The organism is Paenibacillus thailandensis (assembly GCF_042685365.1).
Taxonomy (GTDB): Bacteria; Bacillota; Bacilli; order Paenibacillales; family Paenibacillaceae; genus Paenibacillus_AP; species Paenibacillus_AP thailandensis.
Genome location: NZ_JBHUMY010000018.1, coordinates 1 through 57,671, shown reverse-complemented (window position 1 = coordinate 57,671; position 57,671 = coordinate 1). Strand labels below are relative to the sequence as shown.

Annotated in this window: 45 protein-coding genes and 1 pseudogene; 12 read left to right on the top strand and 34 right to left on the bottom strand. The window is 50.5% G+C overall.

The genetic code is table 11. The features are described from left to right. Positions 1 to 434: 434 nt before the first annotated feature. The 3 genes from ACFSW5_RS16590 to ACFSW5_RS16580 form a co-directional block, all read right to left on the bottom strand. Complete coding sequence (locus ACFSW5_RS16590; protein ID WP_379275341.1) at positions 435 to 1,661, bottom strand: RtcB family protein; 1,227 nt, start codon at positions 1,659 to 1,661, stop codon at positions 435 to 437. 34 nt (positions 1,662 to 1,695) lie between these two features. Continuing rightward, positions 1,696 to 2,991, bottom strand: coding sequence for a limonene hydroxylase (locus ACFSW5_RS16585; protein WP_379275339.1), 1,296 nt, complete (start codon positions 2,989 to 2,991; stop codon positions 1,696 to 1,698). Positions 2,992 to 3,269: 278 nt separating this feature from the next. Continuing rightward, a complete protein-coding gene (locus ACFSW5_RS16580) occupies positions 3,270 to 4,052 on the bottom strand; it encodes a nucleotidyltransferase domain-containing protein (protein ID WP_379275337.1) in 783 nt (260 codons plus the stop codon). A gap of 169 nt (positions 4,053 to 4,221) precedes the next feature. Here ACFSW5_RS16580 and ACFSW5_RS16575 point away from each other — a divergent pair, with 169 nt between their 5' ends. Both ACFSW5_RS16575 and ACFSW5_RS16570 read left to right on the top strand, forming a co-directional pair. Further along, entirely contained in the window at positions 4,222 to 5,532 is a 1,311-nt protein-coding gene (locus ACFSW5_RS16575) for a helix-turn-helix transcriptional regulator (RefSeq protein ID WP_379275335.1), read from the top strand. Beyond that, on the top strand, positions 5,519 to 6,349 hold the full coding sequence (locus ACFSW5_RS16570) for a WYL domain-containing protein (RefSeq protein ID WP_379275333.1): 831 nt from the start codon (positions 5,519 to 5,521) through the stop codon (positions 6,347 to 6,349). The genes ACFSW5_RS16575 and ACFSW5_RS16570 overlap by 14 nt, the downstream gene beginning before the upstream one ends. A gap of 44 nt (positions 6,350 to 6,393) precedes the next feature. Here the strand turns inward: ACFSW5_RS16570 and ACFSW5_RS16565 are convergent, their stop codons facing one another. The 11 genes from ACFSW5_RS16565 to ACFSW5_RS16515 form a co-directional block, all read right to left on the bottom strand. Continuing rightward, the gene (locus ACFSW5_RS16565) at positions 6,394 to 6,546 is read right to left on the bottom strand and encodes a topoisomerase DNA-binding C4 zinc finger domain-containing protein (protein ID WP_379275355.1); all 153 of its coding nucleotides are present in this window, start codon (positions 6,544 to 6,546) and stop codon (positions 6,394 to 6,396) included. Between the two features lie 1,105 nt (positions 6,547 to 7,651). Beyond that, positions 7,652 to 7,999, bottom strand: coding sequence for a hypothetical protein (locus ACFSW5_RS16560; protein WP_379275330.1), 348 nt, complete (start codon positions 7,997 to 7,999; stop codon positions 7,652 to 7,654). Positions 8,000 to 8,068: 69 nt separating this feature from the next. Then, complete coding sequence (locus ACFSW5_RS16555; protein ID WP_379275328.1) at positions 8,069 to 8,434, bottom strand: hypothetical protein; 366 nt, start codon at positions 8,432 to 8,434, stop codon at positions 8,069 to 8,071. Positions 8,435 to 8,646: 212 nt separating this feature from the next. Continuing rightward, positions 8,647 to 9,042, bottom strand: coding sequence for an HIRAN domain-containing protein (locus tag ACFSW5_RS16550; protein WP_379275326.1), 396 nt, complete (start codon positions 9,040 to 9,042; stop codon positions 8,647 to 8,649). Between the two features lie 452 nt (positions 9,043 to 9,494). Continuing rightward, entirely contained in the window at positions 9,495 to 12,563 is a 3,069-nt protein-coding gene (locus ACFSW5_RS16545) for a restriction endonuclease (RefSeq protein ID WP_379275323.1), read from the bottom strand. A 16-nt stretch (positions 12,564 to 12,579) separates the two neighbouring features. Beyond that, on the bottom strand, positions 12,580 to 14,592 hold the full coding sequence (locus ACFSW5_RS16540) for a site-specific DNA-methyltransferase (RefSeq protein WP_379275321.1): 2,013 nt from the start codon (positions 14,590 to 14,592) through the stop codon (positions 12,580 to 12,582). A gap of 15 nt (positions 14,593 to 14,607) precedes the next feature. After that, positions 14,608 to 15,333 carry a DUF4391 domain-containing protein gene (locus tag ACFSW5_RS16535; protein ID WP_379275319.1) on the bottom strand — a complete coding sequence of 242 codons (726 nt, stop codon included), beginning with the start codon at positions 15,331 to 15,333 and terminating at the stop codon, positions 14,608 to 14,610. 10 nt (positions 15,334 to 15,343) lie between these two features. After that, positions 15,344 to 18,514: a helicase-related protein gene (locus ACFSW5_RS16530; RefSeq protein WP_379275317.1), complete on the bottom strand. Its 3,171-nt coding sequence runs from the start codon at positions 18,512 to 18,514 to the stop codon at positions 15,344 to 15,346. Then, positions 18,511 to 23,016, bottom strand: a complete 4,506-nt coding sequence (locus ACFSW5_RS16525; protein ID WP_379275314.1) for a sigma factor-like helix-turn-helix DNA-binding protein — start codon at positions 23,014 to 23,016, stop codon at positions 18,511 to 18,513. The genes ACFSW5_RS16530 and ACFSW5_RS16525 overlap by 4 nt, the downstream gene beginning before the upstream one ends. Positions 23,017 to 23,291: 275 nt before the next feature. Then, complete coding sequence (locus ACFSW5_RS16520; protein ID WP_379275311.1) at positions 23,292 to 24,599, bottom strand: McrC family protein; 1,308 nt, start codon at positions 24,597 to 24,599, stop codon at positions 23,292 to 23,294. Next, complete coding sequence (locus ACFSW5_RS16515) at positions 24,599 to 27,034, bottom strand: AAA family ATPase (protein WP_379275309.1); 2,436 nt, start codon at positions 27,032 to 27,034, stop codon at positions 24,599 to 24,601. The genes ACFSW5_RS16520 and ACFSW5_RS16515 overlap by 1 nt, the downstream gene beginning before the upstream one ends. 47 nt (positions 27,035 to 27,081) lie before the next feature. Between ACFSW5_RS16515 and ACFSW5_RS16510 the strand changes: the two genes are divergently transcribed. Continuing rightward, a complete protein-coding gene (locus tag ACFSW5_RS16510; RefSeq protein WP_379275307.1) occupies positions 27,082 to 27,744 on the top strand; it encodes an exonuclease domain-containing protein in 663 nt (220 codons plus the stop codon). Positions 27,745 to 27,774: 30 nt separating this feature from the next. On the opposite strand, the gene ACFSW5_RS16505 is transcribed toward ACFSW5_RS16510, so the two are convergent. Together ACFSW5_RS16505 and ACFSW5_RS16500 are read right to left on the bottom strand one after the other, a co-directional pair. Continuing rightward, positions 27,775 to 28,725: a helix-turn-helix transcriptional regulator gene (locus ACFSW5_RS16505; protein ID WP_379275304.1), complete on the bottom strand. Its 951-nt coding sequence runs from the start codon at positions 28,723 to 28,725 to the stop codon at positions 27,775 to 27,777. A gap of 56 nt (positions 28,726 to 28,781) precedes the next feature. Further along, entirely contained in the window at positions 28,782 to 28,961 is a 180-nt protein-coding gene (locus tag ACFSW5_RS16500) for a hypothetical protein (RefSeq protein ID WP_379275302.1), read from the bottom strand. 313 nt (positions 28,962 to 29,274) lie between these two features. On the opposite strand from ACFSW5_RS16500, the gene ACFSW5_RS16495 reads away from it, so the two are divergent. Further along, positions 29,275 to 29,859 (top strand): GNAT family N-acetyltransferase, encoded by a 585-nt coding sequence (locus tag ACFSW5_RS16495; RefSeq protein ID WP_379275300.1) that lies wholly within the window; start codon positions 29,275 to 29,277, stop codon positions 29,857 to 29,859. Between the two features lie 80 nt (positions 29,860 to 29,939). Here the strand turns inward: ACFSW5_RS16495 and ACFSW5_RS16490 are convergent, their stop codons facing one another. The 3 genes and pseudogenes from ACFSW5_RS16490 to ACFSW5_RS16480 all read right to left on the bottom strand — a co-directional run. Next, a complete protein-coding gene (locus ACFSW5_RS16490) occupies positions 29,940 to 31,004 on the bottom strand; it encodes a suppressor of fused domain protein (RefSeq protein WP_379275298.1) in 1,065 nt (354 codons plus the stop codon). A gap of 73 nt (positions 31,005 to 31,077) precedes the next feature. Continuing rightward, positions 31,078 to 31,629 carry a hypothetical protein gene (locus tag ACFSW5_RS16485; RefSeq protein ID WP_379275296.1) on the bottom strand — a complete coding sequence of 184 codons (552 nt, stop codon included), beginning with the start codon at positions 31,627 to 31,629 and terminating at the stop codon, positions 31,078 to 31,080. A 114-nt stretch (positions 31,630 to 31,743) separates the two neighbouring features. Then, positions 31,744 to 31,917 (bottom strand): annotated as a pseudogene (locus ACFSW5_RS16480) (DNA polymerase beta superfamily protein); the annotation flags it as partial. Between the two features lie 309 nt (positions 31,918 to 32,226). On the opposite strand from ACFSW5_RS16480, the gene ACFSW5_RS16475 reads away from it, so the two are divergent. Together ACFSW5_RS16475 and ACFSW5_RS16470 are read left to right on the top strand one after the other, a co-directional pair. Further along, positions 32,227 to 34,029: an SgrR family transcriptional regulator gene (locus tag ACFSW5_RS16475; protein WP_379275294.1), complete on the top strand. Its 1,803-nt coding sequence runs from the start codon at positions 32,227 to 32,229 to the stop codon at positions 34,027 to 34,029. A 47-nt stretch (positions 34,030 to 34,076) separates the two neighbouring features. Continuing rightward, positions 34,077 to 34,508, top strand: a complete 432-nt coding sequence (locus tag ACFSW5_RS16470; RefSeq protein WP_379275291.1) for an SRPBCC family protein — start codon at positions 34,077 to 34,079, stop codon at positions 34,506 to 34,508. A gap of 66 nt (positions 34,509 to 34,574) precedes the next feature. Here the strand turns inward: ACFSW5_RS16470 and ACFSW5_RS16465 are convergent, their stop codons facing one another. After that, complete coding sequence (locus ACFSW5_RS16465; protein WP_379275289.1) at positions 34,575 to 36,452, bottom strand: flagellin N-terminal helical domain-containing protein; 1,878 nt, start codon at positions 36,450 to 36,452, stop codon at positions 34,575 to 34,577. Between the two features lie 348 nt (positions 36,453 to 36,800). Here ACFSW5_RS16465 and ACFSW5_RS16460 point away from each other — a divergent pair, with 348 nt between their 5' ends. Next, positions 36,801 to 37,085, top strand: a complete 285-nt coding sequence (locus ACFSW5_RS16460) for a hypothetical protein (protein ID WP_379275286.1) — start codon at positions 36,801 to 36,803, stop codon at positions 37,083 to 37,085. A 13-nt stretch (positions 37,086 to 37,098) separates the two neighbouring features. Here the strand turns inward: ACFSW5_RS16460 and ACFSW5_RS16455 are convergent, their stop codons facing one another. The 5 genes from ACFSW5_RS16455 to ACFSW5_RS16435 form a co-directional block, all read right to left on the bottom strand. Continuing rightward, the gene (locus ACFSW5_RS16455) at positions 37,099 to 37,761 is read right to left on the bottom strand and encodes a hypothetical protein (protein ID WP_379275284.1); all 663 of its coding nucleotides are present in this window, start codon (positions 37,759 to 37,761) and stop codon (positions 37,099 to 37,101) included. 118 nt (positions 37,762 to 37,879) lie between these two features. Further along, a complete protein-coding gene (rlmD, locus tag ACFSW5_RS16450) occupies positions 37,880 to 39,676 on the bottom strand; it encodes a 23S rRNA (uracil(1939)-C(5))-methyltransferase RlmD (protein ID WP_379275282.1) in 1,797 nt (598 codons plus the stop codon). Between the two features lie 144 nt (positions 39,677 to 39,820). Next, the gene (locus ACFSW5_RS16445; protein ID WP_379275280.1) at positions 39,821 to 40,729 is read right to left on the bottom strand and encodes a diacylglycerol kinase; all 909 of its coding nucleotides are present in this window, start codon (positions 40,727 to 40,729) and stop codon (positions 39,821 to 39,823) included. Positions 40,730 to 40,833: 104 nt separating this feature from the next. Then, positions 40,834 to 41,619 carry a sirohydrochlorin chelatase gene (locus ACFSW5_RS16440; RefSeq protein ID WP_379275278.1) on the bottom strand — a complete coding sequence of 262 codons (786 nt, stop codon included), beginning with the start codon at positions 41,617 to 41,619 and terminating at the stop codon, positions 40,834 to 40,836. Positions 41,620 to 41,629: 10 nt separating this feature from the next. Then, positions 41,630 to 41,920 (bottom strand): YerC/YecD family TrpR-related protein, encoded by a 291-nt coding sequence (locus ACFSW5_RS16435; protein WP_379275276.1) that lies wholly within the window; start codon positions 41,918 to 41,920, stop codon positions 41,630 to 41,632. Between the two features lie 269 nt (positions 41,921 to 42,189). Between ACFSW5_RS16435 and ACFSW5_RS16430 the strand changes: the two genes are divergently transcribed. Then, positions 42,190 to 43,395, top strand: a complete 1,206-nt coding sequence (locus tag ACFSW5_RS16430; protein ID WP_379275274.1) for a hypothetical protein — start codon at positions 42,190 to 42,192, stop codon at positions 43,393 to 43,395. Between the two features lie 225 nt (positions 43,396 to 43,620). Next, positions 43,621 to 44,157: a hypothetical protein gene (locus tag ACFSW5_RS16425; protein ID WP_379275272.1), complete on the top strand. Its 537-nt coding sequence runs from the start codon at positions 43,621 to 43,623 to the stop codon at positions 44,155 to 44,157. Between the two features lie 69 nt (positions 44,158 to 44,226). On the opposite strand, the gene ACFSW5_RS16420 is transcribed toward ACFSW5_RS16425, so the two are convergent. From ACFSW5_RS16420 to ACFSW5_RS16395, 6 genes are all read right to left on the bottom strand, one after another. Next, a complete protein-coding gene (locus tag ACFSW5_RS16420; RefSeq protein WP_379275270.1) occupies positions 44,227 to 45,729 on the bottom strand; it encodes a PH domain-containing protein in 1,503 nt (500 codons plus the stop codon). Beyond that, positions 45,716 to 46,180, bottom strand: coding sequence for a PH domain-containing protein (locus ACFSW5_RS16415; protein ID WP_379275268.1), 465 nt, complete (start codon positions 46,178 to 46,180; stop codon positions 45,716 to 45,718). Before ACFSW5_RS16415 ends, ACFSW5_RS16420 begins: the two co-directional genes overlap by 14 nt. Continuing rightward, complete coding sequence (locus ACFSW5_RS16410; protein ID WP_379275265.1) at positions 46,177 to 46,809, bottom strand: TetR/AcrR family transcriptional regulator; 633 nt, start codon at positions 46,807 to 46,809, stop codon at positions 46,177 to 46,179. The genes ACFSW5_RS16415 and ACFSW5_RS16410 overlap by 4 nt, the downstream gene beginning before the upstream one ends. 227 nt (positions 46,810 to 47,036) lie before the next feature. After that, positions 47,037 to 48,032: an inorganic phosphate transporter gene (locus ACFSW5_RS16405; protein WP_379275263.1), complete on the bottom strand. Its 996-nt coding sequence runs from the start codon at positions 48,030 to 48,032 to the stop codon at positions 47,037 to 47,039. 20 nt (positions 48,033 to 48,052) lie between these two features. Beyond that, on the bottom strand, positions 48,053 to 48,664 hold the full coding sequence (locus ACFSW5_RS16400; RefSeq protein WP_379275261.1) for a DUF47 domain-containing protein: 612 nt from the start codon (positions 48,662 to 48,664) through the stop codon (positions 48,053 to 48,055). Between the two features lie 269 nt (positions 48,665 to 48,933). Beyond that, positions 48,934 to 50,004: a DUF3048 domain-containing protein gene (locus ACFSW5_RS16395; protein WP_379275259.1), complete on the bottom strand. Its 1,071-nt coding sequence runs from the start codon at positions 50,002 to 50,004 to the stop codon at positions 48,934 to 48,936. 167 nt (positions 50,005 to 50,171) lie between these two features. Between ACFSW5_RS16395 and ACFSW5_RS16390 the strand changes: the two genes are divergently transcribed. The 3 genes from ACFSW5_RS16390 to ACFSW5_RS16380 are packed head-to-tail and all read left to right on the top strand — an operon-like array spanning position 50,172 to position 54,203. Continuing rightward, entirely contained in the window at positions 50,172 to 51,560 is a 1,389-nt protein-coding gene (locus ACFSW5_RS16390; RefSeq protein ID WP_379275256.1) for a GerAB/ArcD/ProY family transporter, read from the top strand. Continuing rightward, a complete protein-coding gene (locus ACFSW5_RS16385; RefSeq protein ID WP_379275352.1) occupies positions 51,451 to 53,046 on the top strand; it encodes a spore germination protein in 1,596 nt (531 codons plus the stop codon). The genes ACFSW5_RS16390 and ACFSW5_RS16385 overlap by 110 nt, the downstream gene beginning before the upstream one ends. Then, positions 53,043 to 54,203 (top strand): Ger(x)C family spore germination protein, encoded by a 1,161-nt coding sequence (locus tag ACFSW5_RS16380; RefSeq protein ID WP_379275254.1) that lies wholly within the window; start codon positions 53,043 to 53,045, stop codon positions 54,201 to 54,203. The genes ACFSW5_RS16385 and ACFSW5_RS16380 overlap by 4 nt, the downstream gene beginning before the upstream one ends. Positions 54,204 to 54,616: 413 nt before the next feature. On the opposite strand, the gene ACFSW5_RS16375 is transcribed toward ACFSW5_RS16380, so the two are convergent. From ACFSW5_RS16375 to ACFSW5_RS16365, 3 genes are all read right to left on the bottom strand, one after another. Beyond that, positions 54,617 to 55,441 (bottom strand): alpha/beta hydrolase, encoded by an 825-nt coding sequence (locus tag ACFSW5_RS16375; protein ID WP_379275251.1) that lies wholly within the window; start codon positions 55,439 to 55,441, stop codon positions 54,617 to 54,619. 434 nt (positions 55,442 to 55,875) lie between these two features. Then, on the bottom strand, positions 55,876 to 57,279 hold the full coding sequence (locus tag ACFSW5_RS16370) for a sensor histidine kinase (protein ID WP_379275246.1): 1,404 nt from the start codon (positions 57,277 to 57,279) through the stop codon (positions 55,876 to 55,878). Then, positions 57,276 to 57,671: winged helix-turn-helix domain-containing protein (locus tag ACFSW5_RS16365; RefSeq protein ID WP_379275243.1), on the bottom strand; the 396-nt coding region annotated here is incomplete at its 5' end. The genes ACFSW5_RS16370 and ACFSW5_RS16365, both read right to left, overlap by 4 nt.

Sequence of the window (57,671 nt, the reverse complement as noted above, 5' to 3'; positions counted from 1 at the left end):
GCCACCGCATGGAGCATAAACAAGGACGACAGCATTCACTATCCTACCCGCCCAAGCATCTTAATCTATTCGAGGTCATCCAAGCCTTTAAGTCTTACAAGATCGGATTTGGGCAATCCCCAATTTCTTGTCTTTTCATTGCAGTAATAGCATGAACAGTGAATTTTTCCTTTAGCCAATTTTCCGGGCTTTGATTCATGCCAACCGATTTGCTTTGCAATCTTACTCTTCCTCTGAATTACCCTTTTTCGATGATGCCGGTAATACGCCCGACTACGATTTTTATTTTTGCTTTTCATTCCATCACGCCCCTTGGGATAAGGCCCAGCCTGTACAGGCGCCAAGGGAAATTTCATCCTTTACAGGCTAGGCGTGATGAAACGACATGAAAAAAGGAACATCGAAAAGTACCCCCAGACTCAAAAAGCTTTCAATCAGTCCTTATACGGATCAAATTCGTCCGCACCGGCCATGCAAACGCCGATGGGCTTCAGCACATGCAGCACCTCGACCGTTTCGGCATGCGCGTCGAGCACCTCTTGGAGCCTCCGGTATACAAACGGACTTTCGTCCGTGCCCGCGCCGCGCAGCTCGACGCCGTAGCTCCGAACGGCTTGCAGCATCTGCTCCGTCGTAATTTGACCGCCGCTTCGGGTGCGGGTTCTCCAGTTCATCTTGCCGGCCGCTTGCGTCCGGCTCATAATCCGGCCCGCGCCGTGAACGGTGCTGTAATAGGCGTCTTGGTTCTCCGCGCTGTCTTTCCCTTTGACAATGACGGATATATCCCCCATGCTGCCGCCGATAAAACCGGTCTGGCCGGGCGCGGACGGTGTCGCTCCTTTGCGGACAACCACAACTTCCTTGCCGTTATGCGTTTCCTTCCATGCATAGTTATGATGGTTGTGCACTTCCAGATCCGCTTCCGTCCCAAGTATCGATAACACTTTCGCGATCACGTAATCCCGCCCGGCATAAGCGTAACGTCCGGCCAGCCTCATCGCGCGGTAGTACATGTCGCCAAGCTCGCTGTCGAGTTCGAGAAGCACGGGCGGCTGATCCATCTTTTCGCCCGGAGCGTTAGCGAGAAAAGCCCGGCCTGCGGCCAAATTGATAAAACCGCTTGCCGTCTTATGCCCGAAGCCCCGGCTTCCGAAATGGTTGGCAATCCATACCCGGCCCGTCTCCCGCTCCTCAAACAAATCGACGAAATGATTGCCGCTGCCCACCGTGCCGAGCTGATCGCGGGCCAGCGCCTTCAGCTTGTCGTGTTCCTGCTTGCCGACCGCCGCGTACACCGCCCAATCCGGATCGTCAAACAGATCGTGATCGACCTTCTCGTTATTGACGCGGCCCACGCCGAAGGAGACGTTCCGCGCGATTTCGTCCATAATTTGCGGCAAGCGCGGTTTGATCTCGTTCGCGTACAAGCCGGTTCGCACCGCTTTGTTCCCGCAGGCGATATCGTAGCCCACGCCAGAAGGGGAGATTTGTCCGTCGTACACGACAACTCCGCCGATCGGCTGGCTGTACCCTTTATGATGGTCCGCCATCAGCAGCGCTTGAACCACGTTGCCGGTTTCCGCGCATGTTTTCGCTTGGGCAAGGGCGCCCGCGTCGGGGTTCCCCCATACGAGCACCCCGTCTATATTTTGATATGCCATTGATTAGTTCAACTCCTGTAATAACATTCATCAATCATAATGATATTCCTTTGTCTTCCATTAACTTGCGTATGCGTTCCTTGACTGAATCGACGGGTTCTTCCTCCTCCAATCGTGTAACCGCTTGGAGGAGTTCTTCTCCCCAAGAAGCGATATTCCAGCCCTCCAGAGCATTAAGTGCCATATTTCGGTTGCTGACGACCGGACTGTTCAGACCGGTCAAGATAAGTTGTTTGCCAACACCCTCATGACGATCCAGGCTTTGCAATAGGCTTCCGAGACGGGCATGCGCTTCAAATTCTATCCCAAGCCCGAATTCATCCGCGGGTCCCGAGGCGATGTGTCGCAGCGGCAGCCGCTCCTCGGCGAATTGCACCAACTTCCGTATCCGATTCGGATCATCGGACTTCATAAGCTCCAAGTAATTATTAAGAGCCGGATTCGCAACAAGCTGGGCGAAGAGCTCCTCCCAAATGTCGATGCCAAGCTTCCGTGAGCAAGTAACGCCGTAGTAGTGCTCTAACGTATCGCTTGAACGTACCGCGTCCATCACGGTGCTTCCCCACCCGGATCGGGAGATAATCGATTGGCAGCTTTCCAGAACAGCCCCTCTTAGCCGCTCCGTCCATCCCGACTGCATACGCTCAGTCCACTTCTTTTCATCTGAATTCAAAAAGTCGCGGATATCCAGCATGACGGATAAGTGCTTAACGGTTGAGTACATCTCCCGTGCAAGCCTAACATAATCGGATAAAACTTTCGGGGCATGCTCGTAATCGTCGATGTCTTCGGCGGGCCCCCCGTATAATAACGCTTCGACGATGTCGGTTGCGCCCTCAAACAAGTCTTTGTCTACCCGATCGGAAGACAGCGCCTCCTTTAGGTCGCCTTTTCTGGCACAGACGCAGGCCAAGTATTCGTTCATGACGGTGTTAGAACAGCCATGGCGCAAAAGCCAGTCTTTCATATGCGGACTTGTCGGCTCCAACCTTTCGACGATATGAATTTTACCCCATCCATGAACGCTCTTAGCTAACTCGAAAAGCACTTCGTTGCCGTTCTTCATGCCATTCTGTATGGCGACCGCGGCATAGAGCGTAAATTCTTCGTGTTTGCCCAGGGTAAGAAGCAGCTCTTTCGCTTGTTCGTTTTGAAAAAGACCCAATAACGCGATTCCGAATTTAACCGCGTTGCGGTGAGCTCCGTTTTCTGAGAGCCATACCGCCTCATGAAATACGGATTCCCATTGTACGTCTGAATGGTTGCGAATCACGTCCAATACATCGTCAATGATGCCGGCTATATCGGCCTTCAGAACCTTGATGTACAATTCCTTCCTCGTTGCATTTCTCGGCTTTCTGGAATGTTTGGCCAACAGATTCGCCAGTTCGCGAGCCTCGTCCGCCTTGCCGTCCGAAGCCGCATGGTGACTCATCGCTCCGTCCTGCCCTCCGGCCACCCAACGTATCCGGCTTCCGGCCCAATATTCCTCATCATCCGGCAACGCGTCGCCTACCGTATCTCCTTGCCCGCGAATATATGCGTAAATGGACGATTTACCGGCCCATGGCGAGCGTATCGCTTTTTCGAAAAATAATAACATCGAACCTATCCCCACACTTCCTTTAGCGATAAGCAGAACAGCGCATCCAGACGTTCGTCTTGCATGCCGTCAGCGGCCTGCATGCGCGGCGCCGTCCGTTCAAAATAAGCGATTTTTTGTTCCAAGTAATCGTTAATCGGATTAATTCGCGGCTCGTAGTCCATCTCTTCTCCCGCTTTTTTGCGAGTCAGCAGCTCGTGAATAACGTTCCGAAGCTCGCTGCCGTCCGGTACGATATCTTCGACAAGCCGGTCAAATTGGATCGGAGGCATTGCATTATATTTCTCGATCCATTCGCATGCCAAGACGGGTCGCAGCACATAAAAGTACTTCTTGATTTTCACCCGCTCCCCTTGCAGGTAGTCGCGGTAGTTTCCTTTGGCCATATGCAAATAGTGATACATGCAGGACTTCGGGGAGAACGTGTAAGGAGACATGCGGCGGATCCGCTCTGCAACCAAATAGTTCTCTTTATAAACGATCGGAGACTGCAGCCATTCCAGTAACGGCGGGTTGGATTTGCGGAACAGCGTTAAAGCCTTCCTCAAATCCCAGCCGCTGATGTCCAGCATGTCGCTGATCGGCCTCTCGATGACATCCCGCTTCTCCAAAATAGATAAATACCACTCTACCGGCCGAATGTATATAAAACGAACATCGTAGTCGCTATCCTTCGACGGGAAGCCCCAGGCTCGGCTGCCCGATTCGCAGGCGTACAAAATTCGCACGTTTTCCTCCCGCTCGATTCGCTGCAGTTCGTTTAGGATTTGTTGTTGAACGTCGCTCATTGCGGATACCTCCTTTGCCGTGCTTTCTGTATCTATCTTTGCTTATTTTCGGTCAACCAAACTTGGCGAAAGTATTACGACAAAGAGAACTTTCCCAATTTGTCCAAACCGCGCCTTCCTCTGCTACAATAAAAAGACGACAATCGAGAACGGAACGGAGGATTCCATTTTGGCCAAGGAAAGCTTTGATAAAGAGATCCAATTCCTGCGCATGCTCGTCCTGACCAGCGGCGCATTCAACCGGCAGCAGTTCGCGGACCGGCTGGGCATATCGGTGCATACGTTCGATAAAACGATCCGCAAGCTGAAGGAAATCGTGAGCGCCGTGCACCGGCATTTGCCGCAGGAGCAAAGCCGGGAACTGGCCGAAACGATCCGGTACAGCTACTACGACTCCGCCGATCCGATGCTGCTGTTCCTGTACCGGGCCAAGTCCGTCAAAGAGTCGGAAAGCCACCGCATCTCCCTCCTGCTCGGAGCCATGAACGAACAAGCTCTAACAGCTATGGAGCTGCTGGATATTTGCTCCGGCGGCATGCCGGACGGTCTTCTTTTTCCGGACGAAAAAACGATCCGCTCCGATCTGAAGTATCTGGAGGAGGTCGGCGTCATCCGAAAAGAATCGGCCTCGCGCCCGTACCGTTACCGGGTAAACAACGATCTGGTGCGGGAGCTGTCGGACGATGAGCTTATCGACCTTTACGATTTCGTGGACGTCATGGCCAACACTTTAGTTCCTTCCGTACAAGGCTACTTGCTGCGAGACGGGCTGAAAAAGCAGCTGCAGCGCGGCGGGATGGAGCTGCATGCGATCGAGCCTTTTCTCTATAAATATCACTACCATTCCCGGATACTGGACGAAGCGCATTTGTTCACGCTGCTCAGCGCGATCCGGCAACGGCGCAAAGTGCAGTTTTTGTATTTTTCGCCGAAGTCCGAGAAAAGCTACGCCTCCAAAAACACGAACCCGCTCTTCGAGCGGGAAACGAGCGGCCGGCTGATTAAGACGCTGCCGCTCAAGGTCGTGTACGACCACCAATACGGCCGGTGGTATTTGCTTTCGAGCGAACGGGACGGGATCCGGAAATACCGGATGGAAGGCATTACGCAGATCGAGGAGGACGAGCAGGTCGGCGAGGAATTGTTCCGCGCGAAAGCGGCCGGGCTGGAGGAGAAAATCCGGTACAGCTGGCTGATCGATACCGGCCGGCCGGTTAAGGTTCGGGCGCGCTTTTACAATCCGGAGGACAGCAAGTCCAACTTCGTAAAGGAACGGGTGCTGCTGCAGGGGCAATGGGGAAAAATCGTGGACGAGGACGAGCAGACGTTTATATATGAAATCACCGTTAACGGAACGACCGAAATCAGGCCTTGGCTGCGCAGCTTCGGTTCCAGCTGCGAGGTGCTGGAGCCGGTCTCGCTGCGGAACGAAATGATCGCGGAATGGAAGGAGATCCAGGCGTATTATGAATCTGTTTGAGAAAATTTTTAACTACCAGATCCTCTCCCGGCTGGAGAACTCCGGCACCGTCATGGTTACCTCCCACGAGAGAGCTTGGCTGAAGACGATGCTGGAGCATCCCGCAGCGAAAGAAGCCTTCTCCGCAGTCACCTTGGACAAGCTGCGCTCCCTCCTCGAATACGACAACGTCATGGATACGTCCGAGCATCTGATCGAAAAAGCCCGAAGCCATGAGAAGCAGGTGTACCATCCGCTCCTCCCTTCGCTGCGGCGGCATATTATGCGAAAAAACGCCGTCGGCCTGACCTATCGGATCAAGGACGGGCGCGTTTACTCCGATCATTACGGCCTGCCGTACAAGCTTGAATATTCCATGGTCAAGCGCGAGTGGTACCTGCTCTGGTATCATCTCCGGCACCATGCGCTTATGAGCACCAAGCTGGCGAACATCGTCTCCGTTACGCAGCGGACGATCAGCCCGGCGTATGCGGGCTCTATGCTGGACAAAATCGGCCGAATCCTCGACTCCCGCAAAACCGAAGCCGTCATCGAAGTAGTCCGCGACTATAACAGGGAGTTGTCCCGGATTCTGTACGCTCTCTCGTGCTTCGAGAAGGACGTCGAGTACGATGAACTGGAAGATACCTATATGGTAAAGGTAAAGTTGCTGGAGGATGAGCAGGAATATCTGCTGTCCAAGATCCGTTTCCTCGGGAAACGGGTGCGGGTTGTGGAGGGGGATTATTTGAAGAAGAGGATGCTGGAGGCATCCCGTAAAGCGCTGGAGCGCTATGGGGTTGGGCAAGGGATGGTGAGCGAGGAGGCTTCTGGTTAATACAAGAAAGACTCCTGAACGAGGAGTCTTCTTTACTTTCTATATTAAATGGATTTGGTCGTTCTGCACTTCGGATAATTGGAACAACCGTAAAACGATTTACCTTCTTTATTTTTTCTTTGTACCATATACGAACCGCACGCCGGACAAGATGGCAACGACGCCCCCGCTGCTGCTTCCCGAACGGCTTTATTCATAGCCGAGCTTGTTCTTTTCTTTGCACCAGGCTGCCATTTCCCCCATGACCGGAGCTTTTGCTCCAATACTGCACCGTGCCAATAATCCACCTTGAACTGTTCGGCTTCATTTTTGGCTGCTTGAGTAAGGTCGGAAGTTGTAACGCCTTGCTTTCTTCTTATTACCCGATAGAAGAGCGCTTATCACAGCCACAATAATAAACAATACAAATAATCCAATGATCATTTGGGTACTTGAAAAGTCTTCTACAAGCTTGGATATCGTATTAAAATTGGAAGTTAACCAAACAAACATGCCTATCAATCCTAAACCGACTAGAGCTTTGGAGAGCCCTGAAGGTATCCATGGAAGTAGACGATAGAATACAATCATTGCCGCTACCAAATACACAACGAGGCACATGACGATAAATAGAAGAGGCGATACAAAGGAATCCGTTAGTTTAGACAGTTCGCTGTTCATGCTCAAGCCCTTTCTTTTTGTTATCATATGGATTCCAAATTTTTCGACATATTAGTCCAAAAGTCCTTCCAAATATAAAAGTCCTTCTAGTAAGAAGTCTTACATTTATATAACTCTCGCAGCTCCCAAGCAAGTGCATGCTGAAAATCAGCTTCATTATGAAAAATAGGTCGTTTCTGTGCTAACTATTCTGAAACAGTTTGTATGTTCCTGATTACCTCCAAGAGTTACTCTTACATTGTAGGTTCATTTCGACTTAACATTTCTTAATACCAGGATCAGCGTTACAAGAGACAAAATAAAAGTTACCATATTAATTACGAGTATTATTGTTGACATTTGTTTTACCCCCTTTATAACGAGTGAGTTGTAACATCAGCTACCATCCGGAAACTCGTACTTATAGAAATATTCTAGCGTTATCAAAAGACGCTAAGTCGTCAGGAAACAAACGTTCTGATCATACAGTTCAATGAAAAGGAGCCGTGCATGAACACGACTCCATTCTATTGCTACTGAGCAACTACGCTTTTCAATATTAGAATTCATTTCTTTAATACTGTCTCGAATCTCTTCAAGAACCTCGATTAATCGATCCATATTACATCCAATATAATAGTAAATAGCTCATCGTGAGTCTGTTTATAACTTTAACAACTCCAACTTTCCTAACTTTATCAATCTTGACCTTATAGCCCCTTCTGTCCTAGCATGTATTGTAGACAAATCCTTAATCGTTATTCCTTGATCAAATGCTTCTATCAGTCGGGTCTCTTCCTCATGTTCCCAAGGCCTTCCGTTATTGACCGGCAAATCTTTTTGCCTCTTTTCTTGTTGTTCTAGTCTTTCAATTCCTTTCAAGGCAATATATAGTGCCCTAACAACATCTGGATTCTGATAAGGACTATCTGTATCAAATAATTCACCAGTAAAAGGATCAATTCCATCAGAAAGGCATGCTATTATTGTTTTCGCTCTACCAACATCCATATTTCCTACTCCTTACAGTACAGGATATAGCCCAAAGATTAGACTGGATTATTATTATTTGTCTTGCCCCTAATCTTTCACAATGCACGGTTTTACACCGGCAGCTTTCATAGTATTTTTCATACGATGCAAGTAAACATGTACTTCATCCGGAGTTTTCTTTTGTTCCCCGATTGGAAACGGAACAAGCCAAACACCATCTTCATCACTTACAAAAGTACAAGGATTTCCTTGCTCATCTGGATACAAAAATGCACCTTCTTCCAGATCATAACTGTAACCTTCGGCTTTCCAATAGGCACATAACGCTTCCGAAACGCCTTCTTTCCAATCTTCCGAAGTGGGGCCGAATTTTTCTCGAATATAAGTATCAACAAAAGCTTTCTGATTGTCCGCTTCTGGATCGTCTGGTTGCCGCCAAATATATAGTGCCATCAATAAACCTCCTTTTCCAAAACGCGCAGCTCCTAGTCTATTTCCTAAAAAGCAGGTTCTAATTAGCAATAACTTAGTTGCTATTTATGCTTTTCACCAATACCAACACTCGTTCCAAAAATTATTACTCGCTGATTTCTCTACGAAGACGATCTATAAACAATTTCTCTTCCCGTTCTCGCAAAATATGTGAATAGCCACATGCAGTGATTCTAATCGCTGTTCAACCCTTCCCAATAATCGCTTAACTCTCGGTGTTGTCTGTCGAACGAAGTTTGCTCCGTCGTTTTCAGGATGTACACCTCTTCAATGTCCGGCGCGAGTTCGGCAATGACCAGATCTTTCACAATAAAACGGACAATTGCACAGATGTGCCGATCGAATGTATCGTACATGCGCCCAGCGCTCCAACACCCATTCGGAACGGTATGGGCGCTATTCGCGACGTAGCCGATTTTGCCGATCGGTATTATTTCCGCCCTAATGGCTTCATGATCGTGTATATTGTCGGGGTCTTTCGTCAAATGTATGATTTGCCCCGGTTTTATAAATGCCGCTCCGTAATAGTGCTGGGTACCCGTTATAGCCACGTAAATGGGTTGGTTCATACGTGTCACTCCTACCCGGATAATCTAGTCTGATTATGTACGGTCGGAGCGACACGTTGTTGTCAGCGAATGTTTGTTCTTGTTAGTTGAAACGTAGCTTTTTTAGCTGACCTGATACTTTACCGCTTTTTTTTCGTAATTACTTTCAACTACGTTCCATCCAATAAATATCCTATATTGATCTTCTGATACTCGGTAACAATAAAAATAATAAAACGATACACACCTCAAGATAATCAAATTAATATAAAAAATTTTGTTTTAAACTACCTTATAGTCGTATACTCCAACTTTACCTCCATAACAATAAATATGTTTTTTCACCTCTCAATTTCTAAAAGCGATTAAAACAATAATGATGTGTTGAGCGAATAGAACTTGGGCAAGTCTAATCTAACCCAAAATGCAAAAAAACAGACATGCTTATGTGCATGTCTGAAGGGAAAATCCTTTTATTTACCAATCTTATTCATGAAATCCCTATAGCTATTGGCCCAATGAAAAATGACATCACGGGAAACTGCTTTGAAGTGAAGCTCACCGCACCGAATCTTTTGTCTTTCTACCGTGGATAGGTCTTTGTTTTCCTTATCAATTTTAGTTTCAATTATGAAGTAAAGTTTGGCAGTATTGTCTTCAGCTCTATAAATGACCGTCCAATCCGGTGAATACTCACCATAAGGCGTATCAATGACGAATCCACCCTTCTTTAGCTTCGTAAACAGGAGTACATTAGGATCGTTATCTAGTTGCTCCGCAAACAATTTCTCGCCATTACTATCGAGCTTATAATACTTGTACATGGCTCTACGGTTACTTGGATTCGTCTTGTAGATGTAGTTTGTCGCGTCATCAAGCATCGTCAGATCAATCGAGTCGGCTTCAAAGATCGTCTTATCGCTAAATACATAACCATCAATGGTCTGATACTCTGTAATACCGAGAGCCTTATATTCCTTCAGTATTGCATTGATTCGTTGAGTCGCGATGTCCAAGATATCCTGGTTGCTTAGAAGAACCTTCCTGTCCAGTCTTGATAGAATTTTATAGATAGCTAATCGTGGCAAGAACGTATGATACATAATGTAGTTGATAATCTCGAAGTCGCTCTTCTTTTGCCACTGTACACTTAAATCCTGATGCTCGTATTGTTGAATCGCTTCAGCAAGCATGAACTTCTGCTGATCATTAAAGGTTGCTTTACCCGTCTCAACCTCGTACTCATTCCGTATCTTCTTATACCGTAACAGATCATTCAGTTCAGTCACACATGAATCAATAAATGCCTGTTGATCGATCTTTACTTGATACATCGTGCGCTTTCTCATACGCGCACTTAACTCTTTAAGTAATTGGACGAAAGACTCCTCGGACATGAAGCTATTCGGACCATTATCAACTGGCGCTTCATCACCATTCTTTACAGGAATCTTCTTCGTACCTTTTGCGATCATATGCTCTACGAACTTCTCTTTAATCATTTGGCTATGCTCTTTTAAGGTGTCATCCGTAAATTCGATGCTTCGAATGTCTTTCGCATTCTTCGTGAGCTGATTCTTTTCGTTGATGAACTTATTCTGAAGCAGCTCGTTCCTGAATATGTCCACCAATTCAGCAGTAACCTTCTCATCTGGAATCCCAGCCTGTTGCAATGCTTTATAGATGATGTCCGCTGTCACTTCATCTTTGTTAAAGCCTGCCTGCTCATTAAAATCGTTCTGAAGAGCTGCGGCAAAATGGTCGTAATAGTCGTTTGCGATAATGGTCAATTCGTTAATTTCCGCGTTTGTACAGCGGGTTCCGTTAGTATCAACAGGCAACCTTAGACCCCGCCCAATTTCCTGTTTCTTGGCTATTTCGGAACCGCCACGCTTAAGTGTACAAAGTGTGAAAACATTCGGGTTATCCCATCCTTCACGCAGCGCGGAATGCGAGAAAATGAAAGCCAACGGTTCATCAAACGAAATGAGCTCGTCCTTCTTTTCCAGAATAAGCTCAATACCACGATCGACATCTTCCTGAGACTTCTGCTTCAACTTCTGCTCATCCATAATGGATTCCCAGTTTTCGACTTCTACAGCTTGCCTATTCTTATCTACCGCAAAGTAACCTTCCCTTACTTTCAAAATATCCTTGTAATGCTTGAAGAGAGAGGGGTATTCGGTAAATAATTGGTTCCATTTCGAGTCCTCGATGATAGCAGCATACTCCTCGTCAAAGATGCGAAGGTATTCACCCCGTCCGTCTGGAGAAGTGTTGTCTCGGAATTTATGAACAGCATCGATAAAGAAGAGTGTCAATATCTTGATGTTGTATCCCTGGCGAAGAATCTTGAGCTGCTTCTCAAGGTGTGAGCGAATAGCAAGACGAATCTGGATTCTAATGATGTCGCTCTCACTGATTCCAGAATTGTTATCTCCAATGCCAAGCTCAATGATGTTATCGCCTGTACCGATTTTTAGCTTCTTTAATTGATGCGGGTCTTCTTGCACAATCATGTTCCGATACTGTTCCAGCGAACCCGATAACTCATATAAATTTGCGCCGCGGCGCACGTTGAATGTCTTGGTGCGTATTGCGCCGCCTTGTTCAACATGAAATATCTCAATCTTGGCATGAAGGTCCTTTGTAAATTCCACATACCGCACATACGGATAATCCTTAGAGATCGTGCCATGTACTGTCTTTACTTCGATCTTCTTAACAAGATTGTTCTGGTATGCATCATAAGAATCCAGCTTATATACCTGGTTGTATAACCGCTTATGCGTTGCCGAATAGCGCAAGATGAAGAGGGGATTCAACATCTCAATTGCTTCTAATGATGCGCTTTTCTTCTTTCCCGCTCCTTCGATCTTTTGCGGTTCATCAATGATAACAATGGGGTTAATGTACTGGATATCATCCCACAGTACTTGCCCATACTCATCCTCTTGACGAAGCTTATTCGTTTGCTTGTTAAACGCCTGAATGTTCATTACAGCAATGCTCAAGTCCCTAGTTTCAACGAACTTGGAGCTAATTTCCTTTGGTGTAGATGAATTATAAACAAACGCATGTTTCTTTAAATCAAGTCCGTCGTATAGTGCCATGAAATGCTCTCGTAGCATCTCGATGCTCTTCTCGACACCTTTACGAATGGCGATTGTAGGCACAACGATCATAAACTTGGTAAATCCATAGGTCTTATGTAGCTCCAAGATCGTTCTCAGATAGACGTATGTCTTACCTGTTCCAGTCTCCATCTCAATCGTAAAGTTGTTGTTCTCCAACTGATTGTCGGGAAACAACATATTCTTCAGCTGCACTTCACGCAGATTATTAAGTAGTCTTGTACCCGTAACAATCTGAGGGTTCCTTACTGGATCACCTTCGGTAATCTGCCTTGCCCGTGTTATATTTCGGTATATAGCACTGTCTTCTTGTCGGTTAACGCCTTTGAAGAGACCGACTACCGACTCGATCGCATCCTTCTGGTAGCCAAGTCCTTCTTCAAATTGAAAGGCAATACGCTTACTCAATCTAGTTCACCTCCACTTAAATGAATTCCACTCGATAGGTACGTTTCTCCAGTCCACTATTCTTGCGCATTTGAGCTTCAAGTCGGATCATTGTGTTCTCCTTCAGGGAGATGTCATCTCCGAAAGCACTGTCTCTGAAGATGATCTTGGTCGGCATCGGTTCGATCGCGGCGATTTTGTTGATCATTTCCTCAGTGATCGTCTCTTCAAGGCATACAACAACTGTATCTGCAAAGATGTATGTCCGTCTTCCGATGTTAGACAGTTGCTCAACAGTAGTGGAGAGCGGAATGTCTCTGTGACGCAACAGAATCTCGTAGACAACATCAATGTCTGTGAAGCCTGGGTTGAAGTCCAGTGTGTCTTTATCGGTCATTGTCATGTCGTAATCAAGAATGTCCGACATGATTGCTTCACTAAACCAACGTATGTTGGTATCGGCAACCTTGAAGACTTTGAAGCCGATATCGAGATTTTCAATGTGTGAAAATTCTTTCTTTACTTGTTCACCCGCTCTACGAATACGCTCCTTACTTAAATCACTAATTGTTTTGAAACCTGCTCTATAATAATCTGAGTTAATGTCTATTGGCTCAGCGATTTGAACCATAATAAAATTTCTGCTAGTCCCTTCTTGTGCATTTAAATCCATAACTGCGTGAGCCGTTGATGACGAACCTGCAAAGAAATCCAAGATAAGATCATTATCATCCGTACTCATCTTAATTAACTCTTGAATTAAAGCTATTGGCTTTTTCCCACCGCGGAAGTCAACTTCTCCCTCATGTCTAATGTTTCCGAACTTTGCCGCATAATCATAAAAATTGACTATTGGCTTGTATTTAGTTGACCCTCCAGTTTCAATCTCTTCGCGTCTCTCCAATGGTACTCCTGAATAAAACTTACCTTTAGTAGCACCCTCACGTTTAGGACCTGTAAAATAGCGATATCCTAAGCCATCTTCACCAATGCCATTTACCTTATAGAGAGTGCCAAGACCGTCAATTGAAACTCTTGAAGAAAGATATTTGTCGAAATACTTACCAGATGCATTCCCAGTTAACACAGTTCCGCTCGCCCAAGTTTCTTTCAGTCCATCAATATTAGGTTCAACTTCTACTATCTCATATTCTCCGTCTTTGAATATTGTAACTTCTCGACCGCCAATTGATGCCGTTGTACCTTTAGCTTTCTCGATGATTTTGTATTTAAATTTATCAAGGGTATAAGCTTCTGAAGGCCTATTGGGAATAAAACCTCCTTTGGAATATACGTAAACTTGCTCAATTAACTTCTGAAAATAGTCCTTCTCTGTTAACGATTTATTTGAATATCGAACTTGCAAATAAAACGTTTCCACATGATTCTCTTCTCCAAATATCTCATCACACACTTTTTTCAAGCTAGCTGCTTCGTTGTCGTCAATACTGATAAATATAACCCCATCATCTGTTAGTAGTTCTTTGGCAATTTTGAGACGGGGGTAAATCATATTCAGCCAATTGGAATGGTATTTCCCATTGCTTTTTTGGTTTATAACCAATCTATTTCCATCAGAATCAATATCCCCTTCCTCAATCGCAATGTCTTTGTCAGCTTTTGTAAAGTTGTCTTTGTAAATAAAGTCTTTCCCTGTATTGTATGGAGGATCAATATAGATCATTTTGATGCTATTAAAATAGTTATTACGTAGTAACTTCAATACTTCCAGGTTATCCCCTTCAATGTATAAATTTTGGGTTGATTCAGGGTCCTTGCTTTCCTCAGATACGAACTTCAGCGTCTTGCCCACAATATCACTGTTAGCAATGCGCTTTGCATCTGTTTTCCCAGCCCAATTAAGCTCATATCGTTCTTCAGCATCTACGTATTGCCCTAGTTCTGCTAGTAAAGATGAGAAATCGACAACTCCGTCCTTCACGGCAGAAGGAAACAGTTCGGCAAGCTGATCACCGAACTTCTCTTGGAACTTCGCTTTGTTCGCCTTAATTGGATCGAAAATTTCTTTGGATACCTTGCTATATTCCACGTATTACTCCTCCTGTTAATTGGTTACGAATTGAGATAATTGGTTATAGATGATCTTCATTTCGGTATTGTATTTGGCCTGTTCTGAGACAGTTTTGGCTGCCTTTTTCTCCTTTTGGAGTTGTATGATTCGCTTGTAATAATTGAAGAGATGAAGGACATCAGTAACATTGTACCAAGTGTTTGAAACTAACAGTTCTCTACTGCCAGACCATGTCAATGAATGCGCAATGATATACAACTTGGTCATTAGCTCCATATACAAAGTCATTTTGTTTGCCTTATTCTTCAGTTTATCGAAGGCCGCATACTCATTCATTTGAGATACAACTTCATCCATTAGATGGGATGAACTGATCCCAGTTAAGAAGGAATCCTCGATTACAACCTGCGAACGATCCTGAAGGTTAAGCCTCTTGTGCGCAAAAGAGTATGTCTCCATCCCCTTAATATCACAGCATCGGACTACACACAAAGGTTTTACGAGCTTCTGCATGGTCTCACATACGAAAGAAGCATCCTTTAACGATTTCAACTGAACATCAAAGAAAAGGATTGCCTGGCAATCATATTGATCGTTAATCAGAGATGGGATTGACTCACCAGCTATCTGATATGCCAGCTTTATGCTTTCCACACAATCCTTGAACCGCTTCTTTTCCTTTGGCAGCAAGTCAGAAGTCATAAACGTGCTGACTTGAATATCCTTGTCTATTGCGTACTCACTTGGGAGGCCAAGCATAGTTTCACCTCTATTCGACAACGAGGAATGAAATCAACTCAAAATCGTCGCTGCTCGTATTGGCAAACTCGTTGTTATAGCCACTAAAGTCAAAGATGGATATCTGAGCGTTTTTATCCTCTTCACCCTGAATCGCCTGAATGGCCTTGTTGAGAAGAGAGGAATACTTGGACATATTCTCGGCATTGCGTGTCTCTTTGTTGAACTTGTTGAATAATTCAGCAATAGGAACGCGCTTCTCGTAGCATAGTCTTCTAAATTCCTTGAGCGCTTCTCGTGCGTTCTTATTTCCGAAATGCACTTCCCCTGATTCTGTCATGTACATGATGTAGTAGGGGTATAATGAGCTCTCGTTATTCGGCTTGGACGTATCCGAATGATGCTTAAAACAAAAGATCGTGCCTTTCGTACCGCCATCTACGACGGAATAAATTCCTTTCGGCACTTGCTTAATCTCTGGATGCTCCTTGATATAACCCGCAAGCTCGTATAAGTAGTCGTTCATATTCAGGTCAGTCAAGGAGATATTGTCATTGAGGTCATCCATATCAACGACTTCCTGTTGTAAACGTTCAAGCTGCTTCTTCCTGAACATAAAGTCGTTCATCTCAGGAGATAACAGGTCTTCGTCCCCCGTTGAGGTTAAGTTGACCCCAAGCATCTTTCCCTTGACCCGCTGTTCGAGCTGCAGGTAGTCGTTCAGTTCAACATTAGGGAAGAAGTTGATCATCGCGATCTGTTGATTCTTGCTGCCGATCCGATCAACCCGTCCGAATCGCTGAATGAGAACAACAGGATTCCACTGAATATCGTAATTGATGACACAATCGCAATCCTGTAAATTTTGACCTTCAGAGATGCAATCCGTACCGATAAGAACATCGATTTGTTGTTCCCTCGGCAGCTCTTGACCTATTTTCGAACGTGGCGAGAAATGGCTGAGAACTTGATTAAATTCCGACAACCCTTTGATCGTCGATCTCGGATTACCCGATCCCGTTACACACGCGACATTTACACCATGTTTTGAACACTCTTCCGCGATAGAGTCATACAAGTAATTCGCTGTATCAGCGAATGCAGAGAAGATCAGTACCTTTCGGTTCCCTGGATTGTACGGCGTGTTCATTATTTTATTTGAAATGATCGTCTCAAGCTCTTTCAGCTTCGCATCTCTGCGGTTATTCAGAATGGTAAGAACATCCTCGTACAGACGGTCCAAGATACTTTTGTCGTAATACAAATCCTCTAGAAAATCAGCAGTGAGCAAATGCTCGACCTTAATCTCATATTTATAATCCAGTGTCGAGCCATCATCAAGCTCTTCCTCACCTTCGAGGGACACTTCTCCTGACTCATGGCGAGAAATCACATCAATATAGCTATCAATTCGAGCAATCAATCGCCTAATCGTTTCGCCGAATGAGTAGACGGAGCTCTCCAGTCTCTTAAACAAATTGAACCGATGAAGCTTGGCTGTGATGAGCTCGCGGCTTTCATGATAGAATAGCACTCGATCACCGCGTACCGTTCGATACTTCTCACGATAATAAGCCTTATGCTCCGAACGAATGTAGCTCATGGGCGAATATACCGCAAGCTTCAACGACTCAAGCACTTCATTTGTTTGACTGAAGTTCAGCAGTTCCTTCCTCTCATCAATGGCAGGATTATGTGTATCAGGCTTCAGCTTCTGCGGGAACTTCCCAACCTTGTCGCTGCCATAATACCCCGTAATGTGCTTTCTACTGCGGGAGATCGTAAGCATCTCAAGCAGCTTGAAGAAATCGGCAGGCAACCTATCGATTAGCGCGTTCTTGGAACGATTGTCAGATTCCAGCCAATCGTTCAATTCTTTTTGCGTTCTTCTAAGCAAGGAAGATACACTTGGGATACCTTGCTCCTCAAATGCATGGTCTTTATCCGTTGTGATAATGCTCAATTGGTTCTTGAGGTCTGTTAGTGAATTATTGACAGGCGTTGCCGACAACAAAAGCACCTTCGTATTCGACCCCTTCTTAATGACCTCATTCATCAAACGCTGATATCGAGTCTCATGCTCTTCATTTTCGATGCGATTGCGAAAGTTGTGCGATTCATCAATGACAACCAGATCGAACTTGCTCCAATCAACACGACTTAGGTCCATCCCGCTTCTGGACATGCCCTTTGTTCTGGAAAGATCGGTATGGAAGAGAATCTTATAGTTAAAACGATCATCAATGAACAGATTGTCTCGGTAAGGACTCTTGAACGAGTTCCAGTTATCATATAGCTTAGCGGGTGTAAGAACCAGAACATTGTCTTGTCGAAGCTCAAAGTACTTGATCACCGCTAGTGCTTCGAACGTTTTTCCAAGACCTACACTGTCTGCGATAATGCAGCCATTGTACTTGTTAATCTTTTGGATTGCGGAGACAACAGCATCCTTTTGGAAGTCGAACAAGCTGTTCCATATCTTGGTCTTCTTGAAGCTGATACTGTCTCGTTCGAAGCGATCTATGCCATTATCAAGCTGTGTACCAAACAACTCGTTCAATGTGAAATAGTATAGAAACTCAGGCGAATACTCCTTGTATACATAACTAAGACTTTGCAGAATTTGATCCTTGTAGTCTTCCGTATACTGATTGTTGTTCCAAAGAGCCTCGAACTTCATTTTATTATTCGATATTTGGGCGTTGTCCATCGAATTTGTAATGAATGTATCAAAATTAACACGCGGTAACGCGCCGCGCACAGCTTTTCTCGATAACTCCAGGGAAGAAGATCCTTGAATCTGAAATTCTTCATCAATGATAATCAGATTGCCCGTCACCAGTTGAGGCGTTCGGGTTTTTCGCACATTAACATGTTGCTTGATAAAGTCATACATGGACTTTGCCTTAACAAAATGCTTCAGCTTATTCTTCTCCGAAATCTCGTAGGGATTAAAAAACAAATCCGCGCTATTAAATGAAATCTCGAACTCCCTAGCAATTTCGCGTTCAGATGGAATATAAGCCATATCACGGATAATAAAATTTATCTGTTTCACATATTTCAGATGTTTAGAGAGTTCCGAAAAAACGGAAAGGGTCAACTTATCATTAATAATGTTGACGATACTGTCCTTCCTATTTTTTAATGTTTCATTTATTTTTGTTATTAAGTGTTCATTGGAATTAATTACCTCAATCATTTCCTATACACCTCATCCGCCACCACAACAAATGGCGCAGTACCGTTATCGAGTTTAGCTGTCGTTTCGAACAGGAAGCGTCCGTCTTTCGAATACTTGAGGCGCTGCAGCGTTTGCTGCAGTTCCTTCAGCGTTGTCCGCCCGTTGAATTCCCGCTCAAGCACATGAGCGATCCAATCGGTTTCATCCTTGATCCGCCGGTCATCCTCGCGAACGATAATGTGATTCATTGACCCAAGCAAATTGAACTTCCCGCTCTTGCGCAAACAATCGATGAACAGATCCTCGGTCCATTCCACTCCGTTATCCAACGTTGGGAAACGCTCCGGAGACCATAACGACTCAACCGTTACATAATATCGGGCTGTTGCTTCTTGTCTGTTCAATTGCTCAACGACATAATCCGTAAGAAGATTTTCCTTTTCGCTTGTCCAGCCGAACCGGCTCGCATGAATGTACTCGCCGAACTGTCCGCTTCGGTAATAATAAATGTTGGTACTGTTGGCTAGTGCGTTATCAAGTGTCGTTTCTCTGGCGCCCACTTCTTCCGTAACCCAATGGTAGACCAGCTCTCTAGGTACTTCCGCTTCCTGATCCGCGATATATTGCTCGACGATGGACTGAAGGGATAACTCTTCCAAAGGATGATCTTCGGATGCAACTAGCGGATATCTTACAAATTTGCAGTCCGACAAGTTTAACCCTTGCAACAGATCATATAAAAGATAGGAAGACCGAATCCCCATATAGTCGCATTGGGGTTTAACGGATTCGAATAGTCGGTTGACATGGATGACCCCCGTCTCGCTTAACAATACCTTCAACTCGCGAGTAATTGAAGCGAAATCTTCTTCCACGTAAGGATAAAATTCACGAAGTCCGACAACGCCGAGATCGACGCTAATAAAATCCGAATCGGTTGACATCGAAAACTCCAACGTGAACTTTTTCCATCCTCTCTTCCGGATGAACTCCTCCCTTAATGCCTCTAAGGTTTGAGGTTCCTGACGTTCGCGCATGAATGCCTTAATGAGCTCGGCGTTGCTTAGCTGAAAGGCATCGTCCTTATGCCATATATGCGGGAATTTATTAGGCGCCAGCCCGTCCGAACCATACTTGCGCAGCATCGAATACAGCGCGTATTCATTCGGAACGTTAGCGTCAACAAGACGATCTTTGAACATTTGGAACAACCGTCCAACCGAGATTGGACTTCTTTTTTCCAACATTTGAAGCGCAAGCTCCGAAACTTCGCGAATCAATTCAGGCTTCACATTAACGAAGGATGAATGGATATAGGTTCCTCTTCCCCACAAATAAGCGGCATCCGAAAACTCATCTCTTGTACATACGGATGTAAACTCACGCTCGTTCACAAATTCGTCGGGAACAATCCGGTTCGCTTCATCCTTCAACTCACTCGCCCGTTTATATACCTCGACTCCGTTCGGGTATTGGCGCAATACCATTTCCACGATATCCGCTTTCGTCGAAGCCGCAAGCAGGTATTTACCATCATTTGTAGCTTTTAAATGCTCCTTAGCCATTTGCATTGCTAGTTTTACAGGGAGCTCAAACTTTTGTTCTGAGATAAGCTCCTCAAGCTGATCGTTTGTTACAAGGTTTCCTCTTAACTGTTCCCGAATAAAGAGTCGGACTTTCTCTTGCTCCGCTTCTACTTCTTCCTCTGTCTTCGTGGTCCACCAACCGTAGTTCTCCAAATATATTAATCCTTCGGATTCCTCGACGACCTGTTCAATTAAGCCATATTCAAATTTCTCGTGAATGTCAAGATAATAGTAATAATAATTTCCATTCTGCCGGCAGGTACTCTTGAGCAAGTTATCAAACGACACGACATCCGGGTGAAATTGCCGCAATTGTTTTTTAATAATCTGCCTAACGCGTTCTCTGGTCAATCCAAAATGTTGACCTAAAGATTCTAAGGTAGCTTTGCGTCCTTCTCTTCTTTCGGTCCATCGCATATGCAACATTTGCAAATTGCGATTATTTGCAATATTATGTTCGGTTATCTTGTCCGACCATGCCGCTACCACGTTATCGATTGAAAGAGATATTCTCTGTTCAACCGGCATCGTTATCCATTCCGACTCTTGTTGCTTCTCCAAGCGGAATACGTGCAATCGCTTCTTCAATTGTTCTATAAACTTGCTGATCGCCATTCGGCCTACGCCATCCAGAACCAGCAGTTTATCCAATCGTGTCGGTAAATCCCCGACCTGAGCCCATCCCTGCGCAGCTATGCCTCGCATTAATTTAGTCACCATTGGAAAGTGCTCGATCCCCAGCCTCATAGCGCAATCTTCCGGATCGAGTTCGATTACAACATCTTGCCAAATGATTTTGCCGCTTTCTGCCGCCCGTTTATTCTCATCTTTTTCAATAAGGGCTGCTTTCGAATTGAAATCGGACTTCGTATCGCCATGCACTATTCGATTTATATAATCCGACAACTGGGTAAACATTTTATTCACCGATCCGGGACCAACTCCAGGTATAAGCGGAATCAATTCCGACAAGTCGGAAGGCAATTCTCTAACTAACGCGATCTGGCAATGGCTGTTCAATCTGGATAGAAGCGCTGAACAACCGTAGATAGGCATACTATCAATTTCTGTATCCATCAACGATTCCGGAATTTCCAGTGCACGGCCTTGAAAATGTAGAACTAACGGTTGCTCCATACGATCCTTTTCGAGTACCGTTTCTCCGTTTTCCGAAAGTGTATATGGTTCAAGAGCCTGAATCGCATCGTCATACCGGCCTCTTAATAACCATTCTAACGACGATAGCGGAATACCGTTTAATTGATCCGTCGAGCGTACACCGAATCGTTCTAACGATCTGGAAATATCAAGAGGGAAAATGTTGCTCAACCGAAGACCTGATTTCAGGTTATCTATCGCTCCACCATCCGACGTGCGATCGAGTTTTATAAATCTGCTCAACTCTCCCCGAAATTCAAATCCATAAAACCATAACTGAACGAGAACATCGTGCAATAGTTTAGGTTCCTTTCGGTACAATTCCTTTAACCGTTCTTCCGTCCAATCCTGAAAACATGCAACGCCTAGCTGCTCAGAGATTTCGCTTAATCTGCTGGGCCGGTAATCCTCTAACTGCTTAAAACGAATCGCATCCGGAACAACGACCCCATTACGGGAAAAATCAGCCTGTTGAGCAGGTTCGTTCACCGAATACGGCTCTTCCAACAAGTCGTAGCTTTCACGATCAGAGTCTAAACTCACGGAGATAGCGTGTCGACTACGCGCTGCAGTTTCCTCTTCAATATGTTCAATTTCTCCTTTTACTTCCTTAAAAGAGAAGGACAAGTCATTCCAATCAATATTTTGATGAATAGACTTCATAATCGGTGTAAAAGGCATGTGTTTCAAATTCATCTCTTCTTTGATGAAGGTTGCCGCAGCCTTGATGGAAGGAAACTGACCTTGCAAAATACCATTTTTGTACCAATATACAGTTTTGCCATTGCGGCCTTCGGAAGTTTGATTTATATTCTTTAATTCAGATTGCGGTGTTACCAAACTGTCAATGCGAACCCAGCGTTTAACCGAAGGATCCTTGCCCATCAGAAACCATGCCGGTTTACGCTTCGTCGATTGGCTTCCGTTGCGCGCAAAACGGAAATAAAATCCGAATGGTTTCAAGGCAAACAATTTGTCTTTCAGTTCCCAGCCGCCAATAATCCACAAAGCCCCTCCGTTAGCGCGCTTGTCCAATATTTGCAGCGATAAAGTTTGCAAATAATCGGCGATTTCCATCTGCGAATTGTTACCGCGCGCTTCCGCTCCAGCTGCGCTTTCTTCTATAGCCGCTTCCTGGATCGTTGTAGATTTATCCGATTCAACATCGGATTTCTTCTCTTTCTGGGCCCACTCTTCAATGTTACCTGCAAAACGGTCTAACATCCCCTGAATTTCGCGGAACTTCTCGTCAATTGATGTCAGAAGCTTACCGGATAACTGATCCTCTATTAATTTTTGGAGCGTTTCGTTAAGCTCTTCGCTTGTTGAAGAATCATTTTTGGTATCGACATGTTGAGCCGGCTTTACCGGTATCTCATATGCAGGAATTTCCAACGAATGGGGGCCATACGTTTCCGCAAACCAAGCACTGAGTTCAAACATTTGACGATGTGCCGTTAAAGCAATATCGATCGGTATTTCCTTAGCCTCATGCACGGCCGAATTCCCATTCATTCGAAGCCATTCCAAACTTGAACGAATATCCGAATTGATAATTCCCCGTCTTTCAAGAAGCTGGATACGCTCAATTTGCTTAATCGAATATACCGGTTCAATTCCTTCCGTTCGAGCTACTAGCGTCGCTAATTGTTCCGCGAATAAACGGCCATTAATTAACAGCGATCTGGGATTCGTCCATAATAATTGTTCCGCCTGTTCAGCAAGCGTGGCCAGATCCGGTTGAAACGATTGCAATATCTGATAAGAAGAGGACACTTGTTTACCCCCTTAATTCTGCTGAATACTAATATATAGTTCGGATGTGACAGCATACTGCCAGCAAACGTATGTTCCGAACTATGTTCCGAACATAAAAATACCGTTTTCCGCCTTCATAAAGGCAAAAAAACGGTAAATTTTATTGTCTCATTGTTTTTTTGCGCTTTATGACTGATACTTTAGCAGTATAACTTCATCCCTACTATCATTCGACATTTTCCTACTTTTCTCCTCCTACGCAGGTATGTACATATTTCACTTTTTTTCCTTTTTCAAATCGTTTCTCGTTTAGGTTCAATACCCGTCTTGCTTAAGGTTGCGCACAGTGTTTTAAGAAGCTCGTCCTTTGCTAAATCCAAATTATCCGAGGCAATGTCAACGTGAATCGCGTAAATACGGATAATTTCAGACCCGTTCGTAATTCGATAGGAAGCCAGCGGATTATCCTTGCTCTGGTTGCCGCGGAATTTCGGATAAACGAGACAAAGTTGATTGCATTGGTACCGGACGGCGTAGGCTAACAGTTGGTATACGTCCGATTCGGACAATCGGACTTCAGAATCCGAAATCGGATTTTTGTATTTGGCGTCAACGATCATACGGATGTTGGAACTCGCTTCGTCCCGAATCACAATATCGGGTTTCAACAAAAAGGTCTTACTGCCGTCGTCCAAAAAATATTGAGGTTTCTGATAAGTTACCCTCAGCCCTTCGGATGACAACCCTTCTTGCAGCCACTGATACAACAAATACTCGAACAGCTGGTTTAACGGCACAAGAAAGGTAAAAGTGCGTTCATCCCCTTGGTGCATGCCGGGTTGGCGATTATAATAAAACAGCTTGGCGAGTTGGAATACGGGGCGATAAGCTTCATTTAACCGGCTAAAACGAACTTGCCGAAACAACGTCTCCGTTAGCCGGATAGTCGAGATGTCTTCTAGCAAAGTTATCGCCGTATTGAGTTTCTTCTTATTATCTTCGTTTCTCGCCAACGTCCGGAGTGAAAGCATTGTCGCCTTAAAAATCTGGTTCAGCAAATTGTTGTCGGTAAATTCCTGATACTGAACATAATGCTTATGTTTAAAGGCACCGTTCCTTAACAATTGCTGCTGAAACAATATTCGCCCTTTAATCATTGTCACGTTGTCTTCCATCTCTTCATATTGCCGATGGATTTGTTTATGGTACAGCTCCAAAAACCTCTTAATAAACAAATAGATGAAAATTTCCAGCAAATCTCCATTCATGCTGGCAATAACTTGCGGATCGGGCACATCCTTAACCGACAAATATCCGCTGGAAACAAGCAATCGGAATAACATTCCGACTGCCCGCTGCTTTTCGTCTTCTGTGTCCCCCGTCAATGCAACGTCATCGTAAATTTTAGGTAAAATTTGAATTTGCAGAGAAGGAGTTGCTATGAAGCCGACATATTTGCGCAACAACAAGCGACCATCCGCGCTTAGGACAAGATTTTGTCTACCCCACAAAGACTCCAGAGATAACAATTCCTTTCTTTGCTTGTCCGTTAGATCATGTTGCGAGTAGCGGTCTTCAAAAACCGTCAATGTGCGAAGCATTATAATTCCATTCCTTTATATATGGCTATTAACGCTTGTTCAAATTCGGAAACCTTCTCTGCGCCTGAGGGCAACGTACTCAGGAACCGAATACTTCCGGTTTTATCTATAAACTTCGAACCGACAACGGATTGCATGGCTGTAACGTCATTGTAGAAATACTCGGCAATTAGCGGCAAAATTTTATAGTACCAGCTCTTAAACAAATCATCGATTGTAAGAACGTCCATCAGGTAAGCGTGACCGATCCGATGATCCCGATCCAGCTTGTCCGCTATTTTCTCATTGATGCTTCTCAGCAGCTTCGAAAGCTCGACCGCCCCGACCTTCGTCGTATTCTTATCGAATACGGAGTAGTCCGGTTCCACCTCAATGAAAGCGAAGCGCCTCCTGAGAGCGGTATCCAGCATGGCGATTGAACGGTCGGACGTATTCATCGTCCCGATAATGTACAAATTCCTCGGCAATGTGAAAGGCTTCTTAGAATAAGGTAAAATAACGCTGACCGTCTGCCGCTTGTCTTTTTCGATCAAGGTCATCAATTCTCCAAAAATTTTCGAGATATTGCCGCGATTAATCTCATCGATAATCAAATAATACGGCTCTTGCTTGACCGATTGCTTCTTCGTGATCGTTCCGGGTTCGTTAGAAGCGCCAAGGAGCTTATGGACATCGGACATCTGAATTCTTGGAAGCTCATAAATCGTCTTCAATGTTAGACGGATACCGCCGTTGATATCGGAAATATCCGCAGGCTCCTCGAATTCTTTCAGCCAGGTCACCTTGCGAGCATGAGGGTAGGAGCGATTCCGCAAATAAATATAATCTCCCGTAATAACTCCAATATCACGAATCGTCCATGGACCGTCATAAATGAATACGATGTCGCCTTTATTCATTTGGCTAATGAAAGTTTCCAACGTGTTGGCGTCCATCGTCGGATTCTGACCTTCCTCGCCTCTTTCGGCTTTCAACATCGAGTAAATATCCTCGTAGCTCTTGTTGGACAAGTCATGCCCGTCAAGCCAATTCACGGCGATATATCCTTCTTGCTTGCATTGTTTATAGATCTGATCGTCATTGCGCGGTCCAAGAGAAACTTTCCACACTCTCGAATTCGACCGGATGAACTCCGCGCCCTTTATGCCAAACTGTTGCGATTCCGCCTTAATGATCTGGGCGGATGCCGCTTCGACTATTTGCTTCAGAACGCCAGATTCCACTTTATAACGGATGTCGCCGCTGTCCGTATTTTGTTTCTCGTCTCCATCGATTTGAGGCCGTATGCCTTCAATGAATTCCTCATAAGAGTAGGATTGGTGGAACGTGATGAATCGAACCCGTTCATCCTTCTCGACCTGAGAGAAAGAAACGTACCGTTTGTGGAACTTATATTCAAATGCTTCAATGATGTGTTTGACGGCAAACGTTTTGCCTGTTCCGGGCGGCCCGTACAAGATAAGATTCGGATTGAAATCGAGAAGATCCGCGAACGTTTCATAGTGTTCATAAAGCTCGGGCATTTCCGGCTCCTCCCCCTCACGGGCTGAATTGCCGCCTAGTGAAACATTTAGCTTCGCTTCTTTTTCCGCATTGGATTTTGGCGTTTTTCGCCGGCCAACTAACACATTATCATACAACCGTATCGGGTTGTTGACGGCAAAGTAACCGCGTTGTTCAAGTTCGACCAGTACCGTCCTCAAATAGTTTCTTTTGTTGGGGGCTTCTTCTTCTGCGAATTCAAGCAGCTCGTGCAAAGTATATCTTTCGTTCTCTGGATTTCTGTCCTCATAAAGCTTGCGCAGCGCCGAATAAGGCTGCGAGCGCCCATCCTTCCATTCCAGAAATTCGATGATTCTGGCTTCCTCAAGATTATTGATGACAATTAAGACGTCGTGCTCCTTTAAAGGAATATCTTGCGTACTGAGCACGATGTAAAAATGACGTTCCGCAGCAAACGAAAGCTTGTCCCATTGCTCAAACGGAAACAAAGAAGTCGTCTCGATGGGAAAGAAGCCATAACCCAATGTCGATTTATTAATCTTGTTTAGAAGGTTAATATCAACGTGAAAGTAAGGGCTTTTTATAAATTGCGACACCGGGATCGGTTGCGGAAAAGAAATAACTTCATCGAACAAAACGACCCGCGGATCGTTCGGATTGGTCGGATTAGCCTTATTCCCGTATTCTCTTACCTTCCATAAAGAGATGACATTGGAGTTGGTGACAACAAACACATAATCTCCGGCCCGGATTCCTCCATACCACGAATTCCCTTCTGCTCCTGCAGCATAGTATTTCTCTTGGATTTGCTGCGGCTTTTTGCTATCGAATTTACCGAAAAAGATTCTGCTCATCTTATTGCTCCTTTTAAAAACGCTCTGATAGCTAGGACTAATGCTCCCAAACACACGTTCGAGACAACCTGTTGTCACTTGGCTAGGGTATACTTGCCTTAATCCAGCGGGAAGGGGTTGCTCCCATGCAATACATTGTCTTCGATCTTGAATTTACCGTTCAACGTAAACAGCAATGGTTATCCGAAATTATTGAGATCGGCGCAATCAAGCTGCATGAAGATGATTGCGGTCAGCTTGAATGGGCGGATCTGTTCCATACCTGTATCAAACCGACACGCAATCCTGTCTTGTCCAAACTTACTACCGATTTCACCGGTATCACGCAGGAACAGGTGAACTCCGCGCCATACATAGGCGAAGCGATTAAGTCGTTCCGGGAATGGCTAGGAAACGAGCCTTATTACCTGTGTGCCTGGGGACCGGACGACAAGCATCACCTGGTAAACGAATGCCGTGCTTATCGGCTGGACTGCGACTGGATACAAAACTATAATGACATTCAGCTGCAGTTCACCCGTATGCAAGGCAAAGACTACGGCCACCGAATTGGCCTCGCCAAAGCGCTTGCGCTGCTGGACATCCCTTTCTTGGGCAAGCCGCATAATGCTTTAGACGACGCTTTCAATACAGCGAAGCTGTTTAAACATATCTTCCGTCAGCTCACTTTCGAGCATAACAACGCTGCCCATGACAGTGTTTACACAACCGAGCTCGTATTTACTACCGGTGAAGAAAGCAACAGGCCGTTTCAACAGCTGGCCTCGTTGTTGGGAATGGCCTTGTAAAAGCTCAAGGCGGAGCCTTTCAAACAAGCTCTACCCGTAAAGCTCCGCCCACTCCTTCAACTGCGCTCTCAAACCTTCTCTCACCGACTTCGGCTCCAAGATTTCGGCGTTCGGGCCGTATTGGAGCACCCACTTCATGAATTCCTTCTCGTTATTCACCGTTACTTCGAACAGAAGGCTGCCGTCCTTCAAATCTTTCATTCGGGGATGGACGAACAGTTCCTCCTCTTTAATATATCGGGCGACCTCCGGGCTGAAACGCACCTTGAACGTTACGTTTTTATCCCCACGCTCGATGGACCAGGTGTTTTTCAAATATTGCTTAATGTTGAAATCGCCTTTCTCGTAAGAACGGTTCGTAACCTCCACATGCTGAAAACGGCTGATCCGGAACGTGCGGATCGCCTCCTTCAAATGGCAGTACCCGATTAAATAAAAGCGCTGGTCGCGCGGTACTAAATAATATGGATCGATATTCCGCTCCGTCGTTTCGTCGCGGTATTGCGTATGGTAAACGGTATGGATCGTCTTTTGCTCCAAAATGGCTTTAATAATCGGCTCAAGAAAGTTCGGGCTTTCCTGCCGGTAAGCCGGCGATCCCATCTGGATAATATCCGTAATGTTCTGAATAATGCTTGCCTGCTTCGACTTTTCTTTGAAATGGGTAGCCATGACTTTGTCATAAGCGGTTTCAAAACCCGGAGGAAGCTTGTCTTTATCGACGACGGAAGGCAGCAAGGAGAAAACGAGCGCTTCCTGCTCCGTAAAATTGAGAGGAAACTGCGAGAACTTGCCCATAAACCGGTAGCCCGTGCCTTTGCCTTCATTGGTGATGGGCGCGATCGAATCCAGCAGCCTCAAATCCCGGTAGATCGTGCGGACGTCCACGTCGCATTTGAAAGCAAGATCGGCCGCAGATATCCCCGGATTGGCTTGAATCGCATTCATGATGCTAAAAATACGGATAATTTTGTCGATCATGATGATATTCTCCTTATTAGTTCATGGTTCAATTTTCCTATAATAAATTTATTCGGTTAATCCTTAAGAACTCCTCCTTTATTCATAGGACAAATTGAATCTTTATCCTCAATTACACTACTTTTAAATATGATTTCTGCCAGTTGTTCATGCGGCAAGCTGCTTAAATGCCGGAAACCCATCTGCTCCAGCACTTTTCTTAAATCTATTTCAATTTTGCTATTACCTCTTTTCATAGATTCCGCACTCCTTTTCCCTGTTATGACATTAGCTTAACGAAGGCAAAAGATAGCTTCTTGTCATAGAACGCATGTTTGGGATAATTTAGGAGTATTTCAATATAAATAACAAACGAAACTACCGGTATCCCCGATAGCTTCGTTAAAATTCGATAGTAGACACATGCTTTTTTTCTCCGGCACTAACCATCACCAATCCGCCAGAGAAACAATTCCCTTCAACTTTTCCTTTCGTTCGCCTATTCCCATCTTGCCCCAACCCCCATCTCCATGTTACAGTAGGTGGAAATATTTTCTGGGAGCTGATTGCATGGCTACGCCTTCTATCGACCCGTTGTTATTGGCGTTTCCCGAAAGCTTGGAGAGCGAGCGGCTGTTGATCCGTGCGCCGTTATGGGGCGACGGTCCGGCTGTCAACGAAGCCGTGGCGGAAAGCATCGAGCAACTGCAGCCTTGGATGCCGTGGGCGCAGCGCGTTCCGACCGTCGAACAATCCGAGCTCGATATGCGGCGGTCACGGCTCTTGTTTCTGGAACGCAAAGATCTCAGGCTGGTCCTCGTTCACAAAGAAACCGGCCGAATTGCGGGCAGCAGCGGCCTGCATCGAATCGATTGGCAATCGCGCAGCTTCGAAATCGGCTATTGGATTCGCACTTCCTTCGCCGGGCAAGGATACATGACCGAAGCGGTACATGCGATCACGAGCTTCGCTATCCGGGAATTAGAGGCAAACCGCGTAGAAATTCGGTGCGATTCCCGCAATGTGCGAAGCGCGCGGGTGGCCGAGCGTGCGGGCTTCGTCCTGGAAGGCATTCTGCGCAAAAAATCATGCGCCGTCGACGGCTCGCTCCGAGATACGATGGTGTTCTCGAAAGTCCGCGGGTCCGAGTTTTAGTTGAGCGGTTCACACCGGCGCCTGAAGCGCCCGGCGGCGCATTTCGGCGGAATATCGTACTTGATTAACGGTATCGCTTGCTAGCCGATCGTCGATACGATATTCCCGTCCTCGTCTTTAATATAGGTTTTGACAATTTGAACCGTCATTCCGCTAAAGGAAGAAAGCTCGATCACGCCTTCCTTCGGCCGCAGCTTCCGGGACAACTCGGCGGCGCCGGCATCGTCGAGCTTGATCCGCACACCGCCCTCCCTTTCGTCTTCGAAGCCCGTTTTCGCCCCCGGCTCCAGGACGACCCGAAGATCCGGCCCTGCCATCGTAAGCGATTTTCCTTTCCTAATACGGCCTGCCAGCAGTTTGCCGACGATCCCGGCCTGCTTCGCCCCCAATTGCAGCGCCGCCGGGGTTTTGCCGAACAGACGCTTCTTGCCCGGGTCCCAGCCCAATTGATCCACATATAAAAAACCGGTGTTGGAACCGTCCCGTTCCGCCCCTCTACCTACCGTTTCAACAATTGCAGGCACCTCCATCAAGGAAGCCCGCGCCAGATCCGTAATGTAACGGGGCATGCGTTCCTCGCAAGCTTGGAGTACGCCGAGCGTATGCCATATTTGCATCGCTTCCAGCTCGCAGCCCGTAATGCCGACCATTTGCAGAAATTGTACCCGCCCGTTCGGCGTGTCCGCTGCCGGAAGCTCGGGGTCCAGAACAAAGGCCAGCGCCGTCAGCTTCGTATCGGATCCAAGACAGATCGGACCGTTAGCATCCAAGTAATCGCCCGACTGAAAAACGTTCCCGCTTCCAAACACATATCTCCCCATATTTTGCAGCAGATTCAGCGCCCAGGCCGGCGGTTCTTCTTCCGTCTGCTCGCGTCCAAGCCGAAAGGTCAGTTCAAAACCGTAGCCGCTGTTCTCAGCATCGTCCGATTCCTTGTCGTACAGCTCCGAAAATCCGAACGTAACGAAATGCCAATGAGGAAAAGGCTCCTCCGCCTTGTATGCGCTGATGCCGTCGAGCGGATCGGGGCCTCCGAGCCTATACGGAATAAGCGTGCCGTAATGCTTCGGCTCCTGGTCTCCGTAAAGCTTGGTCACGGCCGTTTCAATAGCGTCCCATCCGGTCGTTTTTGCTTCTTCGTTCATCGCTGTTCCTCCCCATTGCTGCGTATGTCAATCATTCCTGAGCATGAATCTATGTCGTAAATATCGTGCAAAATCAATTTGACGAAACCCGCTCTTCCCCGACAATAACGTTGCTGTACCGGAACACAAGAGCGTTGTACGTGCCGCCTTCTTTCATCTCTTCCTTCTCGGAGAACACCTCGTAAACCTCGCCGTCGGCCGTCTTGATTTTATCGCCGCCACGGGTCGGATCCCACCGTTCGGCTACGGTAACCGTTCGCTCGGCAGGTCCTGCTGCCATGTCCAGTATCCCGACAACCAGCATGAACGCCGCATACAGCACCAGAAGTGCAATAAAAGCCCCCAAAATCCAGACGACCTTCGACTTGTCCCCTCGTCCTTTGATCTTGACGCTGTACGCCAACGGCACGAATATGCTGAAAAATAACAGCGCCGCGCAGCCCATGCTGATCTGCGTCCATATCACGGTGCGGACGATCGAATCGTACATCGCAAACACCGCCGCCGTGCACAAGAGCCACACCAGAACGATGCCGATGCGGGCGGCGTTCCGTTTTCTCCGGTACCACCTCCGTCCGCCGCCGGCTTCCGTTCGGATGACCGTATCCCCGTTTAAGTTCGACATTCCTTCTCCCCCTCTTATCGTCTAAGTGCCTCGTAACAAACGTCATGCCCAAGGGCTATATCTATACCGCCTGCTGTCCTCGGTATAACGCCTTCCTACCTTATGACTTCAAAACTGCTCAGCTATGGAAAAGCTCTCTATATAGCGAACGGGCGACTGAAGCCATTCGAGCAGCGACGGGTTCGACTTGCGAAGCAGGACGAGCGCTTTCTTCAAATCCCAGCCGTTTATATCCAGCATGCCGCCGGCCGGACGCTCGATGACGTCTTTGGGCTCGAATATCGACAAAGGCCCCCTTCTTCCCGTTCGATTCGCTCCAGTTCCTCAGCGATTTGCCGTCTTTCCTCGGACATGACGCTCACCTCCTGTTTGCGATGATGTCCACCCATTCGTAGCATTTTTGCAGCTCTTCATCTGTAACAAGCTCCGACCGGTGCTCAAACCACGCTAAAACCTTTACCAATACTATCCTACAACGCATCCAAGGACGCAAATCCGATTTGCATCCCCGTTTCACAGCTTGATAAAAGCGAAATGACCGTGTAACATCAAACCCAATACTTCACCCTTGTGATGAAACGGAGGGCGGGAATACGAATGAAATCCACCGAGCATTATTTGAATTTCTTGCTGTCGCTCGAGGAGAAGCCGGGCAAAGGCGAGACCGTACCGATCACGATCGACCGATTGACGGATATTCTTCATTGTACGCCCCGCAACGTCAAGCTCATTTTGCGCAAGCTGTCGGATGACGGGTTTATCGAATGGCGGGCCGGGAGAGGCTGGGGGAATCCGTCGCGGATGACCCTTCTGAAAGATTTGTCCGAGGCGGCGGACCTTTACTTTCATGAGCTGCTGGACAAGGACAAAATGAAAGAAGCGATGGATCTGCTTTACCGTCAAAACTTGCCCGAGCCCGAGCGCAACAAGCTTCGCGAGCTGCTCGACCAACGGTTCGGTTTTCAAGTGGAACGGGTGAGCTCCGCTACCGTGGACGTTCTGCGGGTCACGATCGGACGTAAGCCGGCCCTGCTCGATCCGGCCTTCGTATCCACCTCGGGCGAAGTTTTTTTCCTTCAGCAGCTATGCGACACGCTCGTTACGTTCGACCCCCGGGAGAAGAAGTACCTTCCTGCCCTTGCCCATGCTTGGGAAAGCAATGAGGACGGAAGCAGATGGACGTTTTATTTGCGCAAAGGCGTCCGCTTCCATCACGGCAAGCCGCTTACATCCAAGGATGTGCTGTATACGCTGCAGCGGCTTCGGGATGTCCGTTCCCCTTCGCGCTGGCAATACGAGCAGATCGAACGGGCCGAGATCGTGTCCGACCATGCGATCACCTTTTATCTTCGGCAGCCGAATCGTTTGTTTCTTCATTTTTTCGGTTCGTATTATATGTCGATTCTCCCCCACGACGTTGAATTTTCGGAACGAGGCATCGTCGGAACGGGACCGTTTCGCATGGCCGAATTTACGGATCAGGTTCTCGTTATGGAGGCATATGAGGATTACTTCAAGGAAAGAGCCCTGCTGGACCGGGTCGAATTGTGGTTTGTCCCCGAAGGCGTTCCGAACCCGAACGACCGGTACCATCTCCCGAATCTGGACGATGCCGGGCAAGATCGCGAAAGCGGCGAAATCGAATATTTGCTGAACGGCTGCCAAGTGGTTTATTTCAATTTTAGAAAAAAAGGCATTCATCATCATCCTTCCTTCCGCAAAGCAATGAGGCTTCTATATGATCGGCTTGCGATCGCAAAGGAATTAAACGATGATCGGATCGTGCCGGCGAACAGCTTTATGCCCGATAAGAGCAAGCATGCCGAGCATCGGGAAGCCTCGCTTGAAGAAGCGCAGGCGTATCTTCGGGAAAGCGGGTATGCCGGCGAAACGCTGAAGCTTTATTATTGGGACCGCAAGGACAATCTGGAGGGGGCCAAGTGGCTGCAGCGGCGCTCCGAATCGATCGGGCTGCGTTTATCGCTTCATCCCATTGCCATTGCCGACTTTTATTCGACGGATGCGGACGAAGAAGCCGATCTGCTGGTCATCTGCGAGACGCTGGAGGATGACACGGATTGGGGATACCTTCGATTGTTCCAGGATGAGGCGAGCTTCCTGCATCGTTTGTTGGGCCGCGAGCAGCACGAGTGGCTGAAGGAGCACATCCGCGAATTCGTTCAGCTTCCGTCGCCGGAACAACGGGATGAGATACTTGACCGGATCGAGCAGAAATTCCGGGACGAAGATTGGGTTATATTCGGCTACCATATGAAAAAGGTTTCGAGTTACCATCCGGCGTTAAACGGAGTGTCGATAGATTCGTTCGGATGGATCGATTTCTCGAAGCTATGGATCAAGCAGGAGGCATCGGTTCAAAAGTTGGATAATACTGGTTAAGCTGTGGTATAATCGTTGTCAAAATAGAACGAGTAGGTGATAGAGCCGTGAACAGCAATCTATCTATCGATAAACAAAGAGAAATTGCCGCAACGCCACAGACGGTTTGGAATGTCCTTACCAATCCCGAATCGATCCAACAATGGTTAGGCGTTACAATCCATACCGATTGGCATATCGGCAGCCCGATTACGTTCTCGTTTACATGGGACGGCAAACCCTTCGAAGATAAGGGTCACATTTTGGAATTCGAGGACCAAACGGCTTTTGCCTACGACTACTGGAGCGGCTTCTCGGGCACCGAAGATCGTCCCGAAAACTACTCCGTCATTAAGTTTAGGCTGGCTGCTCATAACGGACAGACCACGCTCCAATTAAAACATAGCAACTTTGCCAACCCGGCCATGTACGAGCACTCGGATAAAAACTGGGAAGAAACGTTGGACGTCATCAAAAAACTGGCGGAACAACAAGAGTAATAGAATGCACAAAAAGGAGCGGGAAACACCCGCTCCTTTCTCATTCAGCCGACAACCCTAACCGGTTCATGACTCAAACAGCTGCAGAATCGATTGTGGATTCTGGTTGCTGTGCGCAAGCATCGCTTGAGCCGTTTGCGTGAGGATGCCCGATTTCGTGACCTCCATCATCTCTTTGGCCATGTCCGCATCGCGGATGCGGGATTCGGCCGCCGTTAAATTTTCGGCATATTGATCGACGTTGTTCATCGTATGCTCGAGACGGTTTTGCAGCGCTCCGTAAACCGACCGGTAATTCGTAACCCTCGCTAAAGCGCCGTCGGTCCGAGCCAGCGAATTTTCCGGAACGGCCGGCGGCAGGATGCCGATATTCGTAATCCCCAAACCGTCGGCCTTCACATTGTATAACGGAATGGAAATAAACTGGTTTTCGGCATCCCCCGTCTGAATGTCGAGCTTCGGAGGGATGTAGTCGATGTCCTTAATATCGGTCGTAACGGTTTCCACAATGGAATCGATTTCCGTCGTCGTTTGATTTTTAATAAGATAGACGTCTTTCTTAAAATTAAAATTGCCTAGCGAAATGCCGAATTCCGCCACGGCGCCGTCATCCAGACCGGCGATTTCCCACGAGGGCGTAATGCCGTCGGCCGTAGAGCCGGACATCAACGCTGCGCCTCCGGTCGTCAAGGAATCCGGCTTCGCGTAGCTTCCTCCGCTTAGGAACGAAAAGTTATAATCCACCAGATCGTTGGACAATTCAAAAACGGTGCCCGAATCCGGTATTTCCGTGTTTGATGCGGTGCCGCCTACCGGTACTCCGCTGGAGGACGATATCGTATACGCACCGTTGTATTCGGGCTGAAATACGGCGCTGAATCTGATTTGTTTGCCATCTATGCCGGATTGATTCCGGACCTTAAACTCCGCTTTAAACCCCGACCCGTCCGACGACATGATCTTTTCGACCTGAATGCCGTCTTTTTCATAAACAGCCGATATCGTGTCCGCAGTCACGCTTGATCCGATCAGCGTAAACTCGTTAAGGGTATGCGAGACGCCGTCGATTTCAACAGCCGTATACCGGTCTTCGAATCCGCCGAAATCCGGATATTGCCCTACAATCGTGCCGTTCGGGATAAGCGTCGTCTGAAAAAACACGTTGTTTATCGTGTTAGACTTCACATCCAGCTCTTTGAACCTTGGATCGGTAACCAGCGTTCGTTCGTATGAACGTTCGGTTGTAGCCGTGGTCTCCGTATGAGTATGTACGTTTTTCTCATAATCGTTATACCCTTGCCTGCCGTCCGTCGAGGTTATCGGCGTCATACGGGCGTCGGTCGTATACGTATCGCTCACGGTCGTCCCCGTGTCGGACGATTGAACGGTCAGCGGAACTTCGGTCGTTCCGATCGGGAAAAAGTACGTATACTGCTCAAGATCGGTAACCGTCGGCGGAAAAGGTCCCGATGTCGTCACTTCCACCGTATGGCTCGAACGGTCCGCCAGAATTTGATAATCATCCCTTGCGAGCAGGTTGATCGTATTAAAGTCCGTCCCCTTCGCAATGCTGTCGATCGCTTCCGTAAGCTGATGGATTTCCTGCTCGATATTCCGTTTATCTTCGTAGGTATACGTTCCATTCATGCCTTGAACGATCAATTCCCGCTGCCGGTGAATCATATCCGTGATTTGCTGGAAAGCGCCGTCCGCCGTCTGAACGACCGAGACGCCGTCTTGAATATTGCGGTGCGCTTGATTGAGTCCCCGGATTTGCCCTCTCATCTTCTCCGATATGGCCAGTCCGGCCGCATCGTCCGCGGCCTTGTTAATCCGTTGGCCGGAGGACAGCTTTTCCATCGAGGAACCGGTGCTTTTATTATTTTTGTTAAGCCGGTTATAAGCATTTAAGGCCGCTATGTTATGAGTTATTCTCAAATCCATTCACCCGCTACTAAAGTCCTATATAAAGGTTTATCGGCAAATTCATCCAGAAAGTTTACCCCACACGCACTTCATTTCCAATTGGTTGCATTCGCGTTCCCGGCCAAGTTTTCGATGACGCGTTTGACGGCCGACGGATATTCCCGCTCCGGAATATGAATGGCCGGCTTACCGTAAAGAAGAAGAGAATCATTTGAGAATACCGAACCACGTGATAAATTTCTAGTTTGAGGAAACATATCCTCATCAAAGGCGTTTATATATACTGAAAACATTAAAGTTCAGATGAGGTGAAATATGAAGTTATTAGACGGTCTCTAGCTTCCCGTAAGGAGGTTAGAGAATCTAATGAGTAGAAGTATAAAAAAATCACCGGTTTTGACCGATCACCACACACCCGGAACTCGCTGGAGCAAGTGGCAAGCCAACAAAGCGGTTCGCCGCTTTAGAGGTGATATTCAACACGGCAAATGGTACCGAAAATTGTATTGTTCCTGGAATATTTGCGACTACCGTTCTTTCAAAACCAAGCAGCAAGCGATACACGAATGGGAAACATCCCGTTGGCTGAGGGATAGATTAACTCAAGCAGAAGCCATTAAAGATTGGGAAAAGCTTTATAAAAGAAAATAAGAACAAGCGTCGGTCAGGGAAGCCCGGCGCTTGGGTATTTGAACAAATCTCCACCCTCCCCTAACCAAACATCTCCAACCTTAACGCTATAAACGGTATCTTCCCCCATACTGAATTTCACAGTTTCGACCTTATGCGCTTTCTTTTGAATAGCTTCTATATCCTTCTCCGTCATATATCCCAATCTTTTGTCTTCCAGTAATTCGGAGAGCAAATATTGAGTTGAATCAACGGCAAGTTCCCATTTAAATAGTTGAAGCGAAGTTATATTCCCATAGCGAACGCAAGGAAATGCTTTTTTATTGTTGCTTTTCTCAAAGGTTTGATCGTAGAAATTTAAGCATTCACGGAATGCGACAACAATCTGTGACTGAATAAAATTTGGATCATAAAGCCAGATTTTCAGATAGAACGGTTCATTTAATTGCTTCATCCGTTGATACCAAGCTTGGTACACCTCTAACATGGCCTCAACTATTAATCGCGAATACCAAATCGGAGGATTACGTCTTTTCAACCTATAGAACGGGTCAATCCATACCTTTACATAGTCCCTATGGTTGCGGCATAACCCTTCAAGGTCCAGATTAATATGACGAAATTTCCATTGTTCAATTTGCTTAATTCTACGCTTCCAACCGCGAATTTTCTTTTTGTTAGAGAGTGGATTTGCCATACCGTTTCCCCTTAAAAGGATATTTAAGCTGATTATCTAATTATGATTATTAAGAAATGCTCGTTCTTCGTATGTAATTAAAAACCCTTCCGGTCTAGGAAGGGAATATATATATATCTTACTTTATGAGTAGTGCGACGGATTCTACATGCACCGTATGCGGAAACATATCCACCGGCTGCACCTCGACGGTGCGGTAGCCGCCGTCCTCGAGAACGCGCAGGTCGCGCGCGAGGGTGGACGGGTTGCAGCTTACGTATACGACGCGCTCGGGCTGCATCGCGAGAATCGTGTCCAGCAGCGCGGGGTCACAGCCTTTGCGCGGCGGGTCGACAACGATGACGTCGGGCACGATGCCCTCTTCGCGCCAGCGCGGGATGACGACCTCGGCTGCGCCAGCCTCGAACGTGGCGTTAGTGATTCCGTTCAGAGCTGCGTTTCGGCCTGCGTCCTCGATCGCTTCCGGCACGATCTCGACGCCGTAAACATGTCCAGCTTGCCGCGCCAGGAACAGCGAGATGGTGCCGATCCCGCAATAAGCGTCGATGACCGTCTCTTTGCCGGTTAATCCGGCATACTCAACCGCTTGTCGGTACAAGGCAATCGTCTGCACCGGGTTCACCTGATAGAACGAACGAGCGGATATCGCGAAGCGAATGCCGTCCAACTCGTCGTAAATGACGTCGCTTCCCCATAGACGTTTCGTTTTGTCGCCGAAGACGACGTTTGTTTTCCGTTCGTTGATGTTTTGCACGATGCTCGTCACCTGCGGCAGCTCCTCGCGGATGCGGGCGATCCACTCTTCCCTGCGCGGCAGCCGCTCGCCGTTCGTGACAAGCACGACCATCATCTCGCCCGTAACGTATCCCGTCCGAGCCATCACATGGCGCAAAATGCCGCTCCCCGTCTCTTCGTTGTACGCCGTAATACCAAGCTCGCGCCCGATCCGCTTGACGACACGCACGATCTCGTCGTTGCGCTCATCCTGGATCAGGCACTCGTTCATGTCGATGATACGGTGGCTGCCTTGCGCGTAAAAGCCTCCGATCAATTCGCCTTCATTCAGGTCGCCGCGCACGCCGATCGGCACTTGCGCTTTGTTGCGGTAACGCCATGGCTCTGCCATACCGATCGTCGGGCGGACCATAATGCCGGAATCGGCATGGTCGCCGGCGCCTGCTGTGGCTTCGCTCGCGCCAGTTCCAGCTGTCCCCGCAGCCACCGCGGAAGTCCTGCCTAACCCGTCACCGCCCATAGCTTGCGGCGATCCGCCGTCTGCAGCAGCAACGCTATCACCGACAGCGTCTCCCCCCACTTGCAACGATCCGCCGCCAGCAACGGCAGCGTTATCACCAATGGCGACTTCCCCCGCTTGCAACGATCCGCCGCCAGCAACGGCAGCGTTATCACCGACGGTGTCTCCCCCCACTTGCAATGATCCGCCGCCAGCAACGGCAGCGTTATCGCCGTCGGCGATTCCCGCAGCGTTGCCGCTTGCTCCAGCCGTGCCCTCGCTTCCGGCCACGCGCAGCTTGCCGATCCGCTCCAGATTGTCTACTACCAGCTGGCGCTTCCACCTCAGCTGCGCTTCGTAGCTCATATGCTGCAGCTGGCAGCCGCCGCATTGCTTATAGATCGGGCACGGCGGCTCGATCCGGTCGGGGCTGCTCGCGAGATGCTCCAACAGCTTGGCGTAGCCGTACTGTTTTTTTACCTTCAGCACTTTCGCCCGCACCCGCTCGCCCGGCAGCGCCCCATGCACGAAAAGGGTAAAGCCTTCTGCGCGGCCCACCCCTTCTCCTTCATGCGTCAACCCGATAATGTCCAGAACGACCTCGTCGTTCTTCACAACCGGGGTTGTATATGAAGCGGCGTTTGCCGCCGCTTTTCGTTGTCCATGCTTTCTTCTGTTCATCGTACTCTCCACTTCTGTTGCTTAACCGATTCGACTGACTCCGCAGCGGCGCCGCCTTCTCGCAACATGCGCAACTCCCCCGCATGCGCTGCTGCGGTCCTCCCACGCGGCGAACGCCCCGCACAACGCGCCTCCCTCTTACCGTTACCGGTAAGAAGCCTCGCCCGTCGGGTCGGCGAATATATGCAGATGCGAGGGCAGCACCGAAAACGTGCCCGGCAGCGTGCCGCCGTATTCGCCGTCCAGATTGATCTGGACATGGTCCGGCGACCAGACCGTTAGCTCGTCCGTCCGAAAATGGATGACGTGCGAGTCGCCCAGATGCTCCCCGCGCAGCGCCAGCGTGACGAGGCGGATAAAGTCCGCCAGGTTGCATTTGCGCACGAGCACGACGTCGAACAGACCGTCGTCAAGCTTGGACTCGGGCGCCAGCTTCTCGAAGCCGCCGACGGAGTTGCTATTGCAGATGAGGAACATCATAAATTCCTCATGGAACTCGCCGACGCCATTGGCCTCGAACTTCAGCTCCGTCGGGCGGAGATGGGTCATTTTCTCCAGCCCTTTCATATAATAGGCCAGCTGCCCGATCATCGTCTTCAGCTTGATCGGCACGTCGTACGTCACCTCGGTGAGCGAGCCCCCGCCGGCGATATTAATGAAGTACCGATGATTCGACCTGCCGACGTCGATCGGCCGGGTATGCTGGTTCAGAATGAGATCGACCGCATATTCCCAATGCTTCGGAATGCCTGCCGCACGGGCGAAATCGTTCGTCGTCCCGACCGGCAAAATGCCGAGCGGCGGGCGGTTCTCCTTCGGCGCCAGCCCGTTGATCACCTCGTACAGCGTCCCGTCGCCGCCGGCCGCGATAATGAGGTCGTAGCCGCGGTCCGCGGCTTCGGACGCCGCAACCGTCGCATCGCCTTCTCCCGTCGTCGCATGGCAGCTCGTCTCGATGCCGCCCTGCTCCAGCCGCTGCAAAATATCCGGAAGCCTGCGCTTCATCTCTTCTCTGCCCGAAGTCGGATTATAGATCAGCCTTGCCCGTTTCATTCCGTTTAAACCTCCGATCAGTTTGCTGCTTCCGCCGGCTCTTCACGCCAGCTAACCGAGCCGGGCGGCAAGCAGTGTTGCGTCCCTTTCGATGTATATTCAGTTTATACGAAATTGCCGAAATTTCCTAATCCGTCCGCAGCCTGGCGCGCGATCCATCTGGCAACGGCGGGATGGGGCAGCATCGCCTTGCCGTTGTAGCGGTAATGAAGACCCGCAAGCCGCGACGGAATGACATGATTCGTAAAATAACCTTGGCTCAGAAAAAGCGGCACGACGATCACCGCTTCATCCGGATGCGCCGCTTGCATCGCCGCGAGCTTCTCCGCCGCTTCGTCCGGCAGCAGCCTTGCGCTTTCCGCGCGGGCGAAGCCCCCGGCAGCGCGCAGCCGCTCGGCAAGCAGGCTCATGCCCCGCTCCCAGCGCTCGCCGAAGCCGGGCTCCTTGCTGCCGTGGCCGACCAGCAGCAGCGCCTCCCGCTCCGGCGCTTCCGACAGCTCCCGGATCGACGCGAGCAGCAGCTCGGCGATCTCCGGATCGTCGTCGATGGGCAGCCCGAAGCGGACGTCCGCCTTCACGCGAAACGTCCCGAGGTCGCCTTCCAGTTCAAAAGCCTTCGGCAAGCCGAACGCCTGACGGATCTCGTCCACATGCGTGCTGCCGGAAGACACGAACAGCGGCAGCACGTAAATCGATGTTACGCCCTGCCGCTCCAATTCATCAATGCCATCCTGAATAAGCCGTCCTTCGACGATCTCGAGAAACGCGGACACGACCGGCACGCCGGCCAGCGCCGGAGCCGACGCCGCTTCGCGGACGGCTTCGTCCACGAGCCGCACCCATTCCGCTTCGCGCGAGCCGTGGCTAATGACGAGTACGCCTTGCTTCATGGCCGTCACCTTAACGGCCGAGACGTTCCAGCGTCATTTTGTAGCCGTCGTTGCCGTAGTTCAAGCACCGTTTCACGCGGGAAATCGTGGCCGTGCTGGCGCCCGTCTCCGCTTCGATCTGATTGTAGGTGCTGCCCTTGCCCAGCATGCGCGCGACCTCCAGACGCTGCGACAGCGACTGGATCTCGTTCACCGTGCACAGGTCGTCGAAGAAAATATAGCACTCCTCCACCGTCTTCAGCGTAAGAATCGCTTCAAAGAGTTGATCTATCGTTTTATCGTTAAGCTTTTTTAATTGCATGACAAATGTTCACCTCTATAAGAACTATTGCTTTTAATTGTATCGGTTTTGGGAGTATTTTTCAATCTTTGCCGTATTCACGCTTTAGAGGACGGAAGAGAATAGGGCGATTGTCACTCGAGCGTAAACGGCTTTCGCCGTCTTCAGGCGTCAAAGCTTCCGTTTCGCGGATAAATTCCTATAGGTAAAAAAGTGCGCCCGGAACCCGCCAACGTGTCACCTCTGTGCGCCTAGCCCATAAACTAATAAAAAAAAGGGTTGTGATTGCTGTGAAATTATTCAAGCCAACCGGCCCGCGAGACGACCGGCGCAACGAACAGGCGCGGAACGGCGAATACACATACGGCCCATCCTCCTATCCGCACGATACGGACGATAGACCCGACAACTATCCGCAATTCGGACCGCAAAGCTATAGCCACGGTCACGGTTACGGCTCCGGCAACGCGCTCGGAACGACGGCGGAAACGGGCGGCTTCCCCCGCAAGGAAAGCGGAGACTTCCGGGGCTACAACGGCCAAACGCCGGAGCACTTTCCTTCGCCTGCCGTTCCCGGCTTCGGTCCGCAGCCGTCCGGCTCCCACGCTTCCGGGGGCGCGGACAATAAGGAACCCGTTCCCGGCTACTCGCCGGCAAGACGATCGGGAAGCGGCGGGAACCGGAACGAATACCGCGGTCCCGCACCCGCTCCCGGACCGGGACCCGGCCGTCCCGGAAGCGGCTATCCGCCTGCGCCGTCCGGCATCAAGCCGCAAGGCGGAGGCCCGGCCGCAAGATTCGCCGGCAACGGCACAGGCGCAGGCGGGGGCGGCCCGAGGCAGCAGCCGGGGCGTAAAGGCCCGGCCGTCCGCATCAGCTCCCGCCAGCCGCACAGGGGAGGCCCGACCCGCGCCGGCGAGCCGCCTTTTTTTCAGCCGACGCAATATCCCGGCCTGTCGCCGTATTTTAATCCGGGCCAAGGCGGCCCTCCCGCGTTCGGCGCTCCTCCTTCGTTCGGAGGAGGTCCACCCTCATTCGGAGGCGGCCCGCCCGCATTCGGAGGCCCGCCCGCGCCGAGCGGCACGCCGTCTTCGCCGGACGTCCCGGCCGCTGCCGGCGAGCTGATCGAGGCCGTTAAGGAGCCCGGAAGCAAATCGTTGTTTTCCCTCGCCAACCTGAACGAGATCAAAGGGTTTGTCGACCGTTTGGGCGGCATCGACGGCATTTTGTCCACGGTCACGAAGTTTCAGAAAGTATTCACCAGCGTGCAGTCGATGGCTCCGATCGTCAAGATGCTGATGGGCGCCTTCGGCGGCAGCAAGGCGGCGACCACCTCCACGGAGGAGGCCCCCAGCACGGATACGATCGAATGGCGGCCGAAAAAGAAAGCCAAAGCCCGCCCGAGCAAAAAGCTCAAACGCCGCCGCACGACAAATCCGGGCAAACCGCTTCCAAACGGCGTACGCCGCACGGGCATCCGCCGCAGGCGCTACTGATCGCAGCCCTCCGGCGGCGCTTGCCGCCTTAGCGCAAGGCCGATTCGGCAATCCGGTCGGCCTTTCCTCGCGCGCTGCGCCGCAGCGCCGGGACGGCGGGCGGCTCGACTTCGCCGGAATCGCAGGATAACAATCCTAAAAAATAGAATCGCTTTCGACAAATTCCCCGTATAATATCCATAACCGGAAATAGGAAGAAAGATTCTATACATAGGAGAGATGAGTATGAACGACATTCCCGCGAATCCGGACGCCAAGCCGTTAATCCCCGGAGCAGGCGCGGTTCGTCCGCGGTCGCCGCAATCCGTTATCCCTTTTGAAGCGGTGAATAGCAATTGGCGCAACCTCGCGTTTTGGATTCGTACGACTGCCGTTGTCAGTCTGCTCTTCGGCGGATTTCAACTGTTCGTCGGCTTGATCAATTTCGGCTGGGGGACATTCGCAGGAATGACGGAGATCGCATTGGCGGTCATCATGTTCGTCCTGGCGGGACAAGCCCATAAAATGAGCCTGCAGCCGCAAGACTTGAACGAATTGAACCGTTTCGCCAAGCAATTGATCGTATACTTTCGTTTACAATCGTTGTTTATCGTATTGTTTGCGATCGCGATGATTTTGCTGGTCGTGACCATTTTGCAGTTTTTAACGGATTGGGATTGGCTCATCCATCTGATTAAGCAAGGGAAGAAGCTGGATCGTCTTATCGTGCAAGCCGAAAAATGGTACGCCATCCTCAGCGGATGGATATCGAAATGGTTTTAAAGAAACAAAGTCCCGGAAGGCTCGCAAGGAGCTTTTCGGGACTTTACCGTTTACGGATGAAAAGCAATGTCAAAGCTCCGTCCGCTTCTCCGATCCGGACAACCAGCTCGACAGCTTGCGGATGTCGGAGGCGGGAGCGTGCCGAAGCGAGAACCGGGCTCCGGATTTGCCCGATGCCACGGCGACTTTAAGCGTTGCAAGCCGCTTGCCTTCCTCAAGCGGCGATTGCGAGGTCCGGTGCCATTGGACGCGGAATCGGGGAATAAGCGCGATTTGCTTGGAGAAGCTTCCGGACCGGATGCCCAGCTGCCCTTCCTCCAGCGACCATGCGGCCTGCCGGAACTCCATTGCCCCTGTCCGCCAGACGATGACGGGAAGTAAAATCGCGCACCAGCGCCAACCGGTCGGCAGCCAGACAATAGCGGCTCCCGCCGCAAGCAAGCCGAGCAAGGCGGGGACCGTGACGTAATGGCCGTAAGCCTTCCGGCTTACGGGATTCCACGTCTTCGGCAAACGGTAGTCCGGCAAAAACGTTTCAAATAAAGCCGGGAGCTCCGAAACGCGAACGAGCGGGTATAGATCGACCGTTTTTTTGTCCTCGTCGGAGCTGCCTGCAACGACAATCCGCACGGAGGCCATGCCGAACAGCCGCTGCAGCGCGTTTTCGGTTACGCGCACCGCCTGAATGCGCCGAGTCGCGATTACCTTTCGTTTCTTCTCCGCGAGCCCTCGCTCGATCGTCAGCCTGCCCTCTTCCAACTCGAGCCGGAACCCGTATACGAATAAAAACGTAACCGCAAAAGCGAGCAGCCAAGTGACAATCGCATATGCAACAACGATCCCCGCAAAGTTAACCGCCGTCAGACGGTCGTACAAATAAGCCCATATCGCGGATTCCCTCAGCCATTGATCCCAAAGCTTCAAGCCGCCTCCGGCGATGACCAGCCAGACAACCCCGAACTTGCCGCTCGTCGCGCTCAGAAGAAGCGTGCGTCCGAGCGGCAGCTGCAAACGGGAAGGGACGCCGCTGTCCGGCTCATCCAAGCGGGAGGTTTCGCCTGCGGACGGCGCGGCTGCAGCGGCTCTCCGGGACCAGCCGAGCTCTTCCTGGATGCGGGCGGCCTCCGCCGCCGTAATGGAACTGAGCACGGCCTCGGGCTTGTCGTCCCCTCCCGCCGTCTCCACTTCCAAGCGGACCAATCCGAATAACCGGTCGTACACGCTCACCGATGTATCCAGAGATAGTATGCGGTCCTTGGAAATCCATGCTTTTTGGCGAACCCACAATCCATGTTCGATATAAAGAACGTTTGGTTCGATGCGATACTGAAACCGGCGCCAACGCAGCCAAGCGAAGGCGATCAGCAAAATAGCGGCTCCCGCAATGACGAGAGCGGTCAGCAGGAAACGGTCGACCTCCTTGCCGAATATACGGTCGGCCAGCAGGATGCAGACGGGAATGAGCGGCAGCAATCCTGCGGTCTCCTTGCCGGAACGGACAAGAAAATAAAGCATCGACACCGGATGCAGCCGCTTCTCCGCCGAGGCTGCCGCATGTTCAAATCTCGCCATCCGCACACCCCGCCCAATCGCTGATTAGTCTGCGCACGCGCTCGGCTTCCGCCTCGGACAAGGCGGGAATATGGTGGCTGCCGGCCGCCGTCGCCAGCGTCACGGTCGCCAGTCCGTACCCCTTCTGAATCGGTCCTTGCTTCGAGTTGACATGCTGAATGCGCGACATCGGAATCAACGTTCGTTTCCGCACCCAATATCCGTGATGCAGGTCGATTTCCTTTTCCGTGACCGCATACCGCCAAGAACGGTACAACGCGCCCGGAAGCACGGCCAGTTCAAGAACGGCGTTAACGACTGCAATCGCAAAGGCCAATCCCGCTATCCAGACCGGCCAGCCGTACCGCACGGTCAGCCAGCCGAGCGCGGCAACGACGGCGGCGCCCGTTAAACTTGAAATCCACCCCTCCGTTCTGCGGGCTTGCACCGCTCGGGGATCGATACGATTCATGCGTCCTTTCCTCCTTTTCCGGCCGGTTCGCCACCGGCCGCCGGCTTGCGGACAGCCGAAAGAAACAGCGTGACCAGCTCTTCCGAGCAGCCGGAGAGGTCGAGCTCCGCGTTCGCCGCAAGCCGTCCTCCGACGCCGTCGATCGCGCTGCGAATGGCGGCTGCGGCCACACGGGCGGACTGCCCGCTGAACGTTCTGAACTCTCCCGTCTCCTCCCCCCATTTCAAAATTTCGATAAGAGGTTCCAGGATGGAATCGTCGGAAGAGTCGGCGAAACGCAGCTTTCCGTCCGGCGTGCGGGCGTTCGTCACAATCTCGATGACGGCCGCGATGTAGTCGCGGTGCGCTTCCATGAAAGCCAGATTGGACTCGATATAGGCCTTCAGCATGCCTCCGGGCGTCGTCTCGCTCTCGATTCGCGGCTGCATGAACCGGGCTGCCGCGTCGTACACCTCGTGGACGATCTGCACCATCATGTCGTCTTTGCTTGCAAAATGGTACGTGAATACGCCTTTGCTGATCCCGGCACGCTTCGCGATTTGCCCCACCGAAGCCTGCGCATAGCCGATTTCCGCAATGGTCTCGATCGCCACCTTCACGATCTGTTCTCTTCGCTTCGTCTGCTGCATCCGTCAAAGCTCCTTGATCGACAGTTTTTCGTTCATTTGATTCGTAGATGATGCGGTTTGTTTCTGTAGTTACAACTTTAGTACAGTCGTACTAATTTGTCAATCGGTCAGCTTCGTTGCAACAAAAAAACGGCAACAACGCAAAGAGGCCGAAGCGAACGGTTGCCTCTCGGGCAGCCGTTCGCTTCGGCCTCTGCTTATCAGATGCGCCTATTACTTACAAGGGCTTATAGAAACAAGGCGTCCATAATCCAATAGACGATCGCAGCCATAATGATCGTAATCGGAATCGTAATGAACCAGGCGATGACGATGCGTCCGGCGAGCGACCACTTGACGCTGGAGAAGCGCTTCGCGCTGCCGACGCCAAGAATCGAGGACGTGACGACGTGCGTCGTGCTGACCGGCAAATGAATCATCGTCGCGGTCAGAATGACGGCGGCCGAACCGATATCCGCGGCAAAACCGTTGATCGGCTCGATTTTGAAAATTTTCGTCCCCATCGTCTTGATGATTTTCCAGCCGCCGACCGACGTGCCGAGCGCCATCGCGGTAGCCGCGGCGATTTTAACCCACAGCGCCACCTCGAAATGATCCTGCACTTCGGCGGCGACCAGCGCAAACGTAATGATGCCCATCGCCTTCTGCGCGTCGTTCGTGCCGTGGGCGAACGATTGGAAGGCCGCCGTTATGATTTGGCCCATGCGGAAGCCTTTGTTGATTTTGTGCGGGCTGAACTTCGCGAAGATCCGCTTCAGCAGCCACATCAGAATGAAACCGACGCTAAACGCGATAAGCGGCGAAAGAATGAGCGCTTCAATAATTTCAACGAAGCCGCCGGCATTGATTTGGTCAAAGCCTTCGGCCGCAATGACGGCGCCGGCGAGGGAGCCGATCAGCGCGTGGGACGACGAGGACGGAATGCCGAACCACCACGTAATGAGGTTCCAGGCGATAGCCCCGATGAGCGCGGCGATGACGACCTGTACGCCGTGCTCCAGCTTGCCCGGGTCCGCGATCCCGCTGCCGATCGTCTTCGCGACGCCGGTAAACGTTAACGCGCCGACAAAGTTCATGGTAGCGGCCAGCAGAATGGCCGCCCTTGGCTTTAACGCCCTTGTCGATACGGATGTGGCGATCGCGTTCGCCGTATCGTGAAAGCCGTTAATAAAATCAAAGCTGAGCGCAAGAAAAACGACGATCCAAAGTACAATGGAATCCATATGTGAATGACCTCTGTTTCTTAGCTGTTACGCATAATGATCGATTCCAGCGTATCGGCCACGTCTTCGCAGTAGTCGGTCGTTTGCTCCAGCATTTCGTAAATTTCTTTGCGCTTCATCAGTTCGATCGGATCCTTGACGTTCGTGAACAGGCTCTTGATCCCTACGCGGAGCAGATCGTCGGCCTGGTTCTCCAGCTCGTTGATCGCGATGTTCGGCTCGCGGATCGCCAGCAGCTTCTTCTCGGTGAGCAGATAGATCGCGCGTTTGATCTGCTGCGCGCAGCGAACGAGGATATCCACGAACAAGCCTATGTATTCGTCCTTCTCCTGAAGGTTATACATCTCGAAGCGGGAAGAGCAAGCTTCGATCTCGTCAAGCACGTCGTCCAGCGATGTGGCAAGCGCCATAATATCTTCACGCTCGATCGGCGTAATGAACGTTTTGTTAAGCTCCGTAAGAATCGTATGCGTGAACTTGTCGCATTCGCTTTCGTATTCCTTCATGCGCTTGGCGAAGGCGGATACGTCGGACAGATCGGACAACCCTTTCGCGAAATATTCGGTAGCTTCTACAATGGTGTCCGCCATCTCTTCCAATGTCTTAAAAAAAATGTCCTTTTTCTTAGCCATCGTCTTCTCCTTTTTACCTTGTGCGGCTGGTGTTTGGAACGTTTTAGACATGCTTGGCTTCTAAAGCCTAGAATATCTTATCACAGTTTAATTCAGTTTTGTTAAGGGATTATTAACGTTGATGAAAATATATTAAAATATTTTCAACCGATCCCGTTCGGCGTAATCCGAATAGGTACATTTTGCCCAATAACCGTTATTTTAAAAGATAAGATAAAGAAAGATAAGCCCGTTTGACTTAAACGGACTTATCTGGACACTCGCAAATATTAACTTCCGTACGTCACATGCTCCGCAAGCGGCTTATTGTCCGGCACGATATGAAAGAAGCTGCGGCCGGGCACCATCGGCAGCTCCTCTCCGTCCTTTACGATTCGAATCATGCCGCCGCCGTCGCGAATCCATTCGCATTCCACCGCCTTGCCCCGCTGCATAAGCACCGCCGGACCGCCTTGCTCCAGATCGATCGCCAGCCTTCCTTCATTGTCCAGCGTCCGATGGCTTGCGCTCAGCACAACCAGGTTCGAAGCGGTCAGCTGCTCGTCGTTGTTCATGTCGACATGCGGCTCGTCGCCGATAAACCGTTTGTAAACGCCGCCCTCGGCGTCGTATGCGTATTTCACGACATAATTTTGGAGGGAGAACGTAACGGACACGTTGTCCGCCGCCGCTCCTCCGGCCGTTGCTCCCTCGTCCTCAAACGTATAGGACGGCACGGCCGTTTCCGAATCGTAGCCCTTCTTGTCGGCCGCGGCGCGAAGCTTCTCCAGATCCGAGTACAAATTATGCGGCGCCTTCCGTTCCTTGCTCCGCCAGAAGCTGCCCCCCGCGTTCGTAATTTCGTCCAGGTACGGCTTGTCCTGCCCTTGCAGAATCGCATAAGCGTCGTTGCTTCCGCCGGCGTGGGCCAATACCGCCCCGTAGCTCTCGCCGAGCTCGATCAAATACGGACGAATGCTTCGAATCGGACCGATCGGCTCCGTATTGTGCCCCGTGCTTTGAAAAATCGCCACAAGCCGCGTAATGCCGCCCTCGGCGAGCACTTCCCATACGACGTCCGCTTCAGTCAGGCCGGATTGCGGCCGGGCCGGCTTCAGATTGTTGATCATCACGGCCACAGGCCTTGCCTCCGCCGGCTCGTCCATGCCGAGCCCCGTCAGCGGCGCCGAATAAGGGGCCGCCGTCGGTTCGGCCGGCTGCTCGCTCGGAGCGGACGAATGCAGCTCCGGCTCTTCCGTCTGCCCGGGACCGGCAGCGCCCCCGCCGGAGCCGCAACCCGCAAGCGGGATCAGCAGCAACGCTAGCGACCCTATCATCGTAAGACGTCGGAATATGTTCAATTCTATTACCGCCTTTCAACACGTTTGATAGAATTCCATATTCCCATTTAATCACAGCTTCGCTTGGCTTGTCTCGGAGGAATGGCGAATAGCATCAAGACCGGTTTGCATAAACTTCCACATTCTGCACAAAATAACGGCATTATCGCTGGAAGGAGATTGTGGCGATGCAATCCAGCAAGGGCCACGTTACGATTTGGCTGTCCTTTTCGATTATATTGCTGAGCGCCGGGCTTGTCAGCCATGTACTCTCCATTCCCGCGATACTCGACGCCGCAGGCAGGGACGGCTGGCTTTCCGTTATTGCCGCAGCGCCCTTGTTCCTGATCTTCGTTGTTCTGATGCACGTCATCATAAAGCGCATTCGCGGACAGCGGCTGACGGATTGGATCGCCTTGCAGTTCGGCGCCTTGCCCGCTTGGCTGCTGCGACTCTCCGCTGCGCTCCTTCTCTTTGCGCTGGGGACGCATACGACTTACGAAACGTCCTTCTGGGCCGTCACGTCTTATTTGCAGTTCACTCCGATGTCTCTTATCGTGCTGGTCGGGGTGTCCATCTCCGCCATCGCGGCCTGCATGGGGATACGCGCCATCGCCACCACGTCCGGGATTCTGCTTCCGTTCGTCATCCTGCTCGGTTATTTCGTCATGGCGGCCAATACGAAATACAAAGATTACAGCCGGCTGCTGCCCATGCTCGAGAACGGCGCCGGACCGGTATGGGGAGGCATGATCTACGCGCTTGCGGGAATGCTGGAGATTTGGATTCTTATGTTTTATCAACATGAAGTGAAGCGCAAATTCAAGCTGTGGCATATGCTGCTGCTCGCCGTCTTTATGGTCAGCATTACGCTTGGACCAACCATGTCCGCCGTCACGGAATTCGGCCCGCATGAAGCCGTCAAGCAGCTGAGCCCGCCCTTCGAGCAATGGAAGCTTGTCAATCTCGGGAAGCTGCTGCAGCATGTCGATTTCCTGTCCATCTACCAGTGGCTGTGCGGCGCATTCGCCCGCGTGGCGATCAGCATCTATTTGATCGTTGATCTGCTCGAAATCCGAAAGCCCCGCAAACGTTACATCGCCATCTGCCTCGTGACCTTAGCCATGAGCGGAATCGCGATGTATGGGTGGCGAGGCGATCTTGTATACCAATACGTAAACCGGATCCAATTCCCGGTTATGCTCGTTTACGTCTACAGCGTCACAGCGCTGCTTGCCTTATTGACGATTATTCGGAGGAAGGACAAGGAGGTAACCACGCGTGAAGGACAACCATCGAACGACGGCGGACAACAAAACGCCGCAGCAGGAGAAGAAGCGGCGGAACCGGCGGGACATACGCCAGCCCGAACCGATTCAAGCGGCGGCGAGTCCGGACCGGGAGGCGGCGCCGCCCGCCCGGCAGACGGCGACGGCGGAGGAGATAACGCCGCAAGCAAGCAAGGCAATCCCGCAGGAGGGAACAAGCCGGGAGCAAGCGCGAAGCAAAGCGGAGGAAACGCCCGCAGCGGACAAACAAACGCCGGAAGACAAGGAGGCCAAGGAACAACAACGTAGCGGGGACCGGGAGGAAGCGGACAAGCCTTTCGTCCCCAGCTTTCATTCGCTCCGAATGTACTTCCGACATTGCGAGGACGTCATCGTTGACAGCCATCTGTTTGGCAACCCGCCGACCCAGGCCGTCATTGCGTATTGCAGCGGGATGTGCGAGACGAAGATGATCAACGATGTCATCTTGCCGGAACTGCGGAGAATTCATGACGTTACGCAATATTTAAACAAGGAAGCGATCGAAAAGGAATCCACGCTGCTCTGGTCGTACATGGATTTGAGCGACTCGGACTTTGGCGCCGACCTTATTTCGCTCCGGCTGTTCGAGGGCCATCTGCTGTTCTGCGTCCCCAAGCTCAAAAAGCTGTGGAGCATCGACATTGCCAAACTGCCGACGCGCAGCCCGGAGGAATCGACGACGGAAGTATCGATCCGGGGCGCAAGGGACGGCTTCATCGAACCGCTGGCCACCAACATCGCGCTGATCCGCTCCCGTATCCGGACGGCCGACCTGGCCTGCGAATTCGAAGTGATAGGCACGCGATCTTCCACCAAGGTGGCGCTGCTTTATATGCAGGATATTGCGAATCCGGATACGATTGATCTGGTCAGGGATAAGCTTCAAACTTTAAAAACGGAGCGCATTACGACGGCCAACCAGCTGGAAGAGCTGATTACGCCATCGCATTTTACCCTGTTCCCGATTACCCATTACACCGGGAGACCGGATTTCGCGGCGGAATGTCTGCTCAGAGGCCGGTTCGTCATTATTGTGGACGGCAATCCAAGCGTCATTATCGGTCCCGTCAACTTGTTTCTGCTGCTCAAATCGCCCGAGGACGCCAATTTTCCGTATCTCGCCGTCAACGTCGGCCGTATACTGCGGCTATTCGGCTTGGCGATCAGCATCTTCTTGCCCGGCTTTTATCTTGCTCTTACGTCCTTCCATATGGATCAGCTCCCCTATCCGCTCGTCGCGACCATTTCGGTCGGTCGCGCCGGACTTCCGATGGAATCGGCGGTCGAGATGTTTCTGATCATGAGCTTGATGGAGCTGTTCCGGGAAGCCGGCGTCCGGCTGCCAAGCGCCATCGGCCAAACCTTAACCGTCGTCGGCGGCCTGATTATCGGCGAATCCGCCATTCGCGCCGGGATCGTATCGCCGCTTATGATCGTTGTTGCGGCTCTTACGATTGTCGCGGGGGCGACCGTCGTCAATCAGGTGATGACGAGCTCCATCATATTGATTCGTTTCGTTTCGTTTATTTTCAGCGCGACAATGGGCATATACGGCTTTATTTTGTCGCTCATCCTGTTCGTCGTTTATTTAACCGGGCTGGAGTCGTTCGGGGTGCCTTATCTGGCGCCGGTCAGCCCGCTTAATTTTCGTCAGGCGCTCGCCGCGCTGTTCAAGCTGCCCCGAGGCATGAACGGCAAGCGGCCGACCATTCTCGGAACGCGGCATCCGAAGCGGGAGGGACAAAACACATGAGGCGCAGACTGCTCTTGTCCGCCCTATGCGCCTCGCTGTGCCTCACGCTTGGCGGCTGCTGGAGCGCCAACGAAATTCAAAGCGTGAACTACGCCAAAGCGATCGGCTTGGATTACAAGGACGGACTGTACCACATCTATATTCAATCGCTTGATTTCGCCAGCGTAGCCAAAACGGACGCATCCGGCCAGGCGAACGAAGAACCGGGCGTCTGGGTCGGACACGGCCAAGGGAAAACGCTGCATCAGGCCATTAACGACCTGTTCCGCGCTTCCCAAATGGAATTCGCTTGGGGACATGTGACGGCGATCGTATTAAGCGAATCGGTCCTGGACAATGCCGTATTGACCGAAGTCATCGACATGTTTGTCCGTTTTCCCGAATCGCGGTATACGGCATGGATTTATGCAACAAGAACGCCGATCGACAAGCTGTTTACGTTATCCTCGCTTTTCAACTTGTCGCCGCTGGACTCGATATTGCATAATCCGGTGCCCAGCTATCACGAAGAGTCTCTATTCCCGCCCATTCAATCCATGGCGTTAATCTCGAATCAATACGAGCAAGCGGCCGCCGCCTATTTGCCCAGCATTGCCTTTAACGACGAATTTTGGACCCGAAATAACAAGCCCCACGATTTATATTATATTGAGGGCGCTTTTTACAAACGGAAAGAGGGAGCTTACGGCTATATGCCCCGAAGCAGGCTTTTTGGCTTTACCCTGATGCAGCGCCGTACACGGCGGGTCCCGCTGCTGCTGGACAAAGACGGAGAGATTGCCGCCACGATCAGCATCGGGTGGCCGAAAATCAAAATTACGCCGGTCGTCCGGGGAGACGAGGTTCGTTATCGGATTAAAGCTGATTATACCGGCGCGATGTTCGAATATTTGAGTCCGATGGAATACGAAGCGACGGCCAAGCTGGCGGAGGAAAAAGTGAAAGGATACATTATGTCGACCTATAGGGACGCGTTGAAGCAGCGCATTGACGTATACCGGCTGGAGGAGCGGCTTTACCGCACGAACCCTGCCGCCTGGAAGCGGCTGACCCGTAACGGCAAAGTTCTCCCTATCGACGAACGATCGATCGAGCAATTGGATGTGAAGGTCAAGGTGATCTACAACGGCAGATATAAACGGATTACGAGAGGCTGACGGCGGCGCCTCCCGCGCGCAAGGGGTGCACTTTCGCACCTCGTGCGGCGCTTCGGCGCCGTTCCGGCGGGCATACGGTGCATTCTTGCACCTTATGGGGCGCTTCGGCGCTGTTCCGGCGCACATGGGGTGCGCTTTTGCACCTCACGCGGCGCTTCGGCGCCGTTCCGGCGCACATGGGGTGCGCTTTTGCACCTCACGCGGCGCTTCGGCGCCGTTCCCGCGCGCATGGGGTGCATTTTTGCACCTCACGCGGCGCTTCGGCGCCGCTCCCGCGCGCATGGGGTGCACTTTTGCACCTCGTGATGCGCTTCGGCGCCATTCCCGCGCGCATGGGGTGCACTTTTGCACCTCATGGGGAGCTGCGGACAGGGAGATGTCCTTACCTCTATCCCCTCGCGTCCCCTCTCGGCCTATATGCTCCAGTGCTGCCATTCCTCCTGCTTCCGCTCCAGCCCGGTCAGCCAATCGGACGTTACGCGGATCGCCTCCTGCTGATGCTGGCGGGTAGAATACGTGTGGTTAGCTTGAAAAATAATCTCTTTATCGCACAACCCTTCGCTGCGCGTCCAGAACACTTTCTGGTACAGGAAGCTGTAATCGGCCGGGATAAGCTCGTCGCTCGTTCCGTGCACGAGCAGCACATCCCCGCCGAAACGCGGCGCCGATTGAAACGGCTGATGCTGCATCAGCGAATCGAAAAAGACGGGCGTCAGCGTATATCCGGCATAATCGGTTCTGCCGGTGTTGACCGCTTCGTCGTATCCGCTGCGGCCTACGATGCGGACGATGTCGTTGAACGGATAGCCGACCGGCGACCATAACACAAGCCGCTTTACCCGCTTGTCCCGGACGGATGCGGCGATGGCGACCGCGCCGCCTAGACTGTGGCCGAGCAGGACGATGCGGCGCGGGTCCACGTCGTCCATATCCGCGATATAATCGATCGCCGTGCGTGTCTGATCGATCATGCTGTCGAAGCCAAGCGAGCCGTAATCGCCGTTGCTTTCCCCGCAGCCTCCGTAGTCGAATCGCAGCACATAGGAGCCTTGCTCGGCAAGCGCCCGTGCCGTCTTGACGAACAGCCGGTCCACGCCGATCCGGTTGCCGACGAAACCGTGGCAAATGACGATCGCCTGCTTCTTCGCCTGTTTGTCCTTCCTTGCGCCGTCCGCCGGATAATGAAGCGTAGCCGTCAGCTCCAGCTCCGCATGCCTTATTATCAACTGTTTCTCCATGGCCGTACCTCCCTATCGTTATCATGCCGTTTAAAGGTTCTATGATGAATTCTTGATTTTGCCGATTGCCGCTTTTGATATACTTTATAATTCCTACCTGTTTACTTTGTTTAATTACAAAAATAATAGCACCCGCTCCCGAGGGTGTCAAGTATTCCCGCAAGCTGGGCATGCTACATAGCAGGATGCTCTGACAAAGCCGAACACAAAATGCAAAGGAGTGAATAAAGGTGCCGACATGGATTCGATGGCTTACGGACAATTGGCTGTCCGTCATGCTGCTGGCCGGCATTATCGTTGCGCTGATTCTTGTGGCGCTGAACCGGAAAACATTGTTTTATAAAGAGTAACGCCGTAAGCGCGCAAGGGGCTTGTCCCGGAACGACGTTCGAATTCAAGCCCCTTCGCTTACGGTTGCCGGGAAGGTTTCGCTGCTATTCCGCCAACAGAGGGAGCTTGACGGCAACGATCGTTCCTGCCCCCAGCTCGCTGTCGATCGACAGCGAGCCGCCGTGCAGCTCAATGATTTCCTTGCAGATCGCGAGGCCGAGGCCGCTGCCTCCGTGTCCTTTGCTCGCTTTATAGAACTTCTCCGTTACATGCGGCAAGTCTTCTTGAGCGATGCCGCTCCCCGTATCCGCCACGGTCAGAACGGCGGTCTGCTCCGCCACCGCGGTCGAAATGCGGATCGAGCCGCCGCTTGGCGTATATTTGAAGGCGTTATCGATCAGATTGATGACGACCTGCTTGATGCGGTTGGCATCCGCGCAGACGATGATCGGGCTTTTGCCGAGCGATGCGACGAGCCGCACTCCCGCCTGCTGCTCTCGAACCGCAAGCTGGCGGACCGTTTCGCGGACGGGGCTGTTCAGATCCAGCGTCTCGGTGTGGAGCTCCATGCTGCGGGCCGACAGCTTGGAGAAATCAAGCAGATCTTCCACGAGCCCCGACAGCCGTTCCGTCTCCCGGCTTATGATCGACAGCCCGAGCTTCAGCTCCTCGATATCGCCCGGCTCGCCTTCCTTCAACGTTTCGCTCCAGCCTTTAATCGAAGTGAGAGGCGTCCTCAGCTCATGCGAAATCGACGAAATAAAATCGTCCTTCATTTTCTCCCGCTGCTCGAGCTCGTTCGCCATCGTGTTGAACGTTTCGGCGAGCTGGCCGATCTCGTCGCGGCCGCGCTTCTGAGCCCGGCGCGTCCAGTCGCCGTCGGCCATGCGGCGCGCCGCCCGCGTCAGCTCCTGAATCGGCTTGACGATCCGTTGCGCCATTAAGAGGCTAAGGCCGAGAAACAACAGCACGACCGCAAGCCCGACGATACAGGTCATCCGGATGAGCTGCATGACCATATCGTCCACCTGGCTTAAACCGGCGGAATACCGCAGCAGCGAGACGATGCGAATGCCGTTCCAGACCGGCACCGTAACCGAAACGATCCGCTCGCCGTAATAAGGGTCCACGCCGATCCAGCTGCCCGTGCCGCCATTGATCGCCGTTTTGACATCGGGCGTGGCGTAATGAAGCTCGTCCGCGAAACCGTCGGAATCGATCCGGACGTTGCCCTCCGTATCGAGCAGCTGCAGCCGCGTGCCGCCGTCGATCATGTATTGGAGCATATATTGCCCCTGGTCCTGCGGCGTCAGCGACGCAAGCGACCGTTCGTGAATGTCGAGGGCGGTAAGCGCCCGCTGCTTCACCGAGCTTTGCGCGCTGCCGTAATAATAATTCCAGATCAAGATGCCGAACAAAATGCCCAGCGCGCAAACGACAAGAACGATCAGCAGCAGATAGCTCCAAACCATTCTCGTTTTGATGCTGTTAAGGCCAAACGTTCTCATGGCACGCTCCGCTTCCACCGGTAGCCGAAGCCCCATACCGTTTCGATGATTTGGGGATTGGAAGGATCGTCCTCCAGCTTCTGCCGGATTCGCCGGATGTTGACGTCAACGACCTTCAAATCGCCGACATAAAACCGCCCCCATACTTCGCTTAAAATGTCGTCCCGGCTGACGCTGTATCCTTCCCTTTCCATGAGCAGGCGGACAAGCGTCCATTCCGTGGGCGTCAAGACGATTTCCCGGCCGTCTTTCCACATTTTGCGCTCCGGTATGGACAAGGTAAAGCGTCCGCGCCGAAGGACGCCCATCCCTTCCGCGCCGGCCGGCAGCCGGAACGATAGCGGCCCCGGTTCCGGCGCGGTCCCGCCTTCGCTTTGCCCGCGCAGCGGCGG

Bases quoted from the DNA above. Each gene is read 5' to 3' on its own strand.
- ACFSW5_RS16520 (WP_379275311.1), bottom strand. From the start codon at position 24,599: ATGCTTCGCACATTGACGGTTTTTGAAGACCGCTACTCGCAACATGAT.
- ACFSW5_RS16490 (WP_379275298.1), bottom strand. From the start codon at position 31,004: ATGAACGAAGAAGCAAAAACGACCGGATGGGACGCTATTGAAACGGCC.
- ACFSW5_RS16390 (WP_379275256.1), top strand. From the start codon at position 50,172: ATGCAATCCAGCAAGGGCCACGTTACGATTTGGCTGTCCTTTTCGATT.
- ACFSW5_RS16485 (WP_379275296.1), bottom strand. From the start codon at position 31,629: ATGTCGAACTTAAACGGGGATACGGTCATCCGAACGGAAGCCGGCGGC.
- ACFSW5_RS16375 (WP_379275251.1), bottom strand. From the start codon at position 55,441: ATGGAGAAACAGTTGATAATAAGGCATGCGGAGCTGGAGCTGACGGCT.
- ACFSW5_RS16570 (WP_379275333.1), top strand. From the start codon at position 5,519: ATGAATCTGTTTGAGAAAATTTTTAACTACCAGATCCTCTCCCGGCTG.
- ACFSW5_RS16380 (WP_379275254.1), top strand. From the start codon at position 53,043: ATGAGGCGCAGACTGCTCTTGTCCGCCCTATGCGCCTCGCTGTGCCTC.
- ACFSW5_RS16400 (WP_379275261.1), bottom strand. From the start codon at position 48,664: ATGGCTAAGAAAAAGGACATTTTTTTTAAGACATTGGAAGAGATGGCG.
- ACFSW5_RS16535 (WP_379275319.1), bottom strand. From the start codon at position 15,333: ATGCTTGGCCTCCCAAGTGAGTACGCAATAGACAAGGATATTCAAGTC.
- ACFSW5_RS16420 (WP_379275270.1), bottom strand. From the start codon at position 45,729: ATGGCGAGATTTGAACATGCGGCAGCCTCGGCGGAGAAGCGGCTGCAT.
- ACFSW5_RS16415 (WP_379275268.1), bottom strand. From the start codon at position 46,180: ATGAATCGTATCGATCCCCGAGCGGTGCAAGCCCGCAGAACGGAGGGG.
- ACFSW5_RS16465 (WP_379275289.1), bottom strand. From the start codon at position 36,452: ATGGATTTGAGAATAACTCATAACATAGCGGCCTTAAATGCTTATAAC.
- ACFSW5_RS16370 (WP_379275246.1), bottom strand. From the start codon at position 57,279: ATGAGAACGTTTGGCCTTAACAGCATCAAAACGAGAATGGTTTGGAGC.
- ACFSW5_RS16510 (WP_379275307.1), top strand. From the start codon at position 27,082: ATGCAATACATTGTCTTCGATCTTGAATTTACCGTTCAACGTAAACAG.
- ACFSW5_RS16590 (WP_379275341.1), bottom strand. From the start codon at position 1,661: ATGGCATATCAAAATATAGACGGGGTGCTCGTATGGGGGAACCCCGAC.
- ACFSW5_RS16555 (WP_379275328.1), bottom strand. From the start codon at position 8,434: ATGGCACTATATATTTGGCGGCAACCAGACGATCCAGAAGCGGACAAT.
- ACFSW5_RS16405 (WP_379275263.1), bottom strand. From the start codon at position 48,032: ATGGATTCCATTGTACTTTGGATCGTCGTTTTTCTTGCGCTCAGCTTT.
- ACFSW5_RS16440 (WP_379275278.1), bottom strand. From the start codon at position 41,619: ATGAAGCAAGGCGTACTCGTCATTAGCCACGGCTCGCGCGAAGCGGAA.
- ACFSW5_RS16580 (WP_379275337.1), bottom strand. From the start codon at position 4,052: ATGAGCGACGTTCAACAACAAATCCTAAACGAACTGCAGCGAATCGAG.
- ACFSW5_RS16505 (WP_379275304.1), bottom strand. From the start codon at position 28,725: ATGATCGACAAAATTATCCGTATTTTTAGCATCATGAATGCGATTCAA.
- ACFSW5_RS16475 (WP_379275294.1), top strand. From the start codon at position 32,227: ATGAAATCCACCGAGCATTATTTGAATTTCTTGCTGTCGCTCGAGGAG.
- ACFSW5_RS16435 (WP_379275276.1), bottom strand. From the start codon at position 41,920: ATGCAATTAAAAAAGCTTAACGATAAAACGATAGATCAACTCTTTGAA.
- ACFSW5_RS16530 (WP_379275317.1), bottom strand. From the start codon at position 18,514: ATGATTGAGGTAATTAATTCCAATGAACACTTAATAACAAAAATAAAT.
- ACFSW5_RS16460 (WP_379275286.1), top strand. From the start codon at position 36,801: ATGAGTAGAAGTATAAAAAAATCACCGGTTTTGACCGATCACCACACA.
- ACFSW5_RS16425 (WP_379275272.1), top strand. From the start codon at position 43,621: ATGAACGACATTCCCGCGAATCCGGACGCCAAGCCGTTAATCCCCGGA.
- ACFSW5_RS16565 (WP_379275355.1), bottom strand. From the start codon at position 6,546: ATGAATAAAGCCGTTCGGGAAGCAGCAGCGGGGGCGTCGTTGCCATCT.
- rlmD (WP_379275282.1), bottom strand. From the start codon at position 39,676: ATGAACAGAAGAAAGCATGGACAACGAAAAGCGGCGGCAAACGCCGCT.
- ACFSW5_RS16495 (WP_379275300.1), top strand. From the start codon at position 29,275: ATGGCTACGCCTTCTATCGACCCGTTGTTATTGGCGTTTCCCGAAAGC.
- ACFSW5_RS16410 (WP_379275265.1), bottom strand. From the start codon at position 46,809: ATGCAGCAGACGAAGCGAAGAGAACAGATCGTGAAGGTGGCGATCGAG.
- ACFSW5_RS16560 (WP_379275330.1), bottom strand. From the start codon at position 7,999: ATGGATGTTGGTAGAGCGAAAACAATAATAGCATGCCTTTCTGATGGA.
- ACFSW5_RS16445 (WP_379275280.1), bottom strand. From the start codon at position 40,729: ATGAAACGGGCAAGGCTGATCTATAATCCGACTTCGGGCAGAGAAGAG.
- ACFSW5_RS16455 (WP_379275284.1), bottom strand. From the start codon at position 37,761: ATGGCAAATCCACTCTCTAACAAAAAGAAAATTCGCGGTTGGAAGCGT.
- ACFSW5_RS16550 (WP_379275326.1), bottom strand. From the start codon at position 9,042: ATGAACCAACCCATTTACGTGGCTATAACGGGTACCCAGCACTATTAC.
- ACFSW5_RS16500 (WP_379275302.1), bottom strand. From the start codon at position 28,961: ATGAAAAGAGGTAATAGCAAAATTGAAATAGATTTAAGAAAAGTGCTG.